Annotated in this window: 51 protein-coding genes and 4 tRNA genes (2 of these 55 running past the window's edge); 34 read left to right on the top strand and 21 right to left on the bottom strand. The window is 62.3% G+C overall.

The annotated features are described in order from the left end of the window. Positions 1-366 carry the 5' portion of a chemotaxis protein CheW gene (locus F1609_RS10340; protein WP_167076339.1) on the bottom strand. Its footprint begins 141 nt before the window's first position, so the window shows 366 of its 507 coding nt (coding positions 1-366); its start codon is at positions 364-366; its stop codon lies beyond the left edge, outside the window. Between the two features lie 293 nt (positions 367-659). Here F1609_RS10340 and F1609_RS10335 point away from each other — a divergent pair, with 293 nt between their 5' ends. The 17 genes from F1609_RS10335 (at position 660) to F1609_RS10255 (ending at position 20,484) form a co-directional block, all read left to right on the top strand. Further along, positions 660-2,270, top strand: a complete 1,611-nt coding sequence (locus tag F1609_RS10335; RefSeq protein ID WP_167076338.1) for a DUF3369 domain-containing protein — start codon at positions 660-662, stop codon at positions 2,268-2,270. Positions 2,271-2,435: 165 nt separating this feature from the next. Next, positions 2,436-4,076, top strand: a complete 1,641-nt coding sequence (locus F1609_RS10330) for a response regulator (protein ID WP_167076337.1) — start codon at positions 2,436-2,438, stop codon at positions 4,074-4,076. A gap of 22 nt (positions 4,077-4,098) precedes the next feature. Continuing rightward, positions 4,099-5,655 (top strand): HDOD domain-containing protein, encoded by a 1,557-nt coding sequence (locus F1609_RS10325; RefSeq protein ID WP_167076336.1) that lies wholly within the window; start codon positions 4,099-4,101, stop codon positions 5,653-5,655. Between the two features lie 324 nt (positions 5,656-5,979). Continuing rightward, positions 5,980-6,064 (top strand) — tRNA-Tyr (locus F1609_RS10320). 41 nt (positions 6,065-6,105) lie between these two features. Further along, a tRNA-Gly gene (locus F1609_RS10315) sits at positions 6,106-6,179 on the top strand. A 59-nt stretch (positions 6,180-6,238) separates the two neighbouring features. After that, a tRNA-Thr gene (locus F1609_RS10310) sits at positions 6,239-6,313 on the top strand. 95 nt (positions 6,314-6,408) lie between these two features. Further along, positions 6,409-7,614, top strand: coding sequence for an elongation factor Tu (tuf, locus tag F1609_RS10305; RefSeq protein WP_167076263.1), 1,206 nt, complete (start codon positions 6,409-6,411; stop codon positions 7,612-7,614). 105 nt (positions 7,615-7,719) lie between these two features. Beyond that, positions 7,720-7,795, top strand: a tRNA-Trp gene (locus F1609_RS10300). Between the two features lie 34 nt (positions 7,796-7,829). Continuing rightward, the gene (gene secE, locus F1609_RS10295) at positions 7,830-8,216 is read left to right on the top strand and encodes a preprotein translocase subunit SecE (RefSeq protein WP_167076335.1); all 387 of its coding nucleotides are present in this window, start codon (positions 7,830-7,832) and stop codon (positions 8,214-8,216) included. A 1-nt stretch (position 8,217) separates the two neighbouring features. Further along, positions 8,218-8,847, top strand: coding sequence for a transcription termination/antitermination protein NusG (nusG, locus tag F1609_RS10290; protein WP_167076334.1), 630 nt, complete (start codon positions 8,218-8,220; stop codon positions 8,845-8,847). Positions 8,848-9,019: 172 nt separating this feature from the next. Beyond that, complete coding sequence (rplK, locus tag F1609_RS10285; RefSeq protein ID WP_054265745.1) at positions 9,020-9,451, top strand: 50S ribosomal protein L11; 432 nt, start codon at positions 9,020-9,022, stop codon at positions 9,449-9,451. Beyond that, the gene (gene rplA, locus F1609_RS10280; RefSeq protein ID WP_166880641.1) at positions 9,451-10,146 is read left to right on the top strand and encodes a 50S ribosomal protein L1; all 696 of its coding nucleotides are present in this window, start codon (positions 9,451-9,453) and stop codon (positions 10,144-10,146) included. Before rplK ends, rplA begins: the two co-directional genes overlap by 1 nt. A gap of 275 nt (positions 10,147-10,421) precedes the next feature. Next, positions 10,422-10,967: a 50S ribosomal protein L10 gene (rplJ, locus tag F1609_RS10275; RefSeq protein WP_166898802.1), complete on the top strand. Its 546-nt coding sequence runs from the start codon at positions 10,422-10,424 to the stop codon at positions 10,965-10,967. A gap of 109 nt (positions 10,968-11,076) precedes the next feature. After that, entirely contained in the window at positions 11,077-11,451 is a 375-nt protein-coding gene (gene rplL, locus F1609_RS10270) for a 50S ribosomal protein L7/L12 (RefSeq protein ID WP_167076333.1), read from the top strand. 254 nt (positions 11,452-11,705) lie between these two features. Then, positions 11,706-15,812 carry a DNA-directed RNA polymerase subunit beta gene (gene rpoB, locus F1609_RS10265; protein WP_167076332.1) on the top strand — a complete coding sequence of 1,369 codons (4,107 nt, stop codon included), beginning with the start codon at positions 11,706-11,708 and terminating at the stop codon, positions 15,810-15,812. A 155-nt stretch (positions 15,813-15,967) separates the two neighbouring features. Continuing rightward, positions 15,968-20,203 carry a DNA-directed RNA polymerase subunit beta' gene (gene rpoC, locus F1609_RS10260; protein ID WP_167076331.1) on the top strand — a complete coding sequence of 1,412 codons (4,236 nt, stop codon included), beginning with the start codon at positions 15,968-15,970 and terminating at the stop codon, positions 20,201-20,203. Positions 20,204-20,295: 92 nt separating this feature from the next. After that, positions 20,296-20,484 (top strand): hypothetical protein, encoded by a 189-nt coding sequence (locus tag F1609_RS10255; protein WP_167076330.1) that lies wholly within the window; start codon positions 20,296-20,298, stop codon positions 20,482-20,484. A 231-nt stretch (positions 20,485-20,715) separates the two neighbouring features. Here the strand turns inward: F1609_RS10255 and F1609_RS10250 are convergent, their stop codons facing one another. Beyond that, complete coding sequence (locus tag F1609_RS10250; RefSeq protein ID WP_167076329.1) at positions 20,716-21,279, bottom strand: hypothetical protein; 564 nt, start codon at positions 21,277-21,279, stop codon at positions 20,716-20,718. Positions 21,280-21,474: 195 nt separating this feature from the next. Here F1609_RS10250 and F1609_RS35045 point away from each other — a divergent pair, with 195 nt between their 5' ends. Both F1609_RS35045 and F1609_RS35040 read left to right on the top strand, forming a co-directional pair. Next, positions 21,475-22,149 (top strand): IS66 family transposase, encoded by a 675-nt coding sequence (locus F1609_RS35045; protein WP_370661613.1) that lies wholly within the window; start codon positions 21,475-21,477, stop codon positions 22,147-22,149. Between the two features lie 151 nt (positions 22,150-22,300). Beyond that, complete coding sequence (locus F1609_RS35040) at positions 22,301-22,816, top strand: IS66 family transposase (RefSeq protein ID WP_267876782.1); 516 nt, start codon at positions 22,301-22,303, stop codon at positions 22,814-22,816. Positions 22,817-22,950: 134 nt separating this feature from the next. Here the strand turns inward: F1609_RS35040 and F1609_RS10240 are convergent, their stop codons facing one another. From F1609_RS10240 to F1609_RS10225, 4 genes are all read right to left on the bottom strand, one after another. After that, positions 22,951-23,448 carry a hypothetical protein gene (locus tag F1609_RS10240; RefSeq protein WP_167076328.1) on the bottom strand — a complete coding sequence of 166 codons (498 nt, stop codon included), beginning with the start codon at positions 23,446-23,448 and terminating at the stop codon, positions 22,951-22,953. Positions 23,449-23,555: 107 nt separating this feature from the next. Then, a complete protein-coding gene (locus F1609_RS10235) occupies positions 23,556-24,113 on the bottom strand; it encodes a hypothetical protein (protein WP_167076327.1) in 558 nt (185 codons plus the stop codon). Between the two features lie 147 nt (positions 24,114-24,260). Beyond that, on the bottom strand, positions 24,261-24,560 hold the full coding sequence (locus F1609_RS10230; protein WP_196785423.1) for a DUF7660 family protein: 300 nt from the start codon (positions 24,558-24,560) through the stop codon (positions 24,261-24,263). Further along, positions 24,557-25,360, bottom strand: coding sequence for a hypothetical protein (locus F1609_RS10225; RefSeq protein ID WP_167076326.1), 804 nt, complete (start codon positions 25,358-25,360; stop codon positions 24,557-24,559). Before F1609_RS10225 ends, F1609_RS10230 begins: the two co-directional genes overlap by 4 nt. A 415-nt stretch (positions 25,361-25,775) precedes the next feature. Between F1609_RS10225 and F1609_RS10220 the strand changes: the two genes are divergently transcribed. The 4 genes from F1609_RS10220 to F1609_RS10205 all read left to right on the top strand — a co-directional run bounded on the left by F1609_RS10220 (position 25,776) and on the right by F1609_RS10205 (position 27,753). Continuing rightward, positions 25,776-26,315, top strand: coding sequence for a hypothetical protein (locus F1609_RS10220; RefSeq protein ID WP_167076325.1), 540 nt, complete (start codon positions 25,776-25,778; stop codon positions 26,313-26,315). Positions 26,316-26,317: 2 nt separating this feature from the next. Next, positions 26,318-26,746 carry a hypothetical protein gene (locus F1609_RS10215; protein ID WP_167076324.1) on the top strand — a complete coding sequence of 143 codons (429 nt, stop codon included), beginning with the start codon at positions 26,318-26,320 and terminating at the stop codon, positions 26,744-26,746. Between the two features lie 32 nt (positions 26,747-26,778). Then, the gene (locus tag F1609_RS10210; protein WP_167076323.1) at positions 26,779-27,183 is read left to right on the top strand and encodes a hypothetical protein; all 405 of its coding nucleotides are present in this window, start codon (positions 26,779-26,781) and stop codon (positions 27,181-27,183) included. 75 nt (positions 27,184-27,258) lie between these two features. Continuing rightward, a complete protein-coding gene (locus F1609_RS10205; RefSeq protein WP_196785422.1) occupies positions 27,259-27,753 on the top strand; it encodes a L,D-transpeptidase family protein in 495 nt (164 codons plus the stop codon). Here F1609_RS10205 and F1609_RS10200 read toward each other — a convergent pair. Further along, entirely contained in the window at positions 27,750-28,640 is an 891-nt protein-coding gene (locus F1609_RS10200; protein ID WP_167076322.1) for a LysR family transcriptional regulator, read from the bottom strand. The two genes, F1609_RS10205 and F1609_RS10200, sit on opposite strands and share 4 nt — an antisense overlap. Before the next feature lie 104 nt (positions 28,641-28,744). On the opposite strand from F1609_RS10200, the gene F1609_RS10195 reads away from it, so the two are divergent. From F1609_RS10195 to F1609_RS10180, 4 genes are all read left to right on the top strand, one after another. Further along, complete coding sequence (locus tag F1609_RS10195) at positions 28,745-29,593, top strand: pirin family protein (RefSeq protein ID WP_167076321.1); 849 nt, start codon at positions 28,745-28,747, stop codon at positions 29,591-29,593. 44 nt (positions 29,594-29,637) lie between these two features. Further along, entirely contained in the window at positions 29,638-30,057 is a 420-nt protein-coding gene (locus tag F1609_RS10190) for a DoxX family protein (protein ID WP_229421771.1), read from the top strand. Positions 30,058-30,241: 184 nt separating this feature from the next. Further along, entirely contained in the window at positions 30,242-30,775 is a 534-nt protein-coding gene (locus tag F1609_RS10185) for a hypothetical protein (RefSeq protein WP_167076319.1), read from the top strand. Between the two features lie 4 nt (positions 30,776-30,779). After that, entirely contained in the window at positions 30,780-31,043 is a 264-nt protein-coding gene (locus tag F1609_RS10180; protein ID WP_167076318.1) for a hypothetical protein, read from the top strand. Here the strand turns inward: F1609_RS10180 and F1609_RS10175 are convergent. From F1609_RS10175 to F1609_RS10145, 6 genes are read right to left on the bottom strand one after another with little or no spacing between them, the layout of a single operon-like run. After that, positions 31,017-34,109, bottom strand: coding sequence for an efflux RND transporter permease subunit (locus F1609_RS10175; protein WP_167076317.1), 3,093 nt, complete (start codon positions 34,107-34,109; stop codon positions 31,017-31,019). The genes F1609_RS10180 and F1609_RS10175 overlap by 27 nt on opposite strands. Beyond that, positions 34,106-35,191, bottom strand: a complete 1,086-nt coding sequence (locus F1609_RS10170) for an efflux RND transporter periplasmic adaptor subunit (RefSeq protein ID WP_167076316.1) — start codon at positions 35,189-35,191, stop codon at positions 34,106-34,108. The genes F1609_RS10175 and F1609_RS10170 overlap by 4 nt, the downstream gene beginning before the upstream one ends. Next, on the bottom strand, positions 35,188-36,378 hold the full coding sequence (locus F1609_RS10165) for an MFS transporter (RefSeq protein WP_167076315.1): 1,191 nt from the start codon (positions 36,376-36,378) through the stop codon (positions 35,188-35,190). The genes F1609_RS10170 and F1609_RS10165 overlap by 4 nt, the downstream gene beginning before the upstream one ends. Beyond that, on the bottom strand, positions 36,375-38,450 hold the full coding sequence (locus F1609_RS34200) for an ATP-grasp domain-containing protein (protein ID WP_196785421.1): 2,076 nt from the start codon (positions 38,448-38,450) through the stop codon (positions 36,375-36,377). Before F1609_RS34200 ends, F1609_RS10165 begins: the two co-directional genes overlap by 4 nt. Before the next feature lie 17 nt (positions 38,451-38,467). Beyond that, positions 38,468-39,475 (bottom strand): pyridoxal-phosphate dependent enzyme, encoded by a 1,008-nt coding sequence (locus tag F1609_RS10150; RefSeq protein ID WP_167076314.1) that lies wholly within the window; start codon positions 39,473-39,475, stop codon positions 38,468-38,470. 2 nt (positions 39,476-39,477) lie between these two features. Next, positions 39,478-40,416, bottom strand: a complete 939-nt coding sequence (locus tag F1609_RS10145) for a GHMP family kinase ATP-binding protein (protein ID WP_167076313.1) — start codon at positions 40,414-40,416, stop codon at positions 39,478-39,480. A 149-nt stretch (positions 40,417-40,565) separates the two neighbouring features. Between F1609_RS10145 and F1609_RS10140 the strand changes: the two genes are divergently transcribed. Then, positions 40,566-41,000 (top strand): Fur family transcriptional regulator, encoded by a 435-nt coding sequence (locus tag F1609_RS10140; protein ID WP_167076312.1) that lies wholly within the window; start codon positions 40,566-40,568, stop codon positions 40,998-41,000. Between the two features lie 20 nt (positions 41,001-41,020). Here F1609_RS10140 and F1609_RS10135 read toward each other — a convergent pair whose 3' ends face one another. The 3 genes from F1609_RS10135 to F1609_RS10125 are packed head-to-tail and all read right to left on the bottom strand — an operon-like array spanning position 41,021 to position 44,573. Next, on the bottom strand, positions 41,021-42,484 hold the full coding sequence (locus F1609_RS10135; protein WP_167076311.1) for a DUF3526 domain-containing protein: 1,464 nt from the start codon (positions 42,482-42,484) through the stop codon (positions 41,021-41,023). Continuing rightward, positions 42,481-43,866, bottom strand: coding sequence for an ABC transporter permease subunit (locus F1609_RS10130; protein ID WP_167076310.1), 1,386 nt, complete (start codon positions 43,864-43,866; stop codon positions 42,481-42,483). The genes F1609_RS10135 and F1609_RS10130 overlap by 4 nt, the downstream gene beginning before the upstream one ends. Further along, positions 43,863-44,573: an ABC transporter ATP-binding protein gene (locus F1609_RS10125; RefSeq protein WP_229421770.1), complete on the bottom strand. Its 711-nt coding sequence runs from the start codon at positions 44,571-44,573 to the stop codon at positions 43,863-43,865. The genes F1609_RS10130 and F1609_RS10125 overlap by 4 nt, the downstream gene beginning before the upstream one ends. An 88-nt stretch (positions 44,574-44,661) precedes the next feature. Between F1609_RS10125 and F1609_RS10120 the strand changes: the two genes are divergently transcribed. Continuing rightward, a complete protein-coding gene (locus tag F1609_RS10120) occupies positions 44,662-46,854 on the top strand; it encodes a TonB-dependent receptor (protein ID WP_167076309.1) in 2,193 nt (730 codons plus the stop codon). 105 nt (positions 46,855-46,959) lie between these two features. Further along, complete coding sequence (locus F1609_RS10115) at positions 46,960-47,415, top strand: tellurite resistance TerB family protein (RefSeq protein WP_167076308.1); 456 nt, start codon at positions 46,960-46,962, stop codon at positions 47,413-47,415. A gap of 48 nt (positions 47,416-47,463) precedes the next feature. Here F1609_RS10115 and F1609_RS10110 read toward each other — a convergent pair whose 3' ends face one another. The 4 genes from F1609_RS10110 to F1609_RS10095 form a co-directional block, all read right to left on the bottom strand. Further along, complete coding sequence (locus F1609_RS10110; protein ID WP_167076307.1) at positions 47,464-49,092, bottom strand: M28 family peptidase; 1,629 nt, start codon at positions 49,090-49,092, stop codon at positions 47,464-47,466. Between the two features lie 106 nt (positions 49,093-49,198). Then, a complete protein-coding gene (locus tag F1609_RS10105; protein WP_167076306.1) occupies positions 49,199-50,629 on the bottom strand; it encodes a M28 family peptidase in 1,431 nt (476 codons plus the stop codon). Positions 50,630-50,763: 134 nt separating this feature from the next. Beyond that, positions 50,764-51,099, bottom strand: a complete 336-nt coding sequence (locus F1609_RS10100) for a hypothetical protein (protein WP_167076305.1) — start codon at positions 51,097-51,099, stop codon at positions 50,764-50,766. A gap of 3 nt (positions 51,100-51,102) precedes the next feature. After that, positions 51,103-51,777 (bottom strand): energy transducer TonB, encoded by a 675-nt coding sequence (locus F1609_RS10095; protein WP_167076304.1) that lies wholly within the window; start codon positions 51,775-51,777, stop codon positions 51,103-51,105. A gap of 319 nt (positions 51,778-52,096) precedes the next feature. Here F1609_RS10095 and F1609_RS10090 point away from each other — a divergent pair, with 319 nt between their 5' ends. Genes F1609_RS10090 through F1609_RS10075 form a run of 4 tightly spaced genes read left to right on the top strand, consistent with a single transcriptional unit; the run spans position 52,097 to position 56,930 of the window. After that, positions 52,097-52,747: a response regulator transcription factor gene (locus tag F1609_RS10090; RefSeq protein WP_126077256.1), complete on the top strand. Its 651-nt coding sequence runs from the start codon at positions 52,097-52,099 to the stop codon at positions 52,745-52,747. An 11-nt stretch (positions 52,748-52,758) separates the two neighbouring features. Next, on the top strand, positions 52,759-53,703 hold the full coding sequence (locus F1609_RS10085; protein WP_370661612.1) for a hypothetical protein: 945 nt from the start codon (positions 52,759-52,761) through the stop codon (positions 53,701-53,703). Further along, the gene (locus F1609_RS10080; protein WP_167076303.1) at positions 53,700-55,193 is read left to right on the top strand and encodes a sensor histidine kinase; all 1,494 of its coding nucleotides are present in this window, start codon (positions 53,700-53,702) and stop codon (positions 55,191-55,193) included. Before F1609_RS10085 ends, F1609_RS10080 begins: the two co-directional genes overlap by 4 nt. Before the next feature lie 48 nt (positions 55,194-55,241). Then, positions 55,242-56,930 (top strand): M14 family zinc carboxypeptidase, encoded by a 1,689-nt coding sequence (locus F1609_RS10075; protein WP_167076302.1) that lies wholly within the window; start codon positions 55,242-55,244, stop codon positions 56,928-56,930. Between the two features lie 58 nt (positions 56,931-56,988). Here the strand turns inward: F1609_RS10075 and F1609_RS10070 are convergent, their stop codons facing one another. Then, positions 56,989-57,671: the 3' portion of a DUF885 domain-containing protein gene (locus F1609_RS10070; RefSeq protein ID WP_167076301.1), read on the bottom strand. 1,138 nt of this gene lie beyond the right edge of the window; only the last 683 of its 1,821 coding nucleotides appear in the window; its start codon lies beyond the right edge, outside the window; the stop codon is at positions 56,989-56,991.

Raw genomic sequence — 57,671 nt, 5'->3', positions numbered from 1 at the left:
CGGCTTGACTTGCTCGGGGGTGAGGGTGGTCACGTCGCTGACGCTGTCGACCACCATGCCCATCACGCGCCCGGCGATGTTGAGGATGATGACCACGGTGAACTGGTCGTATACCGGCGTGCCCAGGTTGAACTTGATGCGCATGTCGACCACGGGAATGATGATGCCGCGCAGGTTGATCACGCCCTTGATGAACTCCGGCGCGTTGGCGATCCGCGTTACCGCCTCATAGCCGCGGATTTCCTGTACCTTGAGGATGTCGATCCCGTATTCTTCCGAGCCGAGCGTGAACGCCAAAAACTCGTGGCCCGCGATGTCCTTGCCGGATGGCCCGCCACCGGCTACAGTCGAAGAAGGAACTTGCATAAGTGATCCTTGTCAAAGCGGCGGCCCCGGCGGACGCCTGTGCTTTCCAAGAGTAGCAGATGCGGCGCCAAATGACGAGCGGTGCTGTTGCCAGCTCGCAAAATATGAATGCGGTCGTGCTCGACTTGGACAAAACATTGTTTATAATTTGATTGGTAAAAAACCGATAGTGCAGATGTCACAGTCGCACTGTTTACTGATAGTTAAGGCCGGGCAAAAACTAGCTGTGTTGTTTCGCATCGCGCACGACGCCCCGCGCACGGGGCCCCTCATGAAGTTTGTCTGGAGCCTGTATGACCGACCCCTCAGATACATCGGACGCCTCGGACGCCTCGGACGATAACTGGCTGCTCGACGAAGACGACGAGTCCGGCGGCGCCGCCAGCAGCGCCCCGATCGACCAGCGCCTGTGGCGCGTGCTGATCGTCGACGATGATGTCGATGTGCACGCGGTCACCCGGCTGGCGCTGCGCAACGTGGCCTTCAAAGGGCGCGAACTCGAACTGTTTTCCGCCTACAGCGGGGCCGAGGGTTTCCGCATCCTGCGCGACACGCCCGACATCGCCCTGGTCCTGCTCGACGTGGTCATGGAAACCGATGACGCCGGCCTGATCCTGGCGCGCCGCATCCGCGAAGAACTCAACAACCAGCTCGTGCGCGTGGTGCTGCGCACCGGCCAGCCGGGCCAGGCGCCCGAGCAGCGCGTGATCATCGAATACGATATCAACGACTACAAGGCCAAGACCGAGCTGACCACGCAGAAACTGTTTACGACCGTCATCTCTGCCCTGCGCGCCTACGAGAGCCTGATGATGCTCGAACGCAGCCGCATCGGCCTGGGCAAGATCCTGGCCGGCGCCACCAACCTGTACCAGATCCATTCCCTGCGCGAATTCGCCTCGGGCGTGCTGAACCAGGTCAGCGCGATCCTCGACGTCGGCGCCGACGGCGTGCTGTGCGTGATGTCGGCCGTCACCGGCGGGCCGACCGTGGTGGCCGCCACCGGCCACTACACGGCGCTGGCCGACAGCGAGGCGCTGCCGCCCGACCATCCCCTGATGCCGGCGATTGCCAAGGCCTTCCGCGAAAAGCAGAGCCAGTTCGAGCATCCGGCCAACGTGCTCTACATCCATACCCAGGAAGAACGCCAGCTGTGCATCTCGGTCACGCCGCCGTGGCCGCTGGCGCCGATCCAGCGCGACTTGCTGGAAGTGTTTTGCCAGCGCATCGCCGCCGCCTTCGACAACCTGTACATGTTCGGCCAACTGCGGCGCGCCCAGGAAGCGACCGTGGTGGCGCTGGCCGACCTGGCCGAATTCCGCGACCATGGCACCGGCGGCCATGTGCGCCGGGTGCAGGACTTGTCGTCGCGCATCGCGCAGCGCATGAAGCAGCGCGGCGTGGACGATCCGGGCCTGACCCCGCAATTGCTCGAAATGATCGGCCTGGCCAGCATTTTGCATGACGTGGGCAAGGTGTCCACGCCCGACCAGGTGCTGCTCAAGCCGGCCGCCCACACGCCCGAGGAACGGCGCGTGATGCAGACCCATGCCCAGATCGGCCGTTCGATCCTGGAGCGCGCCGCCAGCATGGTCGATGGGGTCAGCTACCTGACCTACGGCGCCCAGATCGCCGGCGCCCACCACGAGCATTTCGACGGCGGCGGCTATCCCGAGGGCCTGGCCGGACGCGCCATTCCGCTGGCGGCGCGCATCGTGGCCGTGGTCGACGTGTTCGACGCGCTGCTGCACCGGCGCCCGTACAAGGAACCGTGGCCGTATCCGGACGTGGTCAGCTACATCGGCGAGCGCAGCGGGACCCAGTTCGACCCCGAGGTGGTGGCCGCCCTGCTGTCGATCATCGAGAGCGCCCCGCCGATGCTGGTCGACGTCGAGGACGATTGATTCGCACCCGTGGCGGGGGACGGTGTCGTATTCCTGCTGCGGTTTCGCCGTTCTGTAAGGCGGAATTCAACTATTTCCTTCCTCTGCCGTAATATACTGAGACCCAGCGTGCCGACTTACTTAGCGGACCCATGGACCGCCACAAGCTGATCGGAAAAACAAGAGATGAACGAACTCGAGGGACTGACAGCGTTGATTGTGGAGCCGCATGCGGGCATGCGCGCCAGCATCCACAACATGCTGACCCTGTGCGGCCTGACCAGGATCGACCATGCCGCCAGTTCCAACGCCGCCATCAAGCACCTGGGCCTGAAAACGTTCGACGTGGTGCTGTGCGAATACGACCTGGAGGGTGGCCAGGATGGCCAGCAGTTGCTGGAAGACTTGCGCCACCATCAGCTGATGACCCTCTCGACCATGTTCATCATGGTCACCGCCGAAGGCAATTACAGCAAGGTGGTCAGCGCGGCCGAACTGGCGCCCACCGATTACATCCTGAAACCGTTCACGGCCGACCTGTTGTTGGAGCGCATCGGGCGCGCGCTCGAGAAGCGCAATGTGTTCATGCCGGTGTATCAACTGATGGATTCCGGCAACCAGCGCGACGCGATCGACGCCTGCATCGACGGCATGCGCCAGCACCCGCGCTACGCGGTCGATTTCCTGCGCCTGCGCGCCGAGCTGCACCTGTTCCTGGGCGAGCCGGAGCTGGCCGAACCGATCTACCAGCAACTGTTCGATGCCAGGGCCATCGCCTGGGCCCGGCTCGGCCTGGCCAAGACCCTGTTCCTGCGCGAGCGCTTCGACGAAGCCAGGGAGATCCTGACGTCGCTGGTCGAGAGCAACAAGAAATTTGTCGACGCCTACGACTGGCTGGCGCGCACCCACGCCGCCATTGGTGAGCTGGACAAGTCGCAGGCGGTCCTCTCCGACGCGGTGGCGGTGTCGCCGCATGCGGTGCGCCGTCTGCGTAAACTGGGCGAGGTGGCGCTGGAAACGGGCGACACCGAGACCGCCGAGAAAGTGCTCAAGCAAGTGGTGAGCAAGGCCAAGTATTCGACCTTCCGCGATCCGGAAGACCACCTCAAGCTGGTGCAGACCCTGGTCAGGAGGGGCGACCCGGTGCAGGCGGCGGCCGTGATCCGCGATCTCGACAAGTCGATGGGCGGGCAAAAGAACACGGCCGTGTGCAGCGCCATTTCGTCGGCCATGGTGCATGAGTACACCGGCAACGATGTGCGGCTGGAAGAGTCGCTCTCCGCCGCGCTGAGCGCCTGCCGCCTGACCAGCGGGCTCTCGCCCGAGGTCAAGATGGAGCTGGCGCGCAACTGTTTGCAAAACAATATGGAAGCCGGCGCGGCCGAGGTCATGAGCGAGGTGATGCGCAACGCCGCCAATGGCGCCGTCATGGCCAAGGCGATGGCGGTGTTCGAAGAGGCCGGGCGCACCGACCTGGCGCTGTCGGTGGCGCACGAGAGCCGCCAGGCCGTGGTCGACCTGGTGGCGGCCGGCGCGGCCAGGGCCAACGAGGGCGACTACCGCGGCTCGGTCGAGCTGATGTTAGAGGCGGTCGGCAAGCTGCCGGACAACCCGCAAGTGGTGTTCAACGCCGCCGTCGCCGTGCTCAAGTGCCTGGAAAACCTCGGCTGGGACGAACTGCTGGCCCAGAATGCGCTGGCGCTGATCGACAATGTGCGCCGGCTCGATCCGGTCAACCCCAAATTGCCGGCCCTGGCCGGCCTGCATCAGCAGATCCTGACCAAATACGACAAAGGCGCGCGCAAGAAAGCCAGCGCGCCGGCCTGATCGTCACTTCCTCCGATTGCCCATGCCCAGCGTTTCTCCTCCTCCGGTTCTGCCCGCTTACGCCGACGGCGACACGCGCCGCGTGCGCGCCTCCCTGATCCACAAGGTCTGCGGCGACGAAGACATGTTCGCCCTGGGCGCCTCGGTGGCGCGCGTGGTCGAGATGGCCTCGTCCGACGACGAGGGCACGCACGACCTGGCCTATTACGTGCTGTCGGACGTGGCCCTGACCCAGCGCATCCTGCGTTTGTCCAACACGCCGACCTACCGCACCAAGTCCGGCACCACCGTCACCACGATTTCGCGCGCCATCTCGCTGCTCGGCTTCGACAATGTGCGCACCACCGCGCTGGCGATGCTGCTGGTGGACGCCTTGTCGAACAGCGCCCACGCCACCAGCGTGCGCATCGAGCTCGAAGCGGCCCTGTGCGCCAGCCTGGTGGGGCGCGAAATGGCGCGTCACAGCTTTTACCAGGGCGCCGAGGAAGCCTCGATCGGGGCCTTGTTCAAGAACCTGGGACCGCTGCTGGTGGCCTCGCACGAGCACGACCGCTATCGCGAGATCAACGCGCTGGTCAAGGGCGGCACCCACAGCGTGGGCCAGGCCTCGCAGATGATCCTGGGGGCGAGCTATGACGCGCTGTCGCAGGCGGTGATGGCCGAGTGGAAGATTCCGGACGTCATCGTCCGCTCGCTCAGCCCGCTGCAAGCGGGGGCGCAGAAGGTGGCGGTCAACCGCGGCGAGTGGATGCGCCAGGTGGCGTCGTTCTCGATGGAGGTCTCGCGCCTGCTGGGACGCTCCGCCAGTCCGGCCGAGAGCAAGGAGTTCCAGGCCTTGCAGCTGCGCTATGGCGTGGCCCTGAACCTGAGCGCCGACCAGATGAAGGGCTTGTTCGAGACGGTCCAGACCGAAATGACGGCGCTGCTGCGCAGCATGAACATGCAAGCCCAGCCGCGCGACGAGGAAACGGCGGATACCGGCGGCTTGCCGAATGTCTTGCTGCTGGCCACCATGGATGCGGGCGGGAGCGGGGAGGGCCAGGCCCATCCGAGCGGCAAGCCGCACAATGCGCGCGAGTTGCTGCTGGGCGGGGTGCAGGATGTGACGCAGCTGCGCGCCGGCGGCGACGCCAAGGTCAACGATGTGATCCTGGCGGTGCTGGAGACTTTGTACAAGAGCATGGGATTCCGCTTCGCCACGGTGTGCCTGAAAGATGCGCGCAGCGGCCAGTACCGGGCGCGGCTGGCGTTCGGGGAGGATCACGCGCGTCTGCAGGCGGGCTTTGCCTTTCCGATGGGCGCCGCGCGCGATTTGTTCCATCTGGCCATGGAAAACGATGCCGACCTGATGATTGCGGACGCGGCCAGCCCGAAGATCCGCGATTTGCTGCCGGCCTGGCACCGGTCGCTGCTGCCCGACGCCAGGAGCTTCATCGTGCTGCCGCTGGTGGTGAGCAAGGTGCAGGTGGGCCTGTTCTACGCCGACCGCGCGGTCACGGCGCCGGAGGGCGTGCCGCCCGATGAAACCTCGCTGATCAAGGCCCTGAAAGGGCAGGTGCTGCTGGCGCTGGCGCCGTAGTGCTGTAGTTGCCGCCGCTGCCGTTGGCCGATGCGCCTGGCCGCGAACCGTAGAGCCGTCTCCCCCGCGCAGGCGGGGGTCTATAGCACCTATGATTCAAGGTGGTATGGGCCCCCGCCTGCGCGGGGGAGACGACTATTAACGCCGCGCACATCACCCCCTCCAAAAAAAGATTTCACCTTTTTTCGCCAAACCCTTGCACATCCCGATATCTTCCCGCTACAATCACGCCCCGAAGCAAGACACTCAGTGAGACAGCAGAAAGCACCCTGCAAATAACATTGACAGCATGTTGATCTTGCTTCATACTCTGCGGTTCCTCGCGGAGGGGTGGCCGAGTGGTTAAAGGCGACAGACTGTAAATCTGTTCTCTATGAGTACGCTGGTTCGAATCCAGCCCCCTCCACCAAGTTGTTGCAGAAGATGTTGTAGTCGGTGAAGTAGTAACTCGCGGGTGTAGCTCAATGGTAGAGCAGAAGCCTTCCAAGCTTACGACGAGGGTTCGATTCCCTTCACCCGCTCCAGTGCTTCATGCAATGCGCGATCGGTGGCAGCAAGATCGCAAAATCGTAATACCATAATCGCCCTTTTAGCTCAGTGGTAGAGCACTCCCTTGGTAAGGGAGAGGCCACGTGTTCAATCCACGTAAAGGGCACCAGAATTCGGTGCTTCACAGCACTCGCAACACTCGCAGTATTCAATAGTCAGTCAGGCGCGTGCCTGGGCACACTCAAAAATCGTTAGGAGTCTAAAATGGCAAAAGGTAAATTCGAACGGACCAAGCCGCACGTCAACGTCGGTACCATCGGACACGTTGATCACGGCAAGACCACCCTGACGGCAGCGATCGCAACCGTTCTGTCGAAGAAATTCGGCGGCGAAGCAAAAGCATACGACCAGATCGATGCGGCACCAGAAGAAAAAGCACGCGGCATCACCATCAACACCGCCCACGTCGAGTACGAAACGGCTAACCGCCACTACGCTCACGTTGACTGCCCAGGCCACGCCGATTACATCAAGAACATGATCACCGGCGCGGCACAGATGGACGGCGCGATCCTGGTTTGCTCCGCAGCTGACGGCCCAATGCCACAGACCCGCGAGCACATCCTGCTGGCACGCCAGGTTGGCGTTCCTTACATCATCGTGTTCCTGAACAAGTGCGACCTGGTCGACGACGCAGAACTGCTGGAACTGGTTGAAATGGAAGTGCGTGAGCTCTTGTCGAAATACGAGTTCCCAGGCGACGACCTGCCAATCATCAAGGGTTCGGCACGTATGGCTCTGGAAGGCAACACCGGCGAAATGGGCGAAGTCGCGATCATGGCTCTGGCCGAAGCGCTGGACACCTACATCCCAACGCCAGAGCGCGCAATCGACGGTGCATTCCTGATGCCAGTCGAAGACGTGTTCTCGATCTCGGGTCGCGGTACCGTTGTGACCGGCCGTATCGAGCGCGGTATTGTTAAAGTCGGCGAAGAAATCGAAATCGTCGGCATTTCCGACACCGTCAAGACCACTTGCACCGGCGTGGAAATGTTCCGCAAGCTGCTGGACCAGGGTCAAGCCGGCGACAACGTTGGCCTGCTGCTGCGCGGCACCAAGCGTGAAGACGTCCAGCGTGGTCAGGTTCTGGCCAAGCCAAACTCGATCAAGCCGCACAATCACTTCACCGGTGAGATCTACGTCCTGTCGAAAGACGAAGGCGGCCGTCACACTCCGTTCTTCAACAACTATCGCCCACAGTTCTACTTCCGTACCACGGACGTGACTGGTTCGATCGAGTTGCCAGCGGACAAAGAAATGGTTATGCCAGGCGATAACGTGTCGATCACCGTCAAGCTGATCAACCCGATCGCGATGGAAGAAGGTCTGCGTTTCGCAATCCGCGAAGGTGGCCGTACCGTTGGTGCAGGTGTTGTTGCAAAGATTCTCAGCGAAGTCGCTGGTAAGTAATAGTAAGGGCGGGCCCGGACATGCGTCCGGCGCCCCGCCGAAATCAGTGATTGCCATCAGCGGCCGCACGATGGTATAATTTCTGATTCCACTGAAGTTTTACGTAGGGACGTAGCTCAATTGGCAGAGCGTCGGTCTCCAAAACCGAAGGTTGGGGGTTCGATGCCCTCCGTCCCTGCCACCGTTCTGGTGCAGGGCACCGAAAGTAAAAACGTATGTCTAATCAATCCGTGCAAACCGTCAGCACGTCAAACGACAAGTTGAAAGTCGCGCTGGCAGTGGTTGCCGCGATTGCAGGGGTCGTCGGGTTCTTCTACCTGAAAGGCCAAAGTAAACCAGCTTGGATGTGCGCTGTCGCACTCGCGGCTGGTTTAGTTTTTGCCGTCCTGCTTTTGTGGACCTCGTCCAGTGGCCGTGAGTTCCTGAGCTTCGCCAAGGAATCGGTTCGCGAAACCAAAAAAGTCGTCTGGCCCGCTCCCAAAGAAGCAATGCAGATCACCGGTATCGTGTTCGCGTTTGTGACCGTCATGGCGCTGTTCCTGTGGGGCACGGATAAGACGATTGAATTTCTGTTGTACGACGTGATCCTGGGTTGGAAATAACATGAGCGAAAATGTGCAAGATGATGCGAGCGCCGCTCCAGTGCCAGGCGAAGATGTGCCTGTGCAAGAAGCTGCCGCAGCGCTGAGCGTCCCAGTCAGTAACAAGCGCTGGTACGTTGTGCACGCTTATTCCGGCATGGAAAAAAGTGTCATGCGTGCACTGACCGAGCGCGTCGAGCGCGCCGGTATGCAAGAACAGTTCGGCCGCATCCTGGTGCCGGTCGAAGAAGTTGTCGAAGTCAAGAATGGCCAGAAGTCGGTAACCGAACGTCGTTTCTTCCCAGGCTATGTGCTGGTTGAAATGGAAATGACGGACGAAACCTGGCACCTGGTCAAGAACACCAGCAAGGTCACCGGCTTTATTGGCGGTAAGTCGAACAAGCCGACGCCGATTCCCGCGCGCGAAATCGACAAGATCATGCAGCAGATGCAAGAAGGCATCGAGAAGCCACGTCCAAAAGTGCTGTACGAAGTGGGCGAGCAGGTACGTATCAAGGATGGTCCGTTCACCGACTTCAACGGCAACGTCGAAGAAGTCAATTACGAGAAATCCAAAGTGCGCGTCTCGGTCACCATCTTCGGTCGTGCAACGCCAGTCGAACTCGAGTTCGGCCAGGTCGAAAAAGTGTAATCGGCAGCAATGCCGATGACATCCCCGCGCCAAGGCGGCACTCGGCGGGGATCCAAGTTTCAGTAAAGCGCTTAATCGGAGCGCCGCGGTGGTTTAGCGAAATCCGGTAAGAGGAGCCCTGCCATGATTGTACCGGCGGGGCGCTACTACTCAATCCAAGATAGGAGCCATCATGGCAAAGAAAATCATTGGTTTTATCAAGCTGCAAGTGCCAGCTGGTAAAGCAAACCCATCCCCACCGATTGGCCCAGCACTGGGTCAGCGCGGCCTGAACATCATGGAATTCTGCAAGGCGTTCAACGCCCAGACCCAGGGTCAAGAGCCAGGTATGCCAATTCCGGTCGTGATCACCGCGTTCGCCGACAAGTCCTTCACCTTCGTGATGAAGACGCCTCCAGCGACCTACCTGATCAAGAAATTCGCCGGCATCACCAAAGGTTCGCCAACGCCGCATACCACCAAGGTAGGCAAGCTGACCCGCGCTCAAGCTGAAGAAATCGCTAAAATCAAACAGCCGGATCTGACCGCTGCCGACATGGATGCCGCAGTGCGCATCATCGCCGGTTCCGCTCGTTCGATCGGCATCACGGTGGAGGGTCTGTAATGGCTAAGCTGTCCAAACGCGTTAAAGCAATCAAAGCCAAAGTCGACCGTAACAAGTCCTATGGTTTCGACAATGCAGTCGCTCTGGTGAAAGAATTCGCCACCGCCAAGTTCAACGAATCGATCGACGTATCGGTCCAGCTGGGCGTGGATCCTAAGAAGTCGGATCAAGTCGTGCGCGGCTCCGTCGTTCTGCCAGCAGGCACCGGCAAGACCGTTCGCGTTGCAGTATTTGCAACCGGCGACAAGGCCGAGCAAGCAAAAGCTGCCGGCGCCGACATCGTTGGTATGGAAGACCTGGCTGAGATGGTTAAAGCCGGCAACATGCCTTTCGATATCGTCATCGCTTCGCCAGATACCATGCGTATCGTTGGTACCCTGGGCCAGATCCTGGGACCACGCGGCCTGATGCCTAACCCGAAAGTCGGCACTGTTACCCCTGACGTCGCTACCGCCGTGAAAAACGCGAAAGCCGGCCAGGTCCAGTACCGTACCGACAAGGCAGGTATCATCCACGCAACGATCGGCCGTAAATCGTTCGCTGACGCTGACCTGAAAGCCAACCTGGTTGCGCTGATCGATGCACTGAACAAGGCCAAGCCAACGTCGTCGAAAGGTGTTTACCTGCGTAAGGTTGCACTGTCGTCGACCATGGGCGCCGGCGTTCGCGTCGACCAGGCTTCGCTGGCAGCTTAAGTTAAGCTAGTACTGAATTAAGTCCACGGTGCAAACCGTGGCGACTCTTTGGGATGTCCGGGTTGCGAAGCCCGGGCAGACAATCAAAGACCGTTGGGCTGATGGCAGCAGGCAGGCCGGAGGTTAATAGACCACCCAACGCAGATGGTGCACCCGAGCAAGTTTTGTTAGTCCCGCTGCGTGAATTCATCCGCTCAGTTGTACTTCTAAACGTCGGACGCCGTTGTTCGAACCGATGCAAGGCATTTGCCGCGTATCATTTTAGGAGGTTGACCGTGGGTCTCAATCTGAATGACAAAAAGGCCGTCGTCGCCGAAGTTTCCGCAAAAGTAGCAACTGCGCAAACGATCGTCGTGGCCGAATATCGTGGCATCCAGGTTGGTCACTTGACGCAACTTCGTGCCAAAGCGCGTACCCAGGGTGTGTACCTGCGTGTTCTGAAGAACACGCTGGCTCGCAAATCCGTTGAAGGTACGCAGTTTGCTAACCTGGCCGACTCGATGGTCGGTCCGCTGATCTACTCGATCTCGGATGATGCCGTTGCAGCAGCTAAAGTCATCGCTGACTTTGCTAAAACCAACGACAAACTGGTTATTACCGCAGGTAACTACGCAGGCAAACAGCTGGATAAAGCAGCTGTTGTCGCGTTGGCAAGCATTCCTAGCCGTGAAGTCCTCATCTCCCAGATCCTGGGTCTGATGTTGACGCCGGTGTCGAGCTTTGCACGTGGTCTGGCTGCCCTGGCAGCGAAAAAAGGCGAAGGCGCCGCTCCTGCCGCAGAAGAAACTGCAGCAGCAGAAGAAGCCCCAGCAGCAGCGTAATCGTTCGCGATTACCCTTGCACTTTTTTAGTCAATACCAATCTATACAACGTATTAGAGGACATCGCCGCACAGCGGCCCTGTCCTCCACAAAATAAATGGAGTTTCAAATGGCAATCAGCAAAGACGACATCCTGGCAGCAGTTGGCGAAATGTCCGTAATGGACCTGAACGACCTGGTCAAGGCATTCGAAGAAAAATTCGGCGTATCGGCAGCTGCAGTGTCGAGCGGCGGCGGCAACAACAACGCTGCTGCTGAAGTCAAAGAAGAGCAGACCGAATTCAACCTGGTTCTGGCTGATTTCGGCGCGAACAAAGTTGGCGTCATTAAAGCAGTTCGCGAAATCACCGGCCTGGGCTTGAAAGAAGCTAAAGACCTGGTTGATGGCGCACCAAAAACCGTTAAAGAAGCGATCTCGAAAGCTGACGCTGAAGCCGGCAAGAAAAAGCTGGAAGATGCTGGCGCGAAAGCCGAAATCAAGTAATAGCAACAAAGCCTTATTTGGCGTTCAGTTCTACGCCGGAGTCAAAGCTTGCGGTCCTCCCCCGAAAGGGGGAGGATGCGGCTTTGGCTCTTTTGTCGTCCCTGTCGTATAAGTAACGCTTAAGCTCTACCCAGTAGTATTCGTATTATCTTCTTATCACCTGGCATAAAGTTCGAGACTTGAGGCCTTTCTAGTGCGCGCCCGGCCCTGGAAATTCCTGAATTCTCATCCTTTCTGTCACTCACGGAGTGTCCATGCACTACTCATTTACTGAGAAGAAACGCATTCGCAAGTCATTCGCGAAGCGCGCCAACGTTCACAACGTTCCCTTCCTTCTGGCTACACAGCTCGAATCCTACGAGAATTTCTTGCAAGCGGATACCATCCCGTCGACCCGCAAGAACGACGGCCTGCAGTCGGCTTTCACCTCGATTTTCCCTATCGTGTCGCACAATGGTTTTGCGCGTCTCGAATTCCTGTCGTATGTCCTGGGTGACCCGGCTTTCGACGTCAAGGAATGCCAACAGCGTGGCCTGACGTTCGCGTCGCCGCTGCGCGCCAAGGTGCGTCTGGTGATTCTGGATAAAGAATCGCCAACCAAGCCTGTGGTCAAGGAAATGAAAGAGCAAGAAGTTTACATGGGCGAATTGCCGCTCATGACGACCACCGGCTCGTTCGTCATCAACGGTACCGAGCGTGTCATCGTCTCGCAGCTGCACCGTTCGCCTGGCGTGTTCTTCGAACACGACCGCGGCAAGACCCACTCATCGGGCAAGCTGCTGTTCTCGGCACGGATCATTCCGTACCGCGGCTCGTGGCTGGACTTCGAGTTCGATCCGAAGGACATCCTGTTCTTCCGCGTCGACCGCCGCCGCAAGATGCCTGTGACGATCCTGCTGAAGGCCATCGGGATGTCGCACGAACAGATCCTGGCGAACTTCTTCGTATTCGACAATTTCAATCTGCGCTCCGAAGGCGCCGAGATGGAATTCGTTGCCGAACGCCTGCGTGGTGAAGTGGCGCGTTTCGACATCGTGGACAAATCCGGCAAGACCCTGGTGCTGAAAGACAAGCGTATCAACGCCAAGCACGTGCGCGATATCGAAGCGGCCGGCATCAAGCACATTTCCGTGCCTGAAGACTACCTGCTGGGCCGTGTGCTGGCCAAGAACATCGTCGATGCCGACACCGGCGAAGTCATCGCTTCGGCCAACGACGAGCTGACCGAAGACGTCCTCGGCCGCCTGCGCGATGCCTCCGTGAGCGAAATCCAGACCCTGTACACGAACGATCTCGATCAGGGTGGCTACATCTCGCAAACCCTGCGTATCGACGACACCGCCGACCAGATGGCCGCCAAGGTCGCCATTTACCGCATGATGCGTCCAGGCGAGCCGCCAACCGAAGACTCGGTCGAAGCCCTGTTCAACGGCCTCTTCTACAGCCCTGAGCGCTACGACCTGTCGGCCGTGGGCCGCATGAAGTTCAACCGCCGCATCGGCCGTGATGAACTGACCGGCGCCATGACCCTGTCGAACGACGACGTGCTGGCCGTAATCAAGATCCTGGTGGAACTGCGCAATGGCCGCGGCGAAGTCGACGATATCGATCACCTGGGTAACCGTCGCGTACGTTGCGTGGGCGAACTGGCGGAGAATCAATTCCGCGCCGGCCTGGTGCGCGTTGAGCGTGCTGTCAAGGAACGTCTCGGCCAAGCCGAAGCGGACAACCTGATGCCGCACGACCTGATCAACTCGAAGCCGATTTCGGCCGCGATTCGCGAGTTCTTCGGTTCGTCCCAGCTGTCGCAGTTCATGGACCAGACCAACCCGCTGTCGGAGATCACCCACAAGCGCCGCGTTTCCGCGCTCGGACCTGGTGGTCTGACCCGCGAACGCGCCGGCTTCGAAGTGCGCGACGTGCACCCGACCCACTACGGCCGCGTGTGCCCGATCGAAACCCCAGAGGGACCGAACATTGGTCTGATCAACTCGCTGGCACTGTTTGCCCGCCTGAACGAATACGGCTTCCTCGAGACGCCGTACCGCAAGGTCGAAAACAGCATGGTCACCGACAAGATCGACTATCTGTCGGCGATCGAAGAAGGCCGCTACATCATCGCTCAGGCGAATGCGACCATCTCGTCCGAAGGCACTTTGTCGGATGAACTGGTGTCGGCGCGTGAAGCTGGCGAAACGATCCTGGTCTCGCCAGAGCGCATCCAGTACATGGACGTCGCCCCAGGCCAGATCGTGTCGGTCGCAGCCTCGCTGATTCCGTTCCTCGAACACGATGATGCGAACCGCGCATTGATGGGTGCCAACATGCAGCGCCAGGCCGTTCCTTGCCTGCGCCCTGAAAAAGCCTTCGTCGGTACCGGTATCGAACGCACCGTGGCGGTCGACTCCGGCACCACCGTGCAAGCCTTGCGTGGCGGCGTAGTCGACTATATCGATGCAGGCCGTGTGGTGATTCGCGTCAACGACGACGAAGCACTGGCGGGCGAAGTCGGCGTGGACATCTACAACCTGATCAAGTACACCCGTTCCAACCAGAACACCAACATCAACCAGCGTCCGATCGTGCAGGTCGGTGACCGCGTCGCCAAGCGCGACGTGATCGCCGATGGCGCATCGACCGACCTGGGCGAACTGGCCCTGGGTCAGAACATGCTGGTGGCATTTATGCCATGGAACGGTCTGAACTTCGAAGATTCGATCCTGATCTCGGAAAACGTCGTCAAAGACGACCGCTACACCTCGATTCACATCGAAGAGTTGTCGGTTGTTGCACGCGATACCAAGCTGGGCGCCGAAGAAATCACGCGCGACATCTCGAACCTGGCTGAAAACCAGCTGGCTCGTCTGGATGAGTCCGGCATCGTCTACATCGGTGCTGAAGTGCAGGCAGGCGACACCCTGGTCGGTAAAGTAACGCCAAAAGGCGAAACCCAGCTGACCCCGGAAGAAAAGCTGCTGCGCGCGATTTTCGGCGAGAAGGCATCGGACGTCAAAGACACCTCGCTGCGCGTGCCTTCGGGCATGGTCGGCACCGTGATCGACGTGCAAGTGTTTACCCGTGAAGGCATCGTCCGCGACAAGCGCGCCCAGCAGATCATCGATGATGAACTCAAGCGTTTCCGCCTCGACCTGAACGACCAGATGCGGATTGTGGAGGGCGATGCCTTCCAGCGTCTGGAAAAAATGCTGATTGGTAAAGTTGTCAATGGTGGCCCTAAAAAGCTGGCCAAGGGCGTGAAGATCACCAAAGAGTACCTCGACGACCTCGACAAGTACCACTGGTTCGATATCCGTCCAGCCGACGACGATGCCGCCACGGCTCTGGAAGCGATCAAGGAATCGATCGCCGAGAAGCGTCACCAGTTCGACCTGGCCTTCGAAGAGAAGCGCAAGAAGTTGACCCAGGGCGATGAGCTGCAACCTGGCGTGCAGAAGATGGTCAAAGTCTACCTGGCCGTCAAGCGCCGCCTGCAGTCGGGCGACAAGATGGCCGGCCGTCACGGTAACAAGGGTGTGGTTTCCCGTATCGTGCCAGTCGAAGACATGCCGTACATGGCGGACGGTACCCCGGCCGACATCGTGCTGAACCCGCTGGGCGTGCCGTCACGGATGAACGTCGGTCAGATTCTCGAGACCCACTTGGGTTGGGCAGCCAAGGGCCTGGGCCTGCGCATCGGCGAAATGCTGAAAGCGCAAGCCAAGGTCGTGGAAATGCGCAAGTTCCTGAACCTGATCTACAACGAAACCGGTAAATCGGAAGACCTGGACAACTTCAGCGACGACGAGATCATGACCCTGGCGCAAAACCTGAAGAACGGCGTGCCTTTCGCGACGCCCGTGTTCGACGGTGCGCACGAGTCGGAAATCCATCGCATGCTGGACCTGGCGTATCCTGACCATATCGCGACCAAACTCGGCATGACACCGTCGAAGAACCAGGTCACGATGTACGACGGCCGCACCGGCGAAGCGTTCGAGCGCAAGGTAACTGTTGGCTACATGCACGTACTGAAGCTGCACCACCTGGTCGACGACAAGATGCACGCGCGTTCGACCGGTCCTTACTCGCTGGTAACGCAGCAGCCACTGGGCGGTAAAGCCCAGTTCGGTGGCCAGCGTTTCGGTGAGATGGAAGTCTGGGCACTGGAAGCCTACGGCGCATCGTATGTGCTGCAAGAAATGCTGACCGTCAAGTCGGATGACGTGAACGGCCGTACCAAAGTGTACGAAAACCTGGTCAAAGGCGACCATGTGATCGACGCGGGTATGCCGGAATCGTTCAACGTGCTGGTGAAAGAGATTCGTTCGCTGGGTATCGATATCGACCTCGAGCGTAATTAATACTGCCACCTCGTCGTTCCCGCGCAGGGCTAGGCGCCCCCGCGGGAGCCCATAGCACCTCGGATCTGCCGTGCTATGGACCCCCGCCTTCGCGGGGGCGACGGCGCAACGCATTGGTGGATGTAATATAGAAGTTCCATCACCTGGAGTGATACATGAAAGCACTGCTCGATCTATTCAAGCAAGTTCAGCAAAACGAAACGTTCGACGCGATCAAGATTGGTCTGGCGTCGCCTGAAAAAATCCGTTCGTGGTCCTACGGCGAAGTCAAAAAGCCGGAAACCATCAACTATCGTACCTTCAAGCCAGAACGCGACGGTCTGTTCTGCGCCAAGATCTTTGGTCCTATCAAGGACTATGAGTGCCTGTGCGGCAAGTACAAGCGCCTGAAACACCGCGGTGTGATCTGCGAAAAGTGCGGCGTCGAAGTCACGCTGGCCAAGGTGCGCCGTGAGCGCATGGGCCACATCGAGCTCGCTTCGCCAACCGCGCACATCTGGTTCCTGAAGTCGCTGCCGTCGCGTCTGGGCATGGTCCTCGACATGACCCTGCGGGACATCGAACGCGTGCTGTACTTCGAAGCATACGTGGTCACCGATCCAGGCATGACCCCGCTCAAGAAGTGCCAGATCATGTCGGAAGACGACTACGCCGCCAAGTACGAAGAGTACGGCGACGACTTCACCGCCTTCATGGGCGCCGAAGGTATCCGTGAACTGCTGCGCTCGATCGACATCCACCGCGATGCCGAAGCCCTGCGCGTGGAGCTCAAGGAATCGAAGTCCGAAGCGAAGATCAAGAAATACGCCAAGCGCCTGAAAGTGCTCGAGGCATTCCAGCGTTCGGGCATCAAGCCGGACTGGATGATCATGGAAGTGCTGCCAGTGCTGCCGCCGGAACTGCGTCCGCTGGTGCCGCTGGACGGCGGCCGCTTTGCGACCTCCGACCTGAACGACCTGTATCGCCGCGTCATCAACCGTAATAACCGCCTGAAGCGCCTGATGGAATTGCGCGCTCCGGAAATCATTACGCGTAACGAAAAGCGCATGCTGCAAGAAGCGGTCGATTCGCTGCTGGATAACGGCCGTCGCGGCAAAGCGATGACCGGCGCCAACAAGCGTCCGCTGAAATCGCTGGCTGAAATGATCAAGGGTAAAGGCGGCCGTTTCCGTCAGAACTTGCTGGGTAAACGCGTCGACTATTCGGGCCGTTCGGTCATCGTGGTCGGTCCTCAGCTCAAACTGCACCAGTGCGGCTTGCCGAAACTGATGGCTCTGGAACTGTTCAAGCCATTCATTTTCAACAAGCTCGAACTGATGGGTCTGGCAACGACGATCAAGGCCGCCAAAAAGCTGGTCGAGATCCAGGAACCGGTCGTGTGGGACATCCTGGAAGACGTGATCCGCGAACATCCGGTCATGCTCAACCGTGCGCCTACGCTGCACCGCCTGGGTATCCAGGCTTTCGAGCCGGTCCTGATTGAAGGCAAGGCCATCCAGCTGCACCCACTCGTCTGCGCGGCGTTCAACGCCGACTTCGACGGTGACCAGATGGCGGTCCACGTTCCTCTGTCGATCGAAGCGCAGATGGAAGCGCGTACCCTGATGCTGGCGTCGAACAACATCCTGTTCCCGTCGAACGGCGAACCGTCGATCGTGCCGTCCCAGGATATCGTGCTCGGTCTGTACTATGCGACCCGCGAAGCGATCAATGCCAAGAACGAAGGTATGCTGTTTACCGACGTCTCGGAAGTGATCCGCGCCTACGACAACAAGGAAGTCGAACTGACGACCCGCATCACCGTGCGTATCGTCGAGAACCCGAAAGATGTCGAGACCGACGAATTCGTGCGCACCGTCACGCGCTACGAAACCACGGTCGGCCGCGCCATCCTGTCCGAAATCCTGCCGAAGGGCCTGCCGTTCTCCGTATTGAACCGCGCCCTGAAGAAGAAAGAGATTTCGAAGCTGATCAACACGTCGTTCCGCAAGTGCGGCCTGCGTGCCACCGTCGTGTTCGCCGACAAGCTGATGCAATCCGGTTTCCGTCTCGCGACGCGCGCCGGTATCTCGATCTGCGTCGACGACATGCTGGTACCGCCACAAAAAGTGACCCTGATCTCCGCTGCGGAGCAGGAAGTCAAGCAGATCGAGCAGCAGTACGCTTCCGGTCTGGTCACGGCGGGCGAGCGTTACAACAAGGTGGTCGACATCTGGGGCAAAACCTCGGACGAAGTCGGCAAGGCCATGATGGACCAGCTCAAAGTAGAAGACGTCATCAAGCGCGACGGCACCAAGTCGACGCAGGAATCGTTCAACGCGATTTACATGATGGCCGACTCGGGCGCGCGCGGTTCGGCAGCCCAGATTCGCCAGTTGGCTGGTATGCGAGGCCTGATGGCCAAGCCGGATGGTTCGATTATCGAAACGCCGATTACCGCGAACTTCCGCGAAGGCCTGAACGTGTTGCAGTACTTCATTTCGACCCACGGCGCTCGTAAAGGTCTGGCCGATACGGCACTGAAAACGGCGAACTCGGGTTACCTGACCCGCCGCCTGGTCGACGTGACCCAGGATCTGGTTGTGATCGAGGACGATTGCGGCACCACCAACGGCGCGCTGATGAAGGCGATGGTCGAAGGCGGTGAAGTCATCGAGCCGTTGCGCGACCGTATCCTTGGCCGTGTCAACGTGCATGACGTCGTCAATCCTGAAACCCAGGAAACCCTGTACGAATCGGGCACCCTGCTCGACGAAGACATGGTCGAAGAAATCGAACGCCTGTCGATCGACGAAGTCAAGGTACGCACGCCGCTTACTTGCGACACGCGCTTCGGCCTGTGCGCCAAGTGCTATGGCCGCGACCTCGGCCGCGGCATGCTGGTCAACGCCGGCGAAGCCGTTGGTGTTGTTGCAGCGCAGTCGATTGGTGAGCCAGGTACCCAGCTGACCATGCGTACGTTCCACATTGGTGGTGCGGCATCGCGTGCGGCAGTGGCCTCGTCGGTGGAAGCGAAGTCGAACGGTACCATCCGTTTCACCGCGACCATGCGTTACGTTACCAATGGCAAGGGCGCCCAGATCGTCATTTCCCGTTCCGGCGAAGTGTTGATTACGGACGACCACGGCCGTGAGCGCGAGCGTCATAAAGTACCGTACGGCGCGACCCTGATCGTCAAGGATGGCATGGTCATCAAGGCCGGTACGGCCCTGGCAACCTGGGATCCGCTGACCCGTCCGATCATTACCGAGTACGCCGGTACGGTTCGCTTCGAGAACGTCGAAGAAGGCGTCACCGTGGCCCGTCAGGTCGATGAAGTGACCGGTCTGGCAACCCTGGTGGCGATCGATGCCAAGCGCCGCGGTTCGCTGACCAAAACGCTGCGTCCGCAAGTCAAGCTGCTCAACGACGTCAACGAAGAAGTCAAGATTGCCGGCACTGAACACTCGGTGGCGATCGGCTTCCAGGTCGGCGCGCTGATCATGGTCAAGGACGGTCAATCGGTATCGGTCGGCGAAGTGCTGGCACGTATCCCGACCGAATCGCAGAAAACGCGCGACATTACCGGTGGTCTGCCACGGGTTGCCGAGCTGTTCGAAGCGCGTTCGCCGAAAGACGCCGGCATGCTGGCCGAAGTCACGGGTACGGTTGCGTTTGGTAAAGAAACCAAAGGCAAGCAGCGTCTGGAAATCACGGACATGGACGGCAATAAGCACGAGTTCCTGATCACCAAGGACAAGCAAGTGCTGGTACACGACGGCCAGGTAGTGAACAAGGGCGAGATGATCGTGGACGGCCCGGCCGATCCGCAAGACATCCTGCGTCTCTTGGGTATCGAAGCGCTGGCGCGTTACATCGTTGACGAAGTGCAGGACGTGTACCGTCTGCAGGGCGTGAAGATTAACGACAAGCACATCGAAGTGATCGTGCGCCAGATGCTGCGCCGCGTGCAGATCGTGGAAGCGGGCGATGCGAACTACATCGTCGGCGAACAGGTCGAGCGTTCGGAGCTGCTGGACGAAAACGATCGCGTGATCGCCGCCGGCAAGATCCCTGCGACGTACGAAAACGTCCTGCTGGGTATTACCAAGGCATCGCTGTCGACCGATTCGTTCATCTCGGCTGCATCGTTCCAGGAAACCACGCGCGTGCTGACCGAAGCGGCGATCATGGGCAAGCGCGACGGTCTGCGCGGCCTGAAAGAGAACGTCATCGTCGGCCGCCTGATTCCTGGCGGTACCGGTCTGGCCTTCCACCGCGCCAAGAAGGAAAAAGAGGCGTGGGAAGTGGAAGAGCGCAAGGCGCTGCTGGACGCTGAAAAAGCCAACATGGCGACCGAGCTGCAAGCCATGGAAGACAACACGGCGGCACAGCACAGCGACGAAGCGTAATCTAGCTTAGACGCACACGAAAACGGCACCGAGGAGCAATCCCGGTGCCGTTTTTTTGTCAATGACCAGAACGCTGTGCGCTAAGCACCACCATGTGCGGATCACTCCTGGACAACAAGGGTACGCTCGACAAATACACCGGCGACGCTGGAATTGATGCGTGCACTGTGATGCCGTTGTCGGACGAGGCATGCTGGCAGATGAGCGCCGAACAATGGCAGTGGCCGGTGTGGACTGGCAGCCGCCTGTGTGCATCAGCTCCAGCGCAGTGGCGCGTGTGAGGACGCAAGCTGTCGCGTTGGTCAACGTGGGACATGCCCTGTAAGCGACATGGCATCAACCCGCCAGGCGCACCCGCCGCCACCAACATCGACCCGGCGCTGCTGGTGAAGGTCCAGGCCTAACTTGGGCGCAAGGCTGAACTGGAGAAGGTTGTCCAGGAGCGGCAACGCCAGGGCGCGCGGTCAGGACCGCCGAAGGACGGGCAGGAGTTGAGCCGCTGAGTTGCATATCTATTTCTTGATTCGTACTGCCTCGAAGAAAACGCCATCCTCTGCAATCATAATATGGTTTTTTCGAATGGGATAAAGAAAATTGCATTTCGCATCAATAATTGTTACCGGATTGGGCAAAGGAGTATCAGTGACATCAGCGCGCCATTCGCGATCAAAGTACTTATCGACATCGTCGACACTTCGGCTATAGGGTGGATGCAAACAAGTTTTTCCGTTAAAAACAAATTTGTCAGCATTGATTATTACGATTTTCCCTATGTACAAACGTGCTTTATGCTCCGATAAACTACTGATTCCCCCGCCCATTACCGACCTTATCTTCCAAAGACCATAGATGTCATCATTTATATCCTTTGCATTTGCGCTTCCTGCGATTGATAAAAAAAATGCCAGCGCCAAAAGACGCCTGATCAATGTCACTAACGAGGTCTTCATTTCTTTTCCCGAAATGGTGCGCTTTCCTCTATTCTGCGGGACACCAGTCCTTTTAATAAAACCATAACAGACTTCCCGTTTTTCTTGGTCCTGCCGTATACCTCGCTGGAAATTCGATTTGTACATAAACTCCGGTTATCATATCAAATTTTCAGACTTGTGGATTAGACAATGTAAAATTCTTGGTGACTGTTCAGCATGAGATTTTTTTTCAAAAAACAGTTGTAAACCTTTTCAAGCCGGCTCTTCATCTTGGTTATGGCAAAAAAACGTACTCCTGCCCACCTCTCCGGCCTTACGCGCGGCGAGCTTGAAGGCGTCGTGTTGACACTGTGGGAACGGCTGGAAGCGCTGGAATCGAAGGTCGCCAAGAACAGCCTCAACTCCAGCCAGCCGCCATCTTCCGATGGCTTGCGCAAGACCAATTCGCTGCGCGAGCCGTCCGGCAATAAGCCGGGCGGCCAGCCTGGCCACAAACGCAGTACGCTCAAGCGGACAGCCGAGCCTACCGTAACGATTGACTACCCGCTGCCGCGCCAGTGTACGCGCTGTCTCAGCACGCTGCCGCTGGCGCAGGCCGTCGTGGCCGAGAGGCGTCAAGTCATTGATGTGCCGGCGGGCGCGTTCGATGTCATCGAACACCGCACGCTCGCCGTCACCTGCTGCTGCGGCCAGGCTCACATGAGCCGCTTCCCCAACGGCGTAAATGAGCCGGTGCAATATTGCCGCAATGTGCGTGCGCTGGCGGTGCATTTGACCCAAGGTCAAATGTTGCCGTACGCGCGCGCCGCCGAGTTGATCGCCGACCTGTACGGCCTGACCGTTTCGCCGGCCACGGTGCTGGCATGCGTGGCCGAGGCGAGCGCGGCCCTGCAACCGACGGCCGACCAGATGGCCGAGCATCTGCGCGCCGCGCCGGTGCTCAACGCCGACGAATCGGGCCTGCGCGTGGCCGGCAAACTGCACTGGCTGCACATCGCCGCCAGCGGACGCTGACATGGTACGGCGTGCATGCCAAACGGGGCCTCGAAGCGATCGAGGCGCATGGCATCCTGCCAAAGCGCTTGGGCGTGCTGGTGCACGATTGCTGGGCTCCGTATTGGCGGCTTGACGATACTCCATTCATGCCCTATGCAATGCCCACCTGTTGCGCGAACTGCTTTACGTGAAGGAAATCACCGGCCAGCAATGGCCCGAGTCGATGATGCAATTGCTGCTCAGCGCCAATCGGGTTTGTACGGCGGCGCGACACCAACAGCGTTCGCTCGACGCCGACGACGTGGCCGCCTTCCGCACCGTGTACGACGCGTTGGTGCGGAAGGGTGAAGCGCTTCATCCCGAAACGGTTCAGTCGCCGGGGCAGCGCGGTCGCGGCAAACAATCGGTCCCGGCCAATCTACTGTGCCGCTTCCGCCTGCACGCCGACGCGGTCCTGCGTTTCATTGGCGATCCGGCCGTGCCATTCACTAACAACGTCGGCGAACGCGCCATGCGCATGCCCAAGGTCAAACAGAAAATATCGGGCTGCTTCCGTACACTCGCCGGTGCCGAGCACTTCTGCGTCATCAGCTCCTGTCTTGACACGTTACGCAAACAAGGCCACAGCATGCTCGCGGTCCTGCAACGCGCCTTCGCCGGCATCTCTATCCCAGTAATTGCTTAGCCGCTGAACAGTCACGCATAATTTAGCTTAGACGCACACGAAAACGGCACTGAGGAGCAATCCCGGTGCCGCTTTTTTTACGTCCATCTTCACGCTGCTGAAGTTGGCAGTACCGTCAGCGGCCAACCCTACTATCAACATGCTGACTTCACTTCTTTGCGTATTGGAATTTTTGCCGCATGTGCTTCCCAAAGCCATGCATCCTCTTCATCCTCACTGTCCGAGAATGAAAAACCGAAGGTATTTTTCGGGTTGATAAAAAGTGATTTGCATCTCTCGCCTATTGAATAGTTCAAGCAAAAAAATAGAACGTCGGCATTGGTCGGATCAATATAGTAGCATAGCGATAATGCCCTGATCGAAAGCTCCGTACTAAAGCACTGACTATATATTGAAGAAACTCCAAAAATATCATCTTCCTCAACTTCAAACCACGGCTCTATTTTCTTGATGGCACGAACATCGATACTCCAGAACGAATTTGCACCAAATTCTAAAATCGTCTCTTCAAAAACAAAATATAGCCGGTCATACATGGGTTTAAATATAGTAATCTCATCACATTCAATATACCCACTTACCAATATATCCTTTAATTCGCTCTTTAAAAATATTTCGAAAAAATTGTCCATTTGCTGGCTGATCTTTCGTCAAAGTCCCCAATCCCTCAAATTTTAACGCACCAGACGCTGTCGCAGTACCAGCGTGCCAGCTCCGTAATGAAAGCCACTCAAACCCATCATGGCGAGGGAAAATATTCATCAGGTAATGCGTTCACTTGCATATCTTTGGTAAGCGATCCTGTACATTCTGGTAGCGCGTTAGTTGGCGTTAACACCACTTCAAACCCATACTTTGCGACGACATACCCGTAAACTGCAGCCTTATCTTCGACTATTTTACGGAAGCCATTAATTGCAACAGAATACAATCCGGGAGAAATAGCAATATCTTGCCATCCTGGCCCCACATCCCAATCCATTAGTACCTCCATGTCAGCAATAACTGCTCTGCCTTTCACGTGAAGGGGGAAGGCGGAGTTGCTTAGCACAATCAAATCCTCGGGTATGAGCGATTCTTCATCAGCCATTCTGACGATAACGGGGTAAGTACTGTCGTTAATGCCCATGATGGGCACCAGAATCCCTTGTTTGACAACCTCATCGCCATCCTCCGTCGTCGTGAATTTTCGATAAAGATTCGTACCTGCCTCAATGCCGGAATAGTAATGTTGGAGGCGCTCTGGATCAAAGATAATGATTCCATTGAAGTCGACGTTAATTTCGAATTGCTGCATTTCACCCCTGCTGTATGAGTTTCCTCGCATCCACTTGTCGGAGCTGGTTTTCCTTGCACTTTTCCCTGCTGTAAGAGCGCAGAGAATTCATCGCTGGAGAATATGTGTCGGAACCCGTCGGATCATGTACGAGTCCAAGCGAAACAGTCACTCATAGATTTTGCCCATCCACAAAATCTGCGCCATGCGGCACCATGGATTTTCCGGGACTGCATAGTATTTCAAGCCATCGGCTGACGCATCCGCCCAGCTATGGGCAGCGTCAAGGAAGTCGCCAAGAGCCGGGTTCTCCCAGCCATTGGCGCCCGGGCCGTAAGGGGAACTTGGATGTTCTTTTTCTTTACGCCGTTCATCCTCCCAGTCCGCGGCAAGCGCTTCCAAAAACGCCAGAAAGGATGGCTCGTCATGGACTTCATCGGCCATTGTCGACAGTTTTACATTCATCATCTCACTCCTTCCAGTGCGCCGGCTCCCGGCTGCTTGCCGTCCATTGTATCGGGCTGCGCGTGGCGGCCTTCGACAGCGCGGCAGCGAGCGCCCAGCGCCGCTTCCACAAGGTCGAGCCCCACGTCTTCCGCGATGCGGCAGGCCCGCATGCCTGCGGACATGCGCTCATCCTGGCACGAAAAATCGCGGAAGCGCAGGCGCGTGTGTTTCCCGAAATACGCAAACTGGATCACCGGCCGCCTGGCCAGCCAGGCAATCAGGGGCCAGTCGAAATCAGCAAACGCTTCGGCCACGTTGGGCGCCACGATATGGTCCTGCTCCCAAGCCAGAAAAGCGTCGAACAATTGTTCGCGCTTGTCGCGTGGATACGCGGTATCGGCCGCGCAGGACGCATGGCAGTCGGCCAGTAATTCCGCGAAACGCGTACCGATCAGCGGGCGGATGACATCGTTGGCGCCATATTGCCGCGTGTAGTGGAAGATGGCGTACGATTCGGCGCAGACCTGGCGGTTAATGCTGCGGAAACGGTCCGCGAACACGGCAACGGCATCGAGCTTTTGCTGGCGCCTGCCGCAGATGCACAGGGACGGCAAGGAAGCGATGCGCGCACCGAGATCTCCCAGTTTAAAATAGCCGGTTGCCCACAAGGACCCGTGCGCCGCGATCAGGGCGAAGGCATGGCGTTTGCCGGATTCGAGGTAAATGCGGTGATACAGCCTGATCCGCTGCTGCAACTCGCGCACCTCGCCGGCCAGCGCATAGCCTTCGTTTCTCAATATTTCGTATGCCGCTGCTGTCATGCTGTCCCCGCCTGCCGATAAGTTTTCGTTACTTACCTGTTTGCAAGCGCCGTGCCATGACTTCGTATTTTTTAAGTGATTGATTTTTATAGGATTGTTGACTGCGCATTCAGTGGGGCTGTCAAGCTCGTGTACAGCAAACGCGGTCTGGCTATCAATGATCCTTACATCGGATCTGGCCCGATGGCGGCGCGATTGCGGCCGCAACGCGCAGGAAGCGGCCAGCATGGGTGCAAACTGGACCGGCTTCCTGGCGCCGGGATCGGTGATCGTCGCCGGTCACAAGCTAAGCCCTGCTCGCCGAGCAATCTCAGTTGCGTTCCGTATGCGCCGAATGGTAAGGTGTGCATTATCGTTCCAATAACATTGGAAAACCGGCAGTCTGCTGTCACGTGTTTATGCAAGGGCTCACTTCATGTATCAACTTGCTCAGCATCAGCAAGAATGTCGTCTTATCGCCTTATCTCGCAGCGGCATCGATCATCACTCCATCGAGGGCTTTGTGCTCGGCTTGTCCGATGAATTGCTGTTGCTTCAATATGTTTCGGATTTCCATCTGGATGGCTTGATGGTCCTCAGAATCGCCGACATTACCGACGTCAGGTGCTCAGCCACCTGCACGTTCCAGCGCGAGTTGCTTGAACACGAAGGATTGCTTCAGCAAGTGCCGTTCGATATTGGCCTCGATCTGCGCAACTGGAACACCGTGCTCGCGCAGTTGTCCACCATGTATCCGCTGATGATCCTCGAATGCGAAAACCTGGACGATCCGGACTTCCTGATCGGCCGGATTGACGAGTTCACGCCCATGGCTGTGGCGATGCAGTGGTTTTCCGGCACCGCCCGCTGGGACGACGAATTGGCCATCCTGGCGTTCGACGACATCACCTGTTGCCAGGCCGGGACAAATTACATCGCATTCTATCAACGCTATTTCGAGCGCACTGCGCACTGACCATGACCATGACCGCGTACCGCTTTCGCCTGCTTCTGTGCCTGCACTTTATCCTTGAGATCGCCCTGGCCGTGGCCGCAAGGTATTCCTCCAACCTCATCTCGCCTCAACTGCAGGCGGCATTGGATGCCGAGCCAGTACATTGGAGCGCAGGTAATCTGGCGCTGTCAGTGTGGATATACGGTTCTTTAGCCATCTGTTCCATGGCAGGACTGATCGGCATGTTCATGTTCAAATCGTGGGGCCGGACATTGTCGCTCGTGACCACTGTGGCTTTCATGACCGTGCTGTTTGTTCCCGGAACCGCAGTCATGTCGTGGCTCGATTACGTGCTCATGGATCTGTTTTCAATGCTCTGGGGCGCGATTTTGGCACTGGCTTACTTTTCGCCCGTCAGCCGCCTGTTTTCCTCCACGCGTCCATCGGCCTGAGCCGGGCGTCCATCCGTTTTCTGCAACCCTCCATGCCACTTCCCATGCCGCTGTCCGCCCGCCTTGCCCAATACGTTCTGTTCGCCGTCCTGGCGTATCTGGCCGCTTGGTCGGGATGGACTTTTGTCGCCGATACACACAATGTGCTCATGCTGGTTTTCTTTTTCTGGCTGTGCGCCACCATCGTCGGCCTGTACCGGCGCGTGGCATGGGGCCGTTTCTACGTCTCGTGCCTGAGCGTGATGGCGGCACTGCTATTAGCACTGTCGACCATTCCGCTTTACCAACCGACGGTGCGCGATACCCTTCTTCACCAGATGCTTATGTTGCCGTTGTGGGGAGCGTGGCTGTGCATTGTGACCCTGGCGATACTGATTCTGACGCCCGCATTCCTGATCGGCATACGCAAAGACTGGTTCCGCAGCGCGTGGTGGTAATGCACCCGGTGCGGCAATTCCCTACAATGAATAAACGAGACAACCACGTTTAATCGAACTGGACGGGCCGTATCGGTGGCCCTGCTGTTATGCGCGCTGACCGTCCCCGCCTGGGGCGCGCAGATCACCGTCTTCAAATCCAAGCGCGTGCTGGAATACAAAGGAGACGGCGTGACGCGCACCTACAGGATCGGCCTGGGCGGCTCCCCGGTCGGCCACAAGCTGCGCCAGGGCGACCGCAAGACGCCCGAAGGGAGCTACGTCATCACGCATAAAAATCCGCAGAGCCAGTACTACCTCTCGCTCGGCATCAGCTACCCCAACCTGGACGATACCGCACGTGCGCGCAAAGCTGGCGTGATTTCCGGTGCGCAGCAGGCGGCCATCGAAACAGCCATTCGGCAAGGCCGCGCGCCCTCCCAGCACACCCCGATGGGGGGCGATGTTTTCATTCACGGCAAAGGCGCCGGCAGCGACTGGACCCTGGGCTGTGTGGCCCTCGACGACAAGCAGATGCGCGAGCTGTACGACCTGGTGCGCCCTGGCGACAAGGTCAGCATTCTTCCTTAGCCCTGTTTCAGCTGGTCGATGAACCAGCGCCCGGCGCGGCCCGGCGGATTGTCGGCCAGGTGGATCGCATGCATCGAAAACCCCGGTCCGGCCGTCGCGAACATGTCCAGCTGGATCGTCACCAGCGCGCCGCTGGCAATATCGGCCTCGACCATGTGCAGCGGCATATGCCCCCAGCCCAGCCCGGCGCGCAGGAACGCATGCTTGGCGCCCAGGTCGGCCAGGCGCCAGACCCGGGTTGACGCCACGCCAAAATTGCGCCCCGCCGTCAGCGCCGAACGGTCGGTCAGCACCAGCTGGATCTGCTCGGCTGCGGCGGCGCGCGGCACCATGCCTTTCAGTGCCGCCAGCGGATGCGTGGGCGCCACTACTGTCACCGCCGATACGCTCAGCAAAAATTCGGACGCGCAGCCGGCCGGAATCTCGGGCAGCGAGCCGATCACCGCGACCCGGCAATGGCCATCGAGCAAAGGTTGCAGCACCGCCCCCAGCGCCTCCACGTACAGCCGCAATGGCGTCGACGGAAATGCCTGGTGAAAAGCCTGCACCGCGCGCGTCAGGTGCGCGATCGGATACATCACATCGACCGCCACGGCCAGCTCGGGTTCCAGTCCCTCCGCCAAGCTGCGCGCCTTGGCCTTGAACTCATCCATGCTGTGCGCCGCCGCGCGCGCCAGCTCCAGCATGGCGCGGCCGGCCTCGGTCAACTGCGGATAGCGCCCGGTCCGCTCGAACAGCGCAAACCCCACCTGCGCCTCCAGATTGGCCAGGGTCGTGCTCACCACCGACTGCGCGCGCCGCAGCTTGCGCCCGGCCGCCGAAAAGCTCCCTTCCTCGACTGCCGCAATGAAGGTGCGCAACTGGTCCATCGACATCCCGTCCAGCATATATCTACTCCTTGGATACTATCAATCTAATTATATAGGCTTCTTGGATGCTTCAATGCGGCATAAGATTCACTCATGCACTACGAACCAACACGGAGAACGCCATGAACATGAATCAATCGCAACTCAAGCAAACCACAACGGCCCAGCGTCAACTGGCGGCGCGCTCTGCGGGCCACAGCCGCGGCGGCATCAACCGGCTCGTGAGCCCTGGCGATATTGGCCAGCTGATCAAGCCGTTCGTCTTCCTCGACCTGTTCCAGCTGGGCGCCAACGGCAGCAGCATGGGCATGCACCCGCACTCGGGCATCGCCACCGTCACCGTGGTGCTCGACGGCGCCATCGCCTACACCGAAACCACCGGCAGCGAAGGCGTGCTGCCCACCGGCGGGGTGGAGTGGATGAGCGCCGGCGGCGGCGTCTGGCACGACGGCGGCGCGGTTCCCGGCCAGCCGGTCACCGGCTTCCAGCTCTGGCTGGCGCTGCCGGAAGAAGATGAAAACGGGCCCGCGCAAAGCCAGTACCTGGCGCCGCAGCAAGTGCAGAGCCACGGGCCGGCCCGCGTCATCATCGGCAAGCATGGCGGCGCCAGCAGCCTGATCCGACCACGCGCTCCGATCAATTATCTGCACGTGACCCTGGCCGACGGCGAGCACTGGACCTACACGCCGCCCGCCGGCCACGACGTAGCCTGGGTAGCGGTCGCCAGCGGCGCGCTGCAGACGGCGGGCACTGTGCTCAGGCGGGAAGTAGCGGTGTTCGAGGAAGGCGAGGGCGCAATCGACTTCGTGGCCCAGGGCCGCACCGAATTCGTGCTCGGTTCCGCTCCCAGGCACCCGTATGAGCTGGTAATGGGTAACTACTCGGTGCACACCAGCGCAGAAGCGCTCGCCAGGGGAGAGAAAGAAATCGACCGTATCGGCGCCCAGCTGCGCGCGGCAAAACTGATGTAAGCGCTGTATCCAACAATCTGACCATGCAATCGAAAGGACTTACCATGAACACCACCAACAACAATACCTCCGTCATTCCCGTCATCGGCCGCGTGCTGCTGGCAGCGATCTTCATCTTCAGCGCGATCGGTAAAATCATGGCGCCGGCGGCCACCATCGGCTATATCGAGGCCATGGGCCTGCCGCTGGCCTCGGTCGGCCTGGTGGTGGCGATTGCGGTCGAACTGGTGGGCGGCCTGATGCTCGCTGTCGGCATCAACACCCGCGCAGTAGCCCTGGGCCTGGCGCTGTTCTCGATCGTGACCGGGCTGGTCTTCCACCACGCGATCGGCGACCAGAACCAGTTGATTCACCTGCTCAAAAACCTGTCCATTGCCGGTGGCTTGCTGCAAGTGGTCGCCTTCGGCGCCGGCGCGTACAGCCTGGATAACAAAGCGGTTCGCCCGGCAGGACAGCTTGCCTGAGGCAGAGACCTGACACCGGGTGGGGACCACAGTCCTGGCGGCTCACGCCGGTTGCTCAGGCGCGCTCAATGCATCGGGCGCCGCCGCTGGGTGATGTCCTGCATCGTGAAGATTGTTTTCCGCTACAATCCTTGCCGCCGGCCCGCAAGCCTTGCAGCTGGCATTGACATGAATGGAGTGGTACATGCGACAAGACCCCAACGCCTGTTGCCCGCTCCACGCCGTCCCACTTCGTGAAGGATGCGTGATCATTTCTTTTGGCACGTATAGCTTTGGCGACGCATTCATCCAGGCCCAGCGTCACTTTTTTCCCAAGGCCGGATTCTTCGCCTGGCAGAGCTATGCGATGCAAGCAGAGAACAAAATTGTCTGCCCCGTACAGTACTGCAGCGCATGCCGCCGGGCTCAACTGTTGTGGGAGAAGGAAAACTCATCGGTAACGTGGTTGCCGCCAACGCTAGAGGATGCCGAACGCACGATTCACGATCATTTTGGCATCGAACGTTCGGTACACAGCGTACCGGCAGAAATCCACGATCTGCTCCGCGCAAATAAGTTATTGGCGGCCGTGAAGCTGCTACAGCAGGCAAACCCCGGTGTGGAAATCCCCAGACTGCGCTCGCACCTGCGCTACCTGGGTTACAGCGCGGAACTTGAGCAAGCGCTACAGGCGATTCGTACGAGTGGCCCGCACCTCGCCTACGCCGACGAAAGATGACCACATGACTTGTCCAAGCTGCAAATCCAAAAAAGTGCTCACCGGCCAAGTCAAGGTCAAGCTGGGTGAAGGCGGTGCGGCGAATGCCTTTTACCCGGACGGCTTGAAGCTCCTGACCTTGAAAAAATCGGTCCCGCTGGTGCACGAGACGCTGTCCGTATGCACGGCATGCGGCCATCTGTGGGGCCGCATCCGGCCCGCCGAGCTGGCGGCCCTGATCGAACGGAGCGGCAAGGACGAACTAAAGAAGCGCCTCGCCGACGGCTGATTGCCGCCGCCCGGCCCTCACCGTCCCACCCCGCGCAGGCTTGTTCTTGCGCGCATACCTGTCCAGCGCCAGATACATCGCCGGCGTCATGTACAGCGTAATCAGCTGCGAAAACACCAGTCCTCCAACGACCGCAAGCCCCAGCGGCTGGCGCAGTTCGGCGCCCGCGCCCCAGCCCAGCGCAATCGGCAGGGCGCCCATCAGCGCGGCGATGGTCGTCATCATGATCGGCCGAAAGCGCAGCAGGCAGGCCTGGCGCACCGCCAGCTCCGGCGCCATGCCTTCCTCGCGCTGCAAATGCAGGGCGAAGTCGATGATCATGATCGCGTTCTTCTTCACGATCCCGATCAGCAGCAAAATCCCGACCACCGCGATCATGGTCAGCTCCATCCCGAACAGCCATAAGGTCAGCAGCGCACCCACCGCCGCCGACGGCAGCCCCGCCAGGATAGTCAGTGGATGAATATAGCTTTCGTACAGCACCCCGAGCAGGATGTAGATGACCCCCAGCGCGGCCACGATCAGCCACACCTGGCTCGATTGCGCCTCCTGGAACACGGCCGCGTCGCCGCCATAGCGCGCCACGATCGACGCCGGCAGCTTCATCTCGCGCGCCATCGCGTCGATAGCGCCGGTCGCCTCGCCCAGGGCCACGCCCGGCCTCAGGTTGAACGACAGCGTGATCGCCTGCAGTTGCCCCTGGTGGTTGACAGACAAGGGCCCGAGCGCGCGCTCCACCGTCGCAAAACTCGACACGTTCACCAGCTCACCGGCCTTGCTGCGCACCGACACACGGCCCAGCGCATCCTCGAACTGGCGCTCGTCCTGCGCCGATTCCAGGATCACCGGATAGGTGGCGGCCGTGCCGTAAATGGTCGCCACCTGGCGTTCGCCAAACGCCGAGTACAGCGCGCTGCGCACATCGAGCATGCGCACGCCGAGCACCGCCGCCTTGTCGCGGTCTATTTTCAAGCGCGCCTGCAAGCCGCGGTTGCGCGCATCGCTGGTCACGTCGGCAAAGCGCGCATCGTCCCGCATCCGCTCCAGCAAACCGGTGGCCCATTCATCCGGGCCGCCGGCCCCCACGCTTTGCAAGGTGTACTGATAGCGGCTCTTGCTGGGCCGTCCACCGACCTGGAAATTCTGCACCGGCTTGAAATACACGCCCACGCCGGCGATCCCGCTGGTGGCCCGTTTCAGGCCCTTGACCACCTCCGCCATCGGCGCGCGCTCCGCGCGTGGTTTGAGCAGCAGGAACAAGCTGCCGTTGTTGTCGCCGCTGACCGACGACGACACATCGCGCACATTCGGATCAGCCTTGACCGCCGCCGCCACCTTCATGTGCAGTGCCAGCATGGCGGACGACGAAGTCTCCTCCGAGGCCTCGGTCGAGACGCGGATCTGGCCCAGGTCTTCCTCCGGCAGCAGGCCCTTGGGAATGGCGACGTACAGCCCCACCGTCAGCGCCAGGATGGCCAGCGCCGCCAGCAGCATCGCGCCGCGCCGCGCGAGCGCCCGCTCGAGCGAGCCCGCATAGGCGCGCTCCAGGCGCCCGAACAGGCTGGCCTTGCCGGCCACGTGCTGTTCATCGTCGTGCAGCAGGCGGCTCGCGAGCATCGGCACCAGGGTGAGCGACACCAGCGCCGACACCAGCACCGCCAGCGACACCACCACCGCGAATTCGTGGAACAGCAATCCCATCACGCCCGGCATGAAGAAAATCGGCATGAACACCGCCGCCAGGGAGATCGAAATCGACACGATGGTCAGGCTCACCTCGCGCGAGCCGGTCATGGCAGCATCAAGCGGGCTTTTGCCGGCCTCGATATGGCGCACGATATTTTCAAGCACCACGATCGCATCGTCCACCACCAGCCCCACCGCCAGCGTGATCCCCAGCAGCGAAAAGTTATTCAGGCTGTAGCCGAGCCAGTGCATCAACAGCAGTGTCCCCAGCAGGGAGACGGGAATCGTCAGTGCCGGAATCATGGTCGCGGCGGCGCGCCGCAGGAACAAAAAGATCACCAGGATCACCAGCGCGATGGTCAGCCCGAGCGTGATGTTCACGTCAATCATGGCTTCGCGCACCGATACCGAACGGTCGTTGATGATGTTGACCGCGACCGACTGCGGCAACTGCCTGCGCATGCGCTCGAGCGTCTGCCTGGCCGCGTCCACTACCGCCAGGGTATTCGCATCGCTCTGGCGGAACAGCAGCAGCACGATCGAGCGCTCGCCGTTGAAGCTGGTGGCCGAGCGCACCGACTGGTAGCTGTCTTCCACCGTGGCCACGTCTTCCAGTCGCACCGGCTGGCCGTCGCGCATGGCCACGATCAGGCCTGCGTAATCGGCGGCCTTGAGCAGTTGCGCGTTACCCTGGATGACCATGGTCTGCGCCGGTCCGTCCAGCACACCGAGCGGCGAATTGGCGTTGGCCGCCTGTAGCGCGGCCGACAGTTCGTCCATCGACAAGTCGCGCGCCTTCATGCGGCCCGGATCGGCGCGCACGCGCACGGCAAAACGCTTCTGGCCCAGCACCGTCATCTGCGCCACGCCCGGCAGGCCGGACAAGGCTGGCGCGATCAGGTTTTCGGCGTAGTCGTTCAGCTCCGACAGGTCCATCGACGGCGACGTCATCTCCATCGACAGCACCGCCGCCTCGGCCGGATTGACCTTGCGGTAGGACGGCAGCTCGGTCATCTCGCGCGGCAGTGCGCGCTGCGCCCGCAGCAGCGCCGCCTGCACGTCGACCGCCGCGGCGTTGATGTCGATGGCCGGCCCGAATTCCAGGGTCAGCGAGGTGGCGCCCAGGGTGCTGGTGGAGGTCATCAGGCTCACGCCGGCCACCGCCGAGAACTCCTTCTCCAGCGGCAGCGCCACCGACGACGCCATCGTTTCGGGGCTGGCCCCAGGCAGGTTGGCCTGCACGTTGATCACCGGCGTGTTGTAGCTCGGGAGCGCGGACACGGGAATGAAGCGGTACGCCAGTAGCCCGGCGATCACCAGGCTGGCCGACAGCAGCACCACCATCACCGGGCGCTCGATGCACAATGCGGAGAGGTTCATCCCTGGCCCGCCTTGATGCGCGCGCCGGGTTTGAGATTCTGCTTGCCCTCGGTGACGATGGCCTCATTACCCGCCAGGCCGCTCACCGCCGCACTCGCTCCGAACGCATGCAGGCGCTTGACCGGCACCTGTTTCACCGTGCGGTCGGCCGCCACCACGTACACAAAGGCGCCGGCCGGGCTGGCGATGATCGCCGCCTGGGGAATCACGACCGCGCCGCGCAGGGTGCGCACGGTGACGCGCGCGTCCACGTACTGGCCCGGCCACATGGCGGCGTCGCCGTTCTCGAAACTCGCCTTGACCCGGATCGCGCCGGCCACCGGGTCGACGCTGTTGTCGATGAAGCTGAGCGTTCCGCTGCGCTGGTTGGCCTCGACCGCCACCGCGCCCTTCTGGTGCGCCGCCAGCAGCTCGCCCACGTTCGATTCGGGCAGGGTGAACGCCACCGCAATCGGATCGAGCCGCGTCACCGTGACCAGCAGGGTGCTGACCTGCACCAGGCTGCCCGGATACACGTTCACCGCCCCGACCCGGCCCGCCATTGGCGCGCGGATCGCGTTAAAACCCGCGTCCACCTGCACGGCGCGCAGCGCCGCCTGGTCCGCCCGCAGCAGGGCGCGCGCCGCATCGACCTCGCTGCGCAGCGTGTCCACGGCGGTCACGGCGATGAACTGCTTGTCCAGCAGTTCCACGCTGCGCCGGTAGCGCTGCTCAAGGCCGGCCAGCGCCGCCTCGTCGCGCATCACCTGCGCCTGCGCGCGTTCCACGTTGGCGCGTCCGGCGCGGTCGTCCAGTGAAAACAGCAACTGGCCTTCCTTGACGAACTGGCCCTCGCGGATATGCACTTGCCTGACCGTGCTGGTGGTCTGCACATGCAGGTCCACCACGCTCGTTGGCGTCACGGTGCCGGTTGCGCGCAGCACCACCGGCACGTCGCGCACCACCGGCGTGACAGTGTTGACAACGATGTCGGGCGGGGAGGGCGGCGTCGCCTGGGCGCGCGCGGGCGTGCTCCAGAAGCGCGCCGCACAGGCCACCGTCACCGCGCCGCACAGCATCGCAATCGCGTATTCCTTTTTCATGCGGCCTCCCTTGCGCGCGGCGCCAGGCGAAACAGGCCGAATGCGGAGAGGAGGCCGACCGCGCAAAAGATCATCCACGGCAGTTGCGGCCATTGCTGCGCACCGGAGAATTCGACCAGCCAGCCGCCGGTCACGTTGCCGATCGCGCCGCCCAGGGCCAGGCTGAGCGAGCTGAAACCGAGAAAAGTCCCCAGGGCCTGCGGATTGGCCATGCTGGCGATCAGGTTCTGCATCGTCGGCCGCACCAGGATCGCGCCGATCGAAAACGCCGCCACGCACACCAGGAAGGCCGCAAAGGTATGCGCCAGGGCGATGGCGCCGGCGCCGAGCGCGATGATGGTCACGCCCAGCACCAGGATCTGCTGGGTCGAGAGCCATTTCTCCGCCACCCGCAGCAGGTGGTATTGCAGCAGCACCGTCAGCGCGGCGCTGAGCGCGAACATGATGCCCACGCTCTCCTGGTTCCCGCTCAGGCGTTCGGCCAGCAGCGGGAAGCTGATATTGATCTGCACCGCCACGAACCAGTAGCCCATCATCAGGCCGGTGAACAGCAAAAAGGGACGGTCGCGCGTGACAAGACCGAGCCGGTGCGTCGTCAAGCGCGGCGCCTCCGGGCGTGCCAGCGGCGGCAGCATCCACAGGGCGATCCCGCAGTTGAGCACAAAGCACGCCGCTGCGGCCAGGCACACCATCTGGAAGTCCACATGCAGCAGCGCTACGCCGACCAGCGGGCCGACGGTGCTGGCAATGCCGCTGACCCAGTTACTGAGCGCGTAGTAGCGCGGCCGCGTTTGTTCCGTCGTCAGGGCCGCAATCGCCGCCTGGTAGGGCGCTTCGAACAGCGCGCCGCCCAGCGCCGATACCACCATCGCCACGCACAGCGTCGCGGCGTCGTCGGCGAAGGCCAGGCTGGCAAAGCCGGCGGCGCGCAGCAGCACGCCGAGGCAGATCATGGGCCGTACGCCGAAGCGGTCGGCCAGCATGCCGCCCACCAGCGCGAGGCCCTGCTGCGTTATCTGGCGCAGCGCCAGCGCGCCGCCGACCACGGCCGCCGCCATCCCGGCATTGCTCACGAAGTGCACGCTCACCAGCGGCATCAGCATGGCAAAGCCGACCACCATCAGGAAGGTGTACACCAGCAGCGCATTGAGCCCGCGCTTGCGGACCTGGTCGGACAGAACGGTCATGATGCGCGGTACAGGTAGACGGACGTCGGATCGGCGCTGAACTGCGAGAACGGGAACGGTTCGGCGCAGACCGCGGCCACGCCGTCGCCAAGGAAGCGCGGAATGATGCCGCTGCCGGTCTGCGCGTACACGATCAGCGCAATGCCGCGCCGGCGCGCCGCCATCAGGATCTGGTCGAACGAGCCGTTGGACAGGGTCATGCCGGTGGCGATGATCATGTCGGCCGTTTCCAGGATCGGCAGCATGTCGCGCGCCACTTCCAGCCCGCTCTGGGTGCGCTCCATGTTGAAGTCGCACGGCAGGCAGATGCCGCCGCTGCGCGTAATGGCGTCCACCAGCGGATTGACCACGCCGATCAGGCCCACGCGCTGGCCCGGCTTGATCGACACCAGCGCGGCAATCGCATTGTCGCGCGCTACCGCCCGCACCGGCGGCGCGCCGGCGGGTAGCGGCATGGCTTGCGCCAGCGCCGATTCGCGCGCCGGACGCACCGCGTTCAGGTACGCGTCCAGCGCGGCGATGCGCACCGGCAGGCGCGGGTCGACCAGCAGGTCGGCCACGCTCGACCCGGCCAGCGCCGGCGCAATGGTCGGGTCGAGCGCATCGCGTTCGATGCAGCAGGCGCCGAACGCCGCGCCCACGCGCAGCACCAGATAGTAGTTGCGGTAGGTTTGCTGGGTACCCGGAAAGCGCGTGCTCTGCGAAATCCACGACGCGCCCACCACGTGCATCGATGCCGGCGCCGGTCCATACAGGCCGGCCTGCACGTCTTCGATCAGGCCCGCCACGTTCCATGGTGCGGCCGGCTCCTTGCCTTCGCCGGCGAAGCTGATCTCGATGCGCGCGAGGGCCTTGTCGGCATATTTGCGCGCCTCCAGGCCATCCGGATCGACCGCGACCACGTGGCCGAGGTAGCAGGCGTTGTCGATCGGCGCTGCCAGCTCCTTGCCGGCCGCATTCGTGATGAGCGCACGCGCCACGTGCGGCGCGCCGGCCACGCTGTCGATGCCGGTCATGGCCTTGACCCGTCCCGCGCCCTGCGGCACCAGGAACCTGATGGCGGCGCTCTGCACGCCGGTGTCCTTGCGCGTCAGGTCGGGCTGGAGCCCGAGCGCCAGGTCGATCTGGGCCGACAGGAATTCAATGCCGGTGACCCGCTCGATCAGCTCCGCAATGTAATTGCCGCCCGGGCGCGGATTGATTTCGACGATGCGCGGCCCCTTGCGCGTGATCTTCACTTCGGTGTGGCTGATGCCATGGTCGAAGCCGACCGCCGCAAGCGCCGCCGTCACCAGTTCGCACACGGCGTCGGTGACGTCGCCGTCCAGCCGCGCCGGGAACATGTGGCCATCCTCGATAAAGTAGGGGAAGCCGGTCAGGCTCTTGTCAGTGACGCCGATGATGGTCGTTTTTCCGCTGAAGGTGCACGCCTCCACGCTGACTTCTTCGCCTTTCATGTACTCTTCCAGCAGCCAGAGCGGCTCGCGCGCCTGCTCGCGGAAGTTGACCGGGAATGCTTCCAGCGCGCTGAAAGCCGCATGCAGTTCGTCTTCATCCTTGACCAGCTTCACAAAAGCGCTCGACGCCAGGTCGGACGGCTTGAGGATCAGCGGGTAGCCGATCTTGCAGGCCGCCGCGCGCGCCGCGTCCCACGACGTCACCGCGGCAAACGCCGGATTGGGCAGGCCGGCTTTTGCCAAAGCCTCGCGCACCAGGTGCTTGCGGCGCACCATCGCCACGTTGCTGCAGAAGGCCTGCGGCAGCTCCAGCGCCTGCGCCACCTGCGCCACGGTGTCGATGTAGTAGTCGCAGATGGTCACCACGCCATCGAACCTGAGCACGCGGTGCTGGGCGCGCAAAAAGGCGATCAGCGCCGGCATGTCGTTCGTTTCGGTGGTGAGCACATTGGCGGCGTGCGCCAGCAGCGGATGAATCGGCGCATCGGCGCCATCCAGGTAGTGGCCCCGGTTGCGCGTGACGAACGTGTAGGTGTGTCCCGCGCCGGTGATGGTGGCGGGGAAAATGCGGCCGGTGCCGCCGACCCAGCTTTCGATCATTAACAGGTGTGCCATGGTTGAAGACTCCTTTTTCAGTTGATTGATTCGGTGGCTACGCGGCGGTTCCAGGCCATGACCGACCAGGGCAGCACAAGGTCTGCGTGCGCGTCGACATGGGTGGGCGCCAGGTCATGCAGTTCCAGCGCGCTCTCGTGCTGCGCGAAGACCGCGTCCACATAGCGGTGGCCGGTATCGGGCGCGATGAACAGCACGTTGCGCTCCGGCCGCCGCTGCGCTTCGCGCGCGGCCGCCAGGTAGCAGCAGCCGCTCGACAGGCCGGCAAAAATGGCGTGCCGGCGCAGCAGGGCGACCGCGCCCGCCAGGCCGTAGTCGAAGCCGATCCAGTGAATCTGGTCGTACAGCGCGTGCTGCACGTTGCGAAACGGGATGCCGGTGCCGATGCCGGCGATGATGATGCCCGGGTCTTCGATGTGCGCGCAGCCGAAGGTGACGCTGCCGAAGGGCTGCACGCCGACCAGCTCCACCGCGTCGTCGCTGCAGCGCAGGGCGCGCGCCAGGCCGCCGGTGGAGCAGCCCGAGCCCACGCCGCCGACAATGGTCAGGCCGTCGGTGCCGAGCAGGCGTTCGATCTCGCTGGCGATCGGCTCGTAGCCGGCGTAGTGAATGTCGTCGTGGTACTGCTGCATCCAGTGCACGTGCGGATTGGCCGCGCGGATCTCGCCGATGCGCGCCACGCGCAGGCTCTGGTCCATTTTCAGGGTGGCCGACGGCGGCACCTGCTCCACGATCGCGCCGAGCAGCTGGAGCTGCACCATCAGCGTCTTGTCCACCGTTTTGGAGGCGATGATGTGGCACTGCATGTCGAACTTGTGGCACGCCAGCGCAAGGGCATAGGCATAGATGCCGCTCGAGCTGTCGAGCAGCGTGTCGCCGCGCCTGACCACGCCCGCCGCCAGCAGGCGCTCCACCGCCACCAGGGTCGAATACACCTTCATCGTCTCGAAGCGGGCGACGTACAGGTTGGGGCCGAGGCGTACGAAGTCCGGCGCCTTGATGGCGTCCGCAATGTGATCGAACATGGTCAGAATCCTGTCTGGACGAAGCGGCCTTGGTATCCCAGGCCGCGAAAGAATGACGAGAGTGCGCCCATTTGCGTGGGCCCCGGTTTGTGAATGAACAGGTAGCCCGCCAGGCTGCCCGTGTGCGCAACAAAAATGCCGTCGGCCCCGTAGCGCGCCTGGTTCTTGAGCAGTACGCCGAGGTTACGCTTGGGGATGGCGTCCTGCCCGAGCACTGCGCTGACCGTGGCGCAGGCGGCAATCGCACCGAGGTCGTTGCGCACAAAGGCGTCGACGGCGTTATCGAGATTGGCCATGTAGGGCGTGAGCCGTTCCTGGTACAGCGCGAGCAGGCGCGTGCCCGTCTTCTCGGTATCGATGCGGTTGCCTTCGTCGATATAGCAGGCGTGAAAAGTCGGGGCGCTGCCGAAGCACTGCACTACTTGCTGGCGCCCGCTCAGGTACAGCGCGTAGGTCTCCAGGAACACGCTGTCGGAGCGCTCGATCGCGCGCAGGGTGGCCGATATCGACTCGCCGCACGACGCAAGGCCGAAAATCGCATCGAGGCAGCGGATGGTGGCCACGATGTCGGCGGTCGAACTGGCCATGCCTTTCCCTTCCAGCAGTTCCGAATCGTGGCTCCAGGTCCCGGGCGGCAGCTCTTTGCCGTGCCGCGCCAGGTAATGGGCGATGGCTTGCTGGCATTTGGTCTTGGTGGCCAGTGCGTTGTCGTTATCGGCCCGCTCGCCATGGGTGAAGTGCATGCAGCTGTACTTCTTGACCGGCAGCGAAATCAGGCTGATCTGCGCTGCGCCGTTCTCGATGTATGGGCCTTGAATCAGCTCGCCCAGGGTGCCGTGGCAGATCCCGCTGCTGATCGTCTCCTCCGTGCCGGCATGCCAGCTGAAGTTGGGGCATGCCGCCGGTGTGTATCTGCTGTCTGCGAAGTCGATGGAAGGCACGGGATTCAAGAGCTTTCGTAGTGAATGTCGAGAGAGAGCGGGAGACAGTGCGGTGACTGCTTGACGTTAACGATAATGCATTATCATTAGCGAGGCAAGCATTTGTTCGGCTTTATGGGATAATGGGTTTTTGCTTCAATAGCCTCGCCATGGAACGTTCTACACGCCAGCGGACAGCGATTCGTACTGTCATCGATGCGGCGGCCCGCCCGCTCACGCCCCAGGAAATTCTGGCCGGGGTACGCGAGACCGTGTCCGAAATCGGTATCGCCACCATTTACCGCAACCTCAAGCTGCTGCTCGACGACGGCACCATCCAGACGGTGAGCCTGCCGGGCGAAAACGCGCGCTACGAAATGAGCCACGCGGCGCACCACCATCACCACCACTTTCATTGCGTGCCGTGCGACCGCGTGTTCGATGTGGAAGGCTGCCCTGGTTCGATGGACAGCCTGGCGCCGGCCGGTTTCGTGATCGACCGCCACGAACTGACCCTGTACGGCGTGTGCGCCGATTGCTCGGCGGAGCGCGCCAAGGCTGCGCCCGTGCCGAAGCGCCGGGCCCGTGCGCCGAAGACGCACTAGCCCGTTTTTTGCGGGGGCGCTTACACCCTGAACGTCCTCCCGCTCCACAGCATCAGCACAACCGCCCCTGCCAGCAGCCACAGATACCCCACCGCGCCGCCGATACCGCCCGCTACGCCATCCAGCGGCCGGTCCGCCTCGAAGCGCGGAATTTTGTCGTGGTCGGTAAAGTTCATTCGTCCCGCACAGCCCTGGCATGCATTGGCCGGATTGGCCGCTTCGGCCATCGCGCGCGGCCAGAAGAACGCCCGCAGTTCGTCCGTGTACGCGCCGGTGCGCTTGATGAAGCGCTTGTGCCGTTCCACGCCGGTTCCCGCCGCCTGTTGCAGCAGGGTGTCGAACACCATCGCCGGCGAGAGCCAGCGCAGCGTGGCCGCCTTGCCGGAAGCGAGTTCGTTCTGGCGCGCCGCGGCCGCGGCGCGTTCGGCCACCTGCCGCTCGACCGCCTGCTGCACCGCGATCTGCTTGGTCGCATACGACACCTTGCCAACCCGCTCCGCCGCCGACGCATAGGCCGGTTCTGCGCGCGCCAGCGCAACGAACAGCGCATCGCGATCGCCCGGCTTGAAGTCGTTCGCGCGGCGCAGGTCGTCCAGATACAGCAGCGGCGACTGCGCCGGATACGCCATGTCGATCAGCAGCGCGCCGGCGGCCGGCACGAAGAACGTGAATCCGATCCACACCGACACCAGCCGCAGGTAACTGCCCACCACCCCGATGCGGTTGGCCACCAGCGCGGTCAGCGCCACCCAGAACAGGGTGAAGCCGGCCAGCGCCGCGCCCAGCAACAGCATGGTGTCCATGGTCTGCATGCTCCAGCAGGGCGTGCCCGCCACCAGCAGGGCCAACACGGTCGCCCCCAGCGTGAACGGCACGCACACGACGGCGGCCACGCTGAACTTGAGCATGACCAGCTGGCGGAACGATGGCAGTTGCGCCGCCATCAGCCGCAGCGCGCCGGAGTCGCGTTCAGCCGCCAGGCGCGAAGCGCCAATGGCGATCAGGGCCAGCGGCAGCACATACACCAGCACGAACGACAGGTCGAAGTCGCCCAGGCTCAGGATGCGCGGGTTGATGAAGTCGAACGCGGCCGCCGGCGGCGCCACGTAATCCAGATCGGTCTTGATATAGAACGGCAGCAGCCGTGACTGGCCGATGGCGATGCCCGCCAGCGGCGACGGCGGCTTGACCGCATACGCGGCCAGCCCATAGCGCATGTAGCCGGCGGCGTCGGACGGGTCTTGCCAGTACGGCAGCACCGCATCAAACGGGCGGCTGTAGCGCGCCACGTCGGCCTGCTGCTTCGCCACCTTGGCCGCCGCGTGTACCTTGACCCGGTCGATGGTGGCCTGCTGCGCGTCCGCGTTGGCCTGGCCGTTGACCGCCCCCCAGCTAAGTGCCGCGAACAGCAGCGCACCGATGATCCATGTAAAGCGTGCCTTGAGCAGCATCGCCAGCTCAAAACCGAACAGTGCGCGCGTCATGGCTGCACTCCTTTCGCTGCGCGCCAGGCGGCAAGGCCGGCGACGAAGCACCATCCGGACAGCAGCAGCAGGGGCGCCGCCGCATTCGCCAGTACGCTGCCGAGCGGTGGCGCCTGGTAGGCAAACGCCGGCACCGATTCCCAGAACTGCTTGCCGGTCGACTTGCTGGCGTCTTCGTGTTCCGTGTGTCCCATCAAATCTCCATTGAGGCGGTTGACCATCGCGCGCCGGTAGGATTCGGCCGCTTCGATAAAATGCCTGTGCTGATAAAAGTCGGTGCCGGCGACGGCCGCACCGGACGCTTGCAGCGCCACGGTCGGCGTGAACGCGCCCAGCCAGCCGAAGGTACGGTCCTGCTGTTCGACCGAATCGTAGAAGCGCCCCAGCACGCGGTCGAACACCGCGTGCGATTCGCGCTCCGACTGGTCCAGCTGCGCGGCGCGCACATTGGTGGCGCCGGCCTTGATCAGGGCCTGGCGCCGCGCTTCCCATTTGTCGGCCCCTTCGTACGCGGGCGACTCGGTTTCAAGGTGGCTGCGCAGCTCCTGGTACGAGGGCACTGGTGCCAGCACCTGCGCCGCGTTGCCGGCGGCGCGCGGCAGCACCACGCACAGCACCAGCCAGAGCACCAGCATGATGGTCAGCGCCGCGCGCGCACTGGGCGCCTTGAGCGAGACGGCCAGTGCGATCAGCAAAAACACCAGCAGGTATAGGAAGTTCAGCAGGCTCCAGAGGGCCAGCCGGCCGGCGCCGCCCCAGCCGGCGTCGGGCAGGACCTGCAGGGCGTACGACCCCATCGCCACCACGGGCGCGAGCGCCATGCACACCAGCAGGCCCACCATCACCGCAAAGCGCGACAGCAGCAGCCGCCCCGGCGTGGCGCCGTTACCGAAGGCCATGCGCAGGGTGCCGCGCTGGCGGTCCTGGGCAAAGCCGGCAAAACCGAGCAGGATCGCGAACATCGGCCCCAGTATTTCGAGCACCTGCGCCACCGAGGCGGCGCTGCGCATGATCGGATCGGCATCCTGGTTGGGACGGAAAATCATTTCGTTGCGCTTGTGCGCTTCCAGCCAGACCGACAGGCCGACAAACGGCTCGATCCCGGGCGCGAGCACCTGCAATGGCGAGGACGGCTTGACCGCCCACACGCCGAAGTGGGCGGCGCTGTGCGGGTCTTTCTGGCCCTGCGCGACCCAGCGCGCGCGCTCGGATGCGGCAAAGCGCGTGCGTTCGTCGGCCATGCGTGCGGCGCTGTTCATCGACGCGAAAAACACGGTCAGCAGCAGCAATGGCGCCAGCATGGCAACCCAGCGCAGGCGCGGTTCGCGCCACAGGCGCTGCGCTTCGGCGCGCAGCAGCGCCGCATGCAGCGTTGTGCTCATCGTGCCAGCTCCGCAATGTAGACCTGTTCGAGCGTCGCGTGTTCGGTCGTCTGCGGATCGATTTCGCGTTCGATGCGGCCCGCGTGCAGCACGCCGACGCGGGTAGCGACTTCCTTGATGCGGTACAGGTCATGCGTGGCCATGAGGATGGCGACGCCGCGCTGCGAGGCGGCGCGCAACAGGCCCGACAGTTCGGACGCGGCCAGCGGATCAAGCCCCGAAGTCGGCTCGTCGAGCAGCAACAGCCTGGCCTCGCGCGCCATCGCGATCGCAATCCCGACCTTCTGGCGCATGCCTTTCGAGTAGTTGCGCGCGTGGCGGTCGTGGGCGTCGGCGCGCAGGCCGGCTTCCAGCAGCAGGCGGCGCAGGGTGGCGTCGTCGAGCTCTTTTGACGCCAGCAGCGAAAAGTAGCGCAGGTTTTCCAGACCGCTCAGTTCCGGATAGATCGCCACCTGTTCGGGCAGATAGGCGATCGCGCTGCGCGTGCGGGCCGCGTCGCCGGCCACCGGCTCGCCGCACACATGGATGCTGCCGCCGTCCGGCTGCAGGAAGCCGAGGATCAGATTGAGGGTGGTGGTCTTGCCGGCGCCATTGGGCGCGAGCAGCGCGTACACCTCGCCCGCCTGCAAAGTGAGCGAGAGGCCGTTCAGGGCCACGCGCTCGCCGAAACGGCGCGTGACCTTGTCCATCTGGAGGGCTGGTTTCATCATGTCCATGGGATGTCTTAACAAAAGAATTGCGAAAGTGTCGGGGACTATACGATAATGAGAACTTATTATCAATAGGAGTCTTGCCGTGAAACTCAGAAAGCTGCCTTGCGCACTGCTTTGCCTGTACAGCCCCCTGGCCGCGTATGCCGACGATGCGCCGGCGCCGATGCAGGTCGTCGTCATCGACAGCGCCCGTGTGCAAGCCGGCAGCGACAGCACGGCCCTGGGCAGCCGCCTCGACCTGACCCTGCGCGAGACGCCGGCCTCGGTCGAGGTGATCGACCGCGCCCTGATCGAGGTACGCGGCGCGCGCAGTCTCGATGAAGCGGTGCGCGGCGCGGTCGGCGTCACTCAGGGCGGCAATGCGACTTCGCCGTCGCAGACCTCGTCGCGCGGCTTCAGTGCGGGTTTTGTCAGCTATCTGTACGACGGCAGCCGCATCGCCGTGCCGACCATGAGCGCGCGTACCCAGGACACATGGAACTTCGAGCGCATCGAAGTCCTCAAGGGGCCGGCCTCGCTCATGTCGGGCGACGGCGCCATCGGCGGCGCGATCAATTTCGTGACCAAGCGGCCGGACCGCGCGCAGGCGTCCAGCGAAGCGATGCTTTCCTACGGGCGCTTCAATACGGCGCGCTTCGGGGCGGGCATCAACCGCCCTGTCGGCGACGCGCATGCGCTGCGCATCGACTACAGCCACCAGCAGAGCGACGGCTTCATCGACCGCAACAAGCAGCGCTACGACAACCTGACCCTGGCCACCACCAGTGCGCTCACGCGCGACATCACGCTCGACCTGAGCCTCGATCTGTTGTCCGATAACGTCAACTCGTACCAGGGTTCGCCCCTGGTCCCGCGTGCGCTGGCAACGGACCCGGTTGGCGCGGTCAGCGACACCGGCGGCCGCGTGATCGACCGCCGCCTCGCCTTCAAGAACTACAACGTCGACGACGCGGTGATGGAGTCCGAGAGCGCCTGGGCGCGCGCCAGGCTGACCTGGAAGCTCGCCCCCGACTGGACCTTGCGCAACGAACTGTCGTACTACACGGCCGACCGCAGCTGGCGCAATGCCGAAAGCTACACCGTGAGCGCGCCGCGCCAGGTGGTGCGCGACCTGGTCGGCGTCACGCACGACCACCAGGTGTTCGGCAACCGGCTCGACCTGTCGTACACCGGCAAGCTGGCCGGCATGAAGCACCGCTTTGCCGCTGGCGCGCAATACAGCAAGACGCGCTTCGCCACCCAGCGCAGTTTTTCGAATGGAGGCGCCGCCACCAATGCCGCCTTGACGGTCGACCTGTTCGATCCCGCCTACGGCACCTTCGACGCGCTCAGCGCCAACAGCGCGCTGTACACCGGCGCCGGCAACCGTTCCAATTTTTCGACCAGCATTCCGACCGCCTCGCTGTACCTTGAAGATGCGCTCTGGGTGACCGACAAGTGGACCATCGTCGCCGGCCTGCGCCAGGACCGCGTCAAGCTCGGGCGCCGCACGGCGGACCTGAACACCGGCGTGGCCACCGCCTATGCGCAAACCTACGATCCGCGCTCGCTGCGCATCGGCACCGTGTATGCGCTCGACAAGGACCTCTCGCTCTACGCGCAGAACACCAATGCCTCGGCGCCGGTCGGTTCGGGCAACCTGCTGCTGCTGTCCGCCGCGAATGCCGCCTTTGAACTGTCGAAAGGCACGCAGAGCGAAATCGGCATCAAGCAGGCACTGTTCGGCGGCAGCGTCGACTACACGCTGGCGTTCTACAAGATCGGCCTCGATAACATCCTCTCGCGCGACGCGGCGGTGCCCACCCTGACCGTCAACAGCGGCAAGCAATCCTCGCGTGGCGTGGAGCTGGCGGCGGCGTGGCGGCCCATGCGCCAGGCCAGCATTAACGGCAACGTGGCCGTGCTGGACGCCCGCTTCGACCAGCTGCTCGAAGCGGGCAACGTGTCGCACGCAGGGAAGCTGCCGCCCAACGTGGCCAAAAAAACCGGCAACCTGTGGGCCGACTACAAGATGGACCAGCTGCCGCTCAAGGTCGGCGCCGCGCTCAATTACACGGGTGAGCGCTACACCAACAACGCCAACACGATCCGCATGAACGCCTTTACCACGGCCGACGTGTACGCGAGCTGGCGCCTGGGCTCGGGCGAGATGACCCTGCGCGTGCGTAACCTGGGCGACAAGCTGTATGCCGGCTGGAGCGGCGCCAACGTGAACAGCCAGGTCATCCTGGGCGCGCCGCGTAGCGCCGACCTGACCTACCACGCGCGGTTTTAAGCGGGTTTTGTTACGTACTGCTTAAAGGCGCACCGGTTTGCTGTGGCGAAGGCGAAAATCAGGGTAAGATTGCCGTTCTTATCAACTTGCAAACCGGAGTACACCATGAGTTTCGACAATTTTCTGACTCGCCTGAAAACCAAAGCCGGTGAAATGAAAACGGAAGTACTGAAATTCAAGAACAAGGATTTCATGAACGCGGCCATGGCCGGTTCGGCGTTGATCGCCATGGCCGACGGTAGCATCACGTCGGACGAGAAGCAAAAGATGGTCAAGTTCATCGAGACCCACGACGCGCTGTCGGTCTTCACGACCAACGATGTGATCAAGGCTTTCCAGGAACACGTGGGCCAGCTCGAATTCGACAAGGATATCGGCGAATCGAAGGCTTACCAGGCACTGGGCAAGATGAAATCGAACGCCGAAGCGGCGCGCCTGCTGGTGCGCATGGTGATCGCCATCGCCTCGGCCGACGGCAATTTCGACGCCACCGAAAAAGCGGTTGCGGTCAAGATTTGCAAGGAACTGGGCGTCCCTCCGGCCGAATTCGAACTGGCATAAAAAATGGGGTGGGCGCGCTGCCCACCCCGTGCTTCTTGCTTGACTCAGTTACTTGGCTGAGGCGCGGATCTTGCCGAAGGCGTCGCCGGCTTTCCAGGTTGGCATCTTCGGCGCGTTCGCCACGCGCAGGCCCAGGTTCAGCGTGAACTGCGCCTGCTGCACCATCCCTGCCAGATCCCACGTCGGATCATATTCGTCGCCTACCTGGTGGTAGCGCGCGCGGTACGACGCCTGCTTGGCCTTCGCGCCTTCGATATCCTTCACGTAGTCCTTGCCGCCTTCGATCGAGAAGGCCGGAATGCCCGCCTTGGCAAAGCTGAAATGGTCGCTGCGGAAGTAGCCGCCGGCCAGGTCCGGCTCGGGCGTGCGCACCGTCAGGCCCATGGCCTTGGCGGTGGCGTCGGCCAGCGCGCCCAGCTCCGTGCGTTCACTGCCCTTGGTGCCGATATCCTTGGCCGCGCCGACGAAATTGAGGCTGTCCAGGTTCAGGTTGGCCGCGGTTTTTTTCGCTGGCCACAGCGGGCTGCTGGCGTACGCCGCGCTGCCCAGCAAACCCTGCTCTTCGGCCGCGACCCACAGGAACATCTGGCTGCGCCTGGCCGGCGCGCGCGCCGCTTCCTGCGCCATCGCCAACAGGCCCGCCGTGCCAGAGGCATTGTCGACCGCGCCGTTGTAGATGGTGTCCGCGCCTTCGCCTTGCTTGCCCAGGTGGTCCCAGTGGGCGCTGTAGATCACCACTTCGTCCTTGAGCTTCGGATCGGTGCCCGGCACCACGCCCGCCACGTTGAACTGTTCGACCATGCGCACGGCAGCCTTCATCTCGCCCTTGACCTTCGCCCTCAAGGCCACCGGCTTGAAGTTCTTGGTCTCGGCGGCGGTGCGCAGCAGGTCCAGGTCTTCGCCGGCGGCGGCGAACAGGGTACGCGCGGCAGCTTCGGTCATCCAGCCTTCCATGCTGGCGCCACGCTTGCCTTGCGCCAGCTGAAAGCGTTCGGCCAGCCAGCTGTTCTGCACCACGCTCCAGCCGTACGACGCCGAGGCGTCGGTGTGAATCAGCAGTACGCCGGCGGCGCCCTGGCGCGCGGCTTCCTCGAATTTGTAGGTCCAGCGGCCGTAGTAGGTCAGGCCCTTGCCGTTGAAGCGATTCGGTTCGGCGGCGGTCGGCGCCGGGTCGTTGACCATCATGACCACCACTTTGCCCTTGACGTCCATGCCCTTGTAGTCGTCCCAGCCCTCTTCCGGCGCGGTGATGCCGTAGCCGACGAAGACCAGCTCCGCATCCATCGCGTGCACGTCTTTGGCGTCGCCCGGCGCCCACACCCAGTCCTTGCCGAAGGCGAGCGACTGCGCCTTGCCGCCGGCTTCCAGCGCCACGCTGCTCGCTTCCGGGGTGGACTTCACGCCGGCGATCTTGACCGACTGGCGGAAGCTGTCGCCATTGCCCGGCTTGAGACCGGCGGCCAGCGCCTGTGCTTCAAGGTAGGCCACGGTCAGGTCGCCGCCGCGCTGGCCGGTGCCGCGCCCTTCGAGCAGGTCGTTCGACAGGAACGACAGGTGGGCGCGCAGCGGCGCTTCTTTAACGGTGGGAGCGGCGGCGCCGGCGGCGTAGGCCGGGAAAGCGACGGCCAGGCTGGTAGCGATGGCCGTGCCCACGAAGGAGGAAAGCATCTTTTGCATGGGTTCCTAGTGCGGTGAAAGGGTGGTAAATACGGCGTCCACGGGGGACGAAGCGAAACATTGTATGCCATTCCGCCGCGCCGTTTGCAAAGGAAATCGCGCCTGGCTAACGCAGTAGCAGCGTGTCTGTCGCCAGGATGCGGCCGTTGCGTGGGGCGTCGATGCGGCGCGTGGGCACGGTGTCTGCCGGCAGGCCCGGGATTGATTCCTCGATCAGGATGCGCGCGGGGCGGCCGCCCTCGAGTTCCAGTTCGATGGGCAGGCGCCGCTCGCCCATGCCGTGCAGGGTCAGCGTCCAGCCGCCGAAGCGCCGGGCGGCCAGTGCGCGGCCGTCCAGGCGCGCGGCCAGCACGCGCGCGCCTTCGACCCGCAGTGCGATGGTCGGCGCGGCGTTGTTGGAGGTGAGCGCAAAAGCCACCTTGCGCCGCACCGGGCTGTCTTCATCCTTGAGCATTTCCACCTGCGGAAAGGCGATGCCGCTCCTCGGCGCTTCGCTGACCGCGCGCGCTGCGGCGCCATCGAGCCAATACGATTTCCAGGTGGTGGCGTCGGCCAGGTAGGTGATGCCGGGCGCCGGCGGTGCAGCTGCTGGCGTGCGTGGATCCGCCGCAAGCGGTAGCAGCAGCACGACCGCCGGCAGCAGGCCGGCCGTTGCGATCGCGCCGCGCGCATGGCGCGACAGGCTGGCCGCCAGCGGCAGGTACAGCGCGCCAACGCCCAGCAGTACGCCGATCAGCGGCCACGCCAGCAGGTAGCTTGCGCCGGGCCTGGCCGCGCTCACGACGATCAGCAGCGCAAGCGCGCCCGCCAGCGACAACGGGGCGATGCGCAAGCCACGGCGCAGCAGCGCCCAGCACACCACCAGGCGCAGCGCGCAGGCGAGGTGAGTGATGTGCCACACCATGTGCTCCGGGTAGTGCAGCACGCCGGCCAGCGGTACGCTGAAGTACAGCCGCTGCGGCGCGGCGATGGCTTCCAGCGGCCGCGCGCCGAACGCGCGCACCAGCGACAGCATCGCTTCGCCGCCGGCAAGCGTCGCGGAAAAACGCATGCCGGCCAGGCCCAGGGTGCGTAGCGGCGAGGTGTCGGCTTCCGGCGCGCGCGAGGAGCCGGCCGTTGGCGCATCCAGGCCGGCCCACGCCTGCACGGTATTGCCATTGGCCCCCTGCGTGCCCAGAAGCGTGAGCGGACCCTCGCCGGCTGCGCCGTCGAAGCGCAGCAGCAGGCCGACATGGCGCGCCCACGGATGCTGATCCACAAAGGCGCGCGCGCCGAGCGAGGCGGCGTGCTCGCCATCGGCAATGAGCACGATCAGGTCCTCGCGCAAAGGCGGGCCGTGGCGCAGGGCGCGCAAGGTGTCGAGCAGGGCGGCCACGGCACCGGCGGCGTCGGGCGCATCGGCCACGCTGTCGTAGTGCGTGGCCAGCATGAGCGGGGTGCGGCGCACCAGTGCGCTGCCGCGCACGCGCAGCACGATGTTGTGCACCACCGCCACGGTGAGCCGGTCGGCGCCGCCCGTCACGGTGGCCGTCTGCACCTGCGAGTCTAGCAGCCTGTCGGACTTGGAATCGTCGGCTGCAAAAATACCTGGGACGGTCCATATTTCGCCGCTTTCTCGGCCAATAGCTCGCGATTGGCACTGCGAAATCGTCAAAATCTGGCCTCGCCCAGCTATTTTTTCGCTTCGACTCCCCAAGTCCGACAGGCTGCTAGTCCGAGCGCGCGCAGTTTTTCGAGCAGGTACTCGCGGGCGCGCAGGTTGGCGTCGCTGGCGATGGGGCGCGGCGTCTGCGCCAGGAAGTCCCGGTGCGCCAGCGCGCGGGTGAGTGAAAAACCGGCCGGCCCGGCATCGCGCGGCGCCGCCGGCGGGGCGGGGTGCAGCGCGAGCCAGGCCAGGGATGCGGCCAGCAGCAGGGCGGCGGCCAGTCCCGCCACGCCGCCCTTGCCGCCAATGAAGCTATCGATCCGCATCGGCGCGGCCGGGGTAGCGGTCGCGCCGATGTACATCGCTTAGTCCAGCGTCCAGACGTAGGCGATCTGCGCCCAGGCCGGTTCGGCCACGCCGCCAACCGTGGCCGGCTTGAATTTGCACAGGCTCAGGGCTGCGACGGCCGCCTTGTCGAGCTCACGCGATCCGCTCGATTTGTCGACGCGGGCATCGGTCACCTTGCCATCGACGCCAACCAGCAGCGCCAGGTTGACCGTGCCGGTGGCGCCATCGCGGGCGGCGCGCGCCGGGTAGTCCGGCTTGACGCAGGCCGAGGCGTCGGCCAGTACGGCGGTGCGTTTCTCGGCGGCCGGGCGGGCCACGGCCGGCACCGCCGGCGGGGCCACCGGGTCGGTCACGCGGGCCGGTGGGGTCACTGGCGGCAGCGGTGCGTCTTTCTTCAAGACCTCGGCGACCATGGTGTCCTCGCGCGGCTCGGGTTCCACGACGAACGGCTTGGGAATCACAAGGGGCGGCTGCACCGGAACCGGCTCGAACGGCTTTGGCTGCGGCGGCGGCTCGACCGGTTTTTCGGGCGTCACCGTGGTGACCGTGATTGGCGGCGGCGAGTCGGTCGGCCCCGGTACCCGGTTCATATTGTGGATCAGCGCACCGCCAACGAGGACGTGCAGCGCGGTGACGATGGCCATTTTGGTGAATTTGTTGCTGGCGCCGATGTGCTGTTGAGAGAAATGCATGGTGTGCTCCGTATTGTTGTGTTCACGAAATGGGTCGCATGGTGGAAGGCCGCGCTGCTTTACTTCCAGTCCATGGACTAAATATATGCTATGTCCTAGCAATTGAAAAGGGTTTTCGTAGTAATTTTTTTGCTTGTGTCGGAGGTGTGCAGGTCATTCTGGTGGTAAATCTTGCTGGCCGGGCCATGGCTCGCGTCGGGGGCCGATGTGTGAAATAATCTGGTAGGCGCGGCGTGCCTGCCGTCGGGTCGCACATATTGATGCGATTCAATGGCAAGGCGGAGTAAGCGGACGCAGCCTTTACCCCTGGAGAGTACAAGTGCAGACAGAGCAAAAATCGATTCGGGTCTTGCTGGCGGACGACCATCCCATCGTGATGACCGGTTTCGCCATGTCGCTGGCCGGTGTGGGAATGGATGTGGTGGGGCAGGCCAAGACGCCCGATGAAGCCGAAGAGATGTATGCCGCCCTCGATCCGGACGTGCTGGTGCTCGATATCCGCTTCGGCACCGAGTTGACGGGACTGGACGCGGCCAAGAGCATCCTGGCCAAGTTCCCGCAAGCGCGCATCGTGTTCCTCAGCCAGTTCGACCAGGATAGCCTGATCAAGGAAACCTACCGCCTCGGCGCGCGCGCCTTCGTGACCAAGGACTGCGACCCGGCCGACCTGGCCACGGCGGTCAGCCATGCGCACGAGGGCAAGCTGTATTTCCTGCCGCAGATCGCCGAACGCCTGGCCAACCTGTCGGTGCGCGGCGACGCCTCGCCGCAGTCGCAGCTCGACCAGCGCGGGCTGGAGATCTTCAAGCTGATGGCCGAAGGCCTGACCAACGCTGAAATCGCCGAGAAGCTCAACCTGTCGACCAAGACCATCAGCAATATCAGCCAGTCGGTCAAGGAAAAGCTGGGCGTGCACCGGCAGGCGTATATCACCAAGCTGGCCGTCAAGTACGGCTTGATCGAACCGTAGTGGGAGCTCGCGTGACGGTCGCGGTGGGCGATGGCGGCGGTTCGCTGCGGCGCGCGTTCAATCGCGCCTGCGTGGCGCTCGGCCTGGCGCTGGCCAGCGTCGCCAGCGCCGCCGGCGTGATCAGCCCGACCCTCTCCACCGACCCCACGGGTTTTCGCTTCCAGATCGTCACCGCCGACGACTCCGGCGTCACGCGTCGCATCGCCGACGATTTGTACAAGCAGCTGATGCCGATTTTCGGGGGCTTTCGCACCGAACTGGCGCAGCACCGGCGCATGGTGTACGTGGCCATCGGTCCGGTCGCGCTGCGCAATGTGGCCGCGCGCAAGTGCGATTGCGTGGTCATTGCCGCCTTCACCTCCAGCCAGGTGTGGCGCTCCGTGACGGAAAACCTGCAACCCGAGCGCGCGCTGTCGATGACGGCGATTTACGCCGAGCCGGCCCCGGTCGACCAGCTGCGCCTGATCGAACTGCTCTACAAACGCCCGGTGCGGGTGGCCGCCATCGTCAGCAGTAATACGGGGTTCCTGAAACCGACCTTGCAAGGCATCGCCGAAATCGAACATTACGATCCCAGTGAGGATATCAACGTGGTCCTGAACCGCATCGGCAAAACCGAGGTCCTGCTGGCCATGCCCGACCGCAGCGTCTACAACACCGAAAACGTGCGCAACATCCTGCTCTCGACCTACCGCCACAACCAGGCGGTGATCGGCTTTTCGGCCGACATGGTCATGGCCGGCGCGCTGGCCACCACCTATTCCACCATCGAGCAGATCAACGCCCAGGTGGCCGACGTGGCCAATGAATTCGTCGCCACCGGCGAACTGGCGCCGCCGCAGTTTCCGCGCTACTTCAGCACCGTCATCAACGAGGGCGTGGCGCGCTCGCTCGAGGTGGCGGTCGACGACGCCGCCCGTCACTTCACGCGTCGTCCACCGGTGAGGCGTCAATGAACCTGCGATTCTGGCAAAGCTGGAGCATCGGCACCCGCATGGCCTTCATTACCATGCTGCCGGTGGTGTTCTTGTTCTCGTCGTTCGTGGGCTACTCCTGGTACTCGCACCGCGCCCAGGTGGCGCTCGAACTCGAAGAGCGCGGCCGCATCCTGGCCAAGGCGCTGGCCGAAACGAGCGAATACAACGTCATCTCGGGCAACCTGTCCGACCTGCGCCTGACCATCAATGGCCTGGTCCAGTCGGACAAGAGCATCCACCGCATCGACGTGGTCGACGCCAACCAGAAAGGGGCGATCAGCGTCATCTCGCAGAACTCGGCCATCGGCGAAGACCGCTTCTACGAAGCCCCGATCAAGAAGCAGATGATCTGGATTAATCTGTTCTCCGACAACGGCGTGCCGCACGTCTCCGGTTCGAGCGACACCAAGCCGACCACCGTGCCGACCGAGGTGGTGGGCTATGTGCGGGTGACCATGTCGCCGACCAACATGCTGCACAAGCAGGCGCGCCGCTTCCAGGTCGAACTGGCCATGGCCGCGCTGGCGCTGGTGGTCAGCGGGGCGCTGGCCTATGTGCTGGCGCGCAGCCTGACCATTCCGCTCAAGTCCTCGATCGGCGCGCTGCGCGAAATCCGCGGCGGGAACTACCAGGTCGAGCTGCCCGTGACCACCGGCGGCGAGGTGGGCGAGTTGCAGGAATCGATTACCGAAATGTCGGTGGCGCTGGGGCGCTCGCGCCAGGACCTGGAAAACAAGGTGGCCGAACGCACCAAGGACCTGGTCGAGTCGCGCAACGAAGCGCTCAAGGCCGACGCCGACAAGCGCAAGCTGATTCAGAAGGTGAACTCGATCGTGGAAGATGAGCGCAAGAGCATCGCCATCGAGATCCACGACGAACTCAATGCCTCGCTGATCGCGGCGCGCCTGGAGTCGCAAAGCATTTTGCACCTGGCCGGCAAGGTGGAGCAGGGGCCGATGATCGACGAGATCAAGCAGAAGTCGCAAGCCATCACCAAGCTCACGCTCGACCTGTACGCCAGCGGACGGCGCCTGGTGCGGCGCCTGCGGCCCGAGGTGCTCGACATGCTCGGCCTGCACGGCGCGGTGGAAGAAATGATCCGCCACTACGACGCCAGCCATCCGGAATGTCATTTCCAGTTCCACTCCGACGGCGATTTTTCGGGCCTCGGGAGCGAACTGGCCATCTCCGCCTACCGCATCGTGCAGGAAGCGCTGTCGAATGTGCTCAAGCACGCCGGCGCCACCCACGCGCAGGTGGCCATGACCCTGTCCGAACAGGACGACACCCTGCACATCGAAATCGCCGACGACGGCGCCGGCTTCAGCACCGCCAGCGCCTCGTCGGGCATCGGCATCATCGGCATGCGCGAAAGGGTGTACGCGCTGGGCGGCACCATCGACTTCAGTTCCGAGCCCGACAAAGGCACCGTGGTCGGCATCGCCCTGCCGATCGCACAAACCGTCTGACGGTAGTATCTTCTTTCCACCGCCTTAACCTTCATCGCAAAACACACAATGTCGAACGAATTGAAAACGCCCTACGAACAGGGCAACAAAAACCAGACCACGACCTGGGCTGAGTGCATCGCATGGTACGAAGCGCTGGCGCGCCGCTATCCCGGCGTGCTCCATTTTGACGTCGTCGGCACCTCCGACGCCGGCCTGCCGATCCACGCCGGCGTGGTGTCGGGCGACGGCGTGTTCGAGCGCCAGCGCATCAAGGACGAAGGGCGTCCGGTCTTCTTCAACAACAACGGCATCCACCCGGGCGAACCGGAAGGTGTGGACGCCTGCATGGCGCTGGTGCGCGACTTCTGCACCGACCCGGTGCGCCTGGCCGCGCTGGGTAAAACGGTGTTCCTGTTCGTCCCGCTGTACAACGTCGACGGCAGCATCAACCGTGCCGACACCTCGCGCGTGAACCAGGACGGCCCCGAGCAGTTCGGCTTTCGCGGCAACAGCCGCCACCTCGACCTGAACCGCGACTTCGTCAAGTGCGACAGTCTCACCGCGCAGGTCTTCAACAAGCTGTTCACGGCCTGGGACCCGGACGTGATGGTCGACACCCACACCTCCAACGGCGCCGACTATCCGTACACGATGACCCTGATCCACACCCAGACCGATAAACTGGGCGGCGCGCTCGGCCGGTTTTTGCAGTCGACCATGCTGCCGCATATGTTCGCCGAGATGGCGCGGCGCGGCTGGCCGACCTGCCCGTACGTCAATCCGGTCAAGGACAGCCCGGACCACGGCATCGCCGAATTTTTGGAGACGCCGCGCTTTTCGACCGGCTTCGCTGCGCTGCACCACACCATCGGCTTCATGCCCGAGACGCACATGCTCAAGCCGTTTGCCGACCGCTACGACTCGATGCGCGCGCTGGTCGAAACGGCGCTCGACTTCACGGTGGCGCAGGCGGCCACGATCCAGGCGCTGCGCCGCGCCGTGCGCGACGAAGGCAAGACCCGGCGCGAGTGGCCGGTGCACTGGGCCATGGATGCCGCCAAGCCGTCGACCTTTCCATTTCGCGGCTACGCGGCCACCTACACGCCCAGCACGCTCGGCAACTACACGCGCCTGTCGTACGACCGCAGCGCGCCGTGGGAGCGCGACATTGCCTACTTCAACAGCTTCCCGGCCGATATCGTGGTGGCCACGCCGCGCGCGTACGTGCTGCCGCAAGCCTGGCGCGAAGTCGTCGAACGTTTGCAGTGGAACGGCGTGGCGATGACGCGCATCGAGGCCGATCGCGTCGAAGAGGTGCGCTGCTACCGCATCGTCTCGGTCGATTCGCGCGCGAACGCCTACGAAGGCCATATGTTCCATGACGACGTGCAGCTGGAAGCATTCACCCAGGCCGTGACCCTGCGCGCCGGCGACTGGATCATTGAGCTGGACCAGGACATGGCGCGCTACGCCATCGAAACCCTGGAACCGCAGGGCCACGACAGCTTTTTCCGCTGGGGTTTCTTTAACAGTGTGTTGGAGAAAAAGGAAGCGTATTCGGACTACGTGTTCGAAGACCACGCGGCCGAACTGCTGCGCGACGAGCCGGCGTTGAAGGCCAAGTTCGAGGCCTGGAAGGCGGCCAATCCGGCGCTGTTGTCGGACCAGTGCGCGGTGCTCGACTTCATCTTCGCCAACTGCGCGCGCTACGTGGAGCCGGAGTGGCGCCGTTATCCGGTGCTGTCGGTGATGTAAGCCGGCGCCAAAAAGGAAAAGCCTGAAAAGGGGGAACGCCTGCGTTCCCCCTGTTCGTTTACTGGTTCTTCTCGATCCAGCGATTGACCTTCACTTCCAGCAGCGACAGCGGCAAGGTGCCGTCTTCCAGCACGATCTCGTGGAATTTCGGCAGGCTGAATTTATCGCCCAGCGCCGCTTCCGCGCGGCGCCGCAGTTCGGTGATCTTGAGCGCGCCGATCTTGTAGCCGAGCGCCTGCCCCGGCCACACCATGTACCGCTCGGTCTCGCTCCTGGCCATCGACTCCGGATAACCGAGCGTGTCGCGCATGTACTGGATCGACTGCTCGCGCGTCCAGCCCTTGGCGTGCATGCCGGTATCGACCACCAGCCGCACCGCGCGCAGCATTTCATCGTTCAGGTGGCCGAAGTAATCCTCCGGCTTGTCGAACAGGCCCATCTCCTTGCCCAGGGTTTCGGCATACAGCGCCCAGCCTTCGGTATAGGCCGTGTTGCCGCTGAATTTGCGGAATTTCGGCAGGTCCAGCTCCTGCAGCAGGGCGATGTGGAAATGGTGGCCCGGCTGCCCTTCGTGCAGGAACAGGGTCACCATGCCGGTGCTGCCGTACTGGGTCGGATCGTTCACCACCGACCAGAACACGCCCGGGCGCGAGCCGTCCATGGCCGGCGCGCTGTAGTGGTCGGACGCGGTGGCACGCGACAGTTCCGGTTCCAGGCGCAGGTCCAGCGGCGCCTTCGGCA

This window comes from Massilia aquatica (assembly GCF_011682045.1).
Taxonomy (GTDB): domain Bacteria; phylum Pseudomonadota; class Gammaproteobacteria; order Burkholderiales; family Burkholderiaceae_D; genus Telluria_A; species Telluria_A aquatica.
Note: the sequence above shows the minus strand (reverse complement) of the source record. Positions and strands in the feature narration are given on the sequence as shown.

Excerpts from the sequence above, each read along its gene's own strand:
- F1609_RS10325 (WP_167076336.1), top strand. The coding sequence starts at position 4,099 with ATGCCCAGCGTTTCTCCTCCTCCGGTTCTGCCCGCTTACGCCGACGGC.
- F1609_RS10200 (WP_167076322.1), bottom strand. The coding sequence starts at position 28,640 with ATGCTGGACGGGATGTCGATGGACCAGTTGCGCACCTTCATTGCGGCA.
- F1609_RS10140 (WP_167076312.1), top strand. The coding sequence starts at position 40,566 with ATGGAACGTTCTACACGCCAGCGGACAGCGATTCGTACTGTCATCGAT.
- F1609_RS10220 (WP_167076325.1), top strand. The coding sequence starts at position 25,776 with ATGTATCAACTTGCTCAGCATCAGCAAGAATGTCGTCTTATCGCCTTA.
- rpoC (WP_167076331.1), top strand. The coding sequence starts at position 15,968 with ATGAAAGCACTGCTCGATCTATTCAAGCAAGTTCAGCAAAACGAAACG.
- F1609_RS10215 (WP_167076324.1), top strand. The coding sequence starts at position 26,318 with ATGACCATGACCGCGTACCGCTTTCGCCTGCTTCTGTGCCTGCACTTT.
- F1609_RS10165 (WP_167076315.1), bottom strand. The coding sequence starts at position 36,378 with ATGACCGTTCTGTCCGACCAGGTCCGCAAGCGCGGGCTCAATGCGCTG.
- F1609_RS10175 (WP_167076317.1), bottom strand. The coding sequence starts at position 34,109 with ATGAACCTCTCCGCATTGTGCATCGAGCGCCCGGTGATGGTGGTGCTG.
- F1609_RS10125 (WP_229421770.1), bottom strand. The coding sequence starts at position 44,573 with ATGAAACCAGCCCTCCAGATGGACAAGGTCACGCGCCGTTTCGGCGAG.
- F1609_RS10150 (WP_167076314.1), bottom strand. The coding sequence starts at position 39,475 with ATGTTCGATCACATTGCGGACGCCATCAAGGCGCCGGACTTCGTACGC.
- F1609_RS10240 (WP_167076328.1), bottom strand. The coding sequence starts at position 23,448 with ATGGACAATTTTTTCGAAATATTTTTAAAGAGCGAATTAAAGGATATA.
- F1609_RS10180 (WP_167076318.1), top strand. The coding sequence starts at position 30,780 with ATGACTTGTCCAAGCTGCAAATCCAAAAAAGTGCTCACCGGCCAAGTC.
- nusG (WP_167076334.1), top strand. The coding sequence starts at position 8,218 with ATGAGCGAAAATGTGCAAGATGATGCGAGCGCCGCTCCAGTGCCAGGC.
- F1609_RS10230 (WP_196785423.1), bottom strand. The coding sequence starts at position 24,560 with ATGATGAATGTAAAACTGTCGACAATGGCCGATGAAGTCCATGACGAG.
- F1609_RS10100 (WP_167076305.1), bottom strand. The coding sequence starts at position 51,099 with ATGTACATCGGCGCGACCGCTACCCCGGCCGCGCCGATGCGGATCGAT.
- tuf (WP_167076263.1), top strand. The coding sequence starts at position 6,409 with ATGGCAAAAGGTAAATTCGAACGGACCAAGCCGCACGTCAACGTCGGT.
- F1609_RS10235 (WP_167076327.1), bottom strand. The coding sequence starts at position 24,113 with ATGCAGCAATTCGAAATTAACGTCGACTTCAATGGAATCATTATCTTT.
- secE (WP_167076335.1), top strand. The coding sequence starts at position 7,830 with ATGTCTAATCAATCCGTGCAAACCGTCAGCACGTCAAACGACAAGTTG.
- rplK (WP_054265745.1), top strand. The coding sequence starts at position 9,020 with ATGGCAAAGAAAATCATTGGTTTTATCAAGCTGCAAGTGCCAGCTGGT.
- F1609_RS10190 (WP_229421771.1), top strand. The coding sequence starts at position 29,638 with ATGAACACCACCAACAACAATACCTCCGTCATTCCCGTCATCGGCCGC.
- F1609_RS10250 (WP_167076329.1), bottom strand. The coding sequence starts at position 21,279 with ATGTACAAATCGAATTTCCAGCGAGGTATACGGCAGGACCAAGAAAAA.
- rplA (WP_166880641.1), top strand. The coding sequence starts at position 9,451 with ATGGCTAAGCTGTCCAAACGCGTTAAAGCAATCAAAGCCAAAGTCGAC.
- F1609_RS10225 (WP_167076326.1), bottom strand. The coding sequence starts at position 25,360 with ATGACAGCAGCGGCATACGAAATATTGAGAAACGAAGGCTATGCGCTG.
- F1609_RS10185 (WP_167076319.1), top strand. The coding sequence starts at position 30,242 with ATGCGACAAGACCCCAACGCCTGTTGCCCGCTCCACGCCGTCCCACTT.
- F1609_RS10095 (WP_167076304.1), bottom strand. The coding sequence starts at position 51,777 with ATGCATTTCTCTCAACAGCACATCGGCGCCAGCAACAAATTCACCAAA.
- F1609_RS10075 (WP_167076302.1), top strand. The coding sequence starts at position 55,242 with ATGTCGAACGAATTGAAAACGCCCTACGAACAGGGCAACAAAAACCAG.
- rplL (WP_167076333.1), top strand. The coding sequence starts at position 11,077 with ATGGCAATCAGCAAAGACGACATCCTGGCAGCAGTTGGCGAAATGTCC.
- F1609_RS10195 (WP_167076321.1), top strand. The coding sequence starts at position 28,745 with ATGAACATGAATCAATCGCAACTCAAGCAAACCACAACGGCCCAGCGT.
- F1609_RS10130 (WP_167076310.1), bottom strand. The coding sequence starts at position 43,866 with ATGAGCACAACGCTGCATGCGGCGCTGCTGCGCGCCGAAGCGCAGCGC.
- F1609_RS10115 (WP_167076308.1), top strand. The coding sequence starts at position 46,960 with ATGAGTTTCGACAATTTTCTGACTCGCCTGAAAACCAAAGCCGGTGAA.
- F1609_RS10255 (WP_167076330.1), top strand. The coding sequence starts at position 20,296 with ATGTGCGGATCACTCCTGGACAACAAGGGTACGCTCGACAAATACACC.
- rpoB (WP_167076332.1), top strand. The coding sequence starts at position 11,706 with ATGCACTACTCATTTACTGAGAAGAAACGCATTCGCAAGTCATTCGCG.
- F1609_RS34200 (WP_196785421.1), bottom strand. The coding sequence starts at position 38,450 with ATGGCACACCTGTTAATGATCGAAAGCTGGGTCGGCGGCACCGGCCGC.
- F1609_RS10335 (WP_167076338.1), top strand. The coding sequence starts at position 660 with ATGACCGACCCCTCAGATACATCGGACGCCTCGGACGCCTCGGACGAT.
- F1609_RS10330 (WP_167076337.1), top strand. The coding sequence starts at position 2,436 with ATGAACGAACTCGAGGGACTGACAGCGTTGATTGTGGAGCCGCATGCG.
- F1609_RS10135 (WP_167076311.1), bottom strand. The coding sequence starts at position 42,484 with ATGACGCGCGCACTGTTCGGTTTTGAGCTGGCGATGCTGCTCAAGGCA.
- F1609_RS10210 (WP_167076323.1), top strand. The coding sequence starts at position 26,779 with ATGCCACTTCCCATGCCGCTGTCCGCCCGCCTTGCCCAATACGTTCTG.
- F1609_RS10080 (WP_167076303.1), top strand. The coding sequence starts at position 53,700 with ATGAACCTGCGATTCTGGCAAAGCTGGAGCATCGGCACCCGCATGGCC.
- F1609_RS10170 (WP_167076316.1), bottom strand. The coding sequence starts at position 35,191 with ATGAAAAAGGAATACGCGATTGCGATGCTGTGCGGCGCGGTGACGGTG.
- F1609_RS10110 (WP_167076307.1), bottom strand. The coding sequence starts at position 49,092 with ATGCAAAAGATGCTTTCCTCCTTCGTGGGCACGGCCATCGCTACCAGC.